Consider the following 57,384-nt stretch of genomic DNA (forward strand, 5'->3'; position numbering starts at 1 on the left):
GTGGTGTAAGTCTTGTGTTTCTTGCTCATGGTAAACTCCTGATGAGTGTGTTTAGTTTACCAAGTTAAAACCTCCTGTTTTTTCAGCACACATCAATCCTCTTCAGGTGGATTTACCTCACGTTGTAACTTCAGAAGTTCAAGTTTTTTAATCTCAAGTTCTACTTCAGCTTTAGTTTGGTTCGCTTCAGAATTACCACCTTTATTATTTTGTTCCCCCTTCTTCTCATAAAACCCTTTCATGATCTTTTGTATTTGGTCCACGATCTTAATTGTCATGGTCACATTGTTTTTTTAGTCCAAAGCAAATCACTTAAAATCTTCAACTGAACAATGTCATTTGCTCCACTGATTTTATTTAGTGGCTGACTCAAATACTCTTCCCGTGTATTTTCGAAAATTTCTTTGAGTTCCTTACTTAAGTCTCTCCCAGCAAACTTTGTAGGGTCATATGACTCTACCTGCTGTCTCGAAACATCAATGTCAAATTCCTCCTTGACGAGACTTACTGTTTCTTGAGGGGTGTTAAACACAGCAAGCGATTGTACAATAAAGAGTTTCTGCTTTTTGTTTAATGTCGCCATTTCTCTCTATCCGTCAAGGTACGTCAAGGAAACATGGCAAAAAAAATGAGCCAAAAGGCTCAGGTAATTACACAGTTTCCACAGCATTTAGAAATATCTAAATCAGAAACAAACGGCGGGTTTTTAGCGACTTTAACAAGCCGCTTAACACTGTCATTAGCTCCCCAGCGCTTAACAACACCGATGAACTCTTCCACATCGTGGCCAGCTAAATAGTGCTTTGGTAAGCCAGTATGATCGCTGTAAATAATCTCACCGTCCGAATCTCGCTCTACACCAATGTGATAGAGCTCATGTTCAAACAAAGCACAAAACTCGTTATCGTTTGCCTTTTCACAAAAGCTTGCATCGATAGTGATTAAGTAAATTGGAACAAAACCGAACCAATCACGCATTTGCTGCTCTTGACGGGCTTTCTTCCAGCCGCCTTGTTGAAACATAACCTTTTCACATTGGCCGAGCACCATGCGCTTAGTTCTCGTATAAGCAGTAGAAGCCCATGCAGAAGCCAAAAACCCCTCATTGTCATGAAGCATCTCAGCGAGATGGTCATGATCTGGATTATGTAAAGGTCCACCAAGTGTAAGAAAATTAGCAACTACCCAATTTTTTAAATCAGACGCAGGTACTATGCGAATCGCTTCCTCTTCATCTGCTTGGTCAATAAAATCAGTTGGAGGAAATGGTGTGATCTGATCCATTAAATATTTGCCTCTTTAAATTTTTTAGCCATTCACTAGCGTATTCAGTCCGTAACTGCAAAGGTCCAGACTCATCAATGCGGCATCTTGAAGCTGTCTCTATGCGAACTACGGTGTAGCCCATCTCTTCAGCCACATCGTAACGATCAAGACTACAAGCTTTATTTTTAAGTTTGCCCTTACGACCGCCAGACCATGGACCACCCGCAATTTCAACTAGTATTCGATACTCAATTAAATGAAAGTCAAACCGCCAGTGCTTAGTAGACTTAAACTGAAATTTCTTTTCATATTTAATTTCCAGATTATCTAAAGTTTCAGTAAATTCTTCTTCTGCCTCTAGATATTTTTGTGTAGGCTTTGGCAGTGGCCAGCTTTTAGGTTTAGTTTTAGGTTCTTTTTTCCGAGTAAGCCAAAAGTATTCTGTAGAATCCATTATTCTTACCCATAAAAAAACCGCCCTTAGGCGGTGGCTAAACTCACAGGCAATATAGTATTACTTCTTAAAAGTTGACTTATAGAGCTTTGAATTAAAGTAATCCGTAATTTCTTTACCTTCGGTTTGAATTTTTTCCTCATTTAAAGGTAAAAAATCTAATTCAGATTTCAAGCTCATATACTCTGGAATAAATTTCTTTATAGGCGGAGGTGGTTTAGGTCCACCTTCTGTAATTTTTTCGATAAATCCAGCTAACCATAAAATATACTCACCTTCTGAATTATGAGGAGGAATCAAACTCACATCTATTTTTACTTTACATTCATCTAATGGTCTACTGAACAATTCAACAAAATCAATAAAATTAAATTTTAATTTAAATTCTGTTCCCTCAATTTCTCTGCGTATACATGTCATAAGTAAGTTCATATTTTCAATACAGTCATGTGAAAATAATTCCTCATCTTTAATTTTGTTATAAACATTTTCCGCAAACATGAGATACTGTGGCATTTCAGCAGCTCCTCATTTTTATAAAGTATTTTTTCTTAAGGTAGTCCTATTATAACAATGTTGCAACAAGAAATTTTCCATTTTTAGTTTAAGGAATTTTTTAAAATTATAAAGACGATTAGATTCAATAAATTAGTACGAATAAAAGCTAGGAAAGTTTGATTTTTCTAATGAGCTTTGAAATGGATTATTGTGTTTAGTTGATCAATTTAAAAAGCTTGCCTAGTAGGCAAGCTCCCCCTTTTTGATATTTGCGCTGATCAACAAGGTTTAGTGTTACCTACAGCAACACACTGATAATACAGAAATATTTAAAAATAAAAAAGCCCACTTCCTATTTTTTTTCAGAAATGGACTTAGCGAAAAAAAACGCTTAAACCTGAAATAGGAAATATCTATTCGGAAATATCTCCAACTTCATATTGGCATAATATTTAAGCACTAGCAATAGGGATTGAATTAAAAATATCAAATATTCATATTTAAATAGATAAAGATTTCTTTTTTTAAATGGTTTTATTTTTAGCCTACATAATTTTTTGATGTGTGCTGAAAAAACAGGAGGTTTTAACTTGGTAAACTAAACACACTCATCAGGAGTTTACCATGAGCAAGAAACACAAGACTTACACCACAGAATTTAAAGCTGAAGCCATCAAATTAATTGAAGCCAATCAAGGCAATGTCTCGGAAACAGCTAGACAACTTAGCATTTCAATGCAAACTCTTTCAAATTGGAATACCAAAGCAAAGGCTGGAACTTTAGCAGGTACAAAACAGTATTCACCTGATCTAAACGCTCTACTCGAAGAAAATAAAAAACTCAAACAACAGCTCAAAATAGCTGAAATGGAACGTGAATTTTTAAAAAAGGCAGCAGCGTACTTTGCCAAAGAAAGTCAGTAAGGTACGCCTATATGAAACAAAAAAGATATTCTTTTCCAATTACCTTAATGGCTCGATTACTTCATGTTTCAGTTTCATGTTTTTATGATTGGCTCAAGAGAGGCGTGAGCAAAAGAACGATTCAACGAAATCAACAGACGATATTGGTGAAAATAGCCCATGAGGAGACAAGGCAGAGCTATGGTTATATTCGATTAACCAAATACTTACAAGCTCAGGGTATAAAAATGAGTATGTACGCTGTACGTCAGATAAAAGCGCTGAACCACCTGTATTGTAAGCGACACAAGCGTTTTAAAAGGACTACGAATAGTGACCATAATCGAGCGATCTATGAAAACCTGCTGGAGCAACAATTCTCAATGACTAGACCAAATCAAGCATGGTCAAGTGATATTACGTACATATGGACTGTTGAAGGATGGCTGTATTTAGCAGCGGTAAAAGACCTTTACACGAAGCAAGTGGTTGGCTATAGCTTAAATGAGCGCATGACAACACAGCTTGTTTGTAATGCGCTAAATATGGCTATTCACAATCAAAAACCAACCAAAGAACTGATTGTGCATTCAGACAGAGGAAGTCAATATTGCAGCCATGAATATCGAAATATACTTGAGCAATATGGTTTTCAAGGTTCAATGAGCAAGCGCGGAGACTGTTACGATAATGCACCGATTGAAAGCTTTTGGGGAATATTGAAAAATGAGTTAGTTCATCATTACAACTATCAAACTAGAGAAGAAGCCAAAGCAGATATTATAAAATACATTGAGTTATTTTATAATCATCGAAGAATTCAAAAGGGTTTGGGTTTTAAGACACCAAATCAAATGGCCGAAGACTTTTATAAGTTGGCTGCCTAGAATCTCCCAAGGGAAAGTCTCCTGATAATTCAGCGTATATCAAACTGACTAAAAATAAAATAATTAATTTTCAATATCAATGATCATATACTGCAAAGTTAAGTATATTCCAACTTCTCCATTGTTGAGTGCCTCATATAAGTCTTCATCAACAAAATCTCCAGATTCATCATCTAGCCATTTATGAATTTGAATAATTTGTATATTCCCTTTTTTGTCTATTCTTGCTATTGGGTCTATTACGGACCGAACTATCACCTTCTTCTTCGTCTCAACATCAAGCAATGTGATAATTGTCATTTTAAAATCCTTATAAATATCCTGTATAACAACTACGCTCAATCAATAAAGATTTTTATATTTAAATTACTTAAATAGCAATCTTTTCAATCTAAAAAATAAATAAAAAACACTTTAATAGTATGTGCCTATTAGAAAAGGTACCTTAAATATTCTACTAGCAATAAAAAACCGCTTTAAGGGCGGTTCATATTATTCATCAATCTGATCATGCAGTTTTTTGATAAACTCTAATAAGCTTTTCTTTACTTGCATCATTAATTGCAACTAAACCCGTACTTGCTGCATTATTTAAAACCGCTACTGTTATATCGCTTTTCGCTTTGATTTTCGCACTTTCAACCACCGCATCATATTCAATATTATTCATTACCATTTGTTAGTTTCTCATTTTATAAAGTGAGAGACATTAATAATATGAAATCAGCAACTATTCAAGCACCTACTTAAGATCATCAGGCGTTTCCAAATAACACCCGTTTTTATTACAGAAAGCATGAATGTCGTTTAAGTATTCGGTTAATTGAACTGTACTTGCGTCTGTAGTGCTCATTAGCTCACATAGGCCACTTGCTACATCTTGGTAGAGAGGATGATTAGAATCTTTCAACTCTCTTACAGCCTTGAATGTTTTCTTGTATTGGCCAACGTCATCGCAATCATAGATTTTTGCTAAGAAGTTTTTCTTAAAGAACAGATGCTCGTAATCTTTATCTTTACCTTGACTTTTAGCCCATTGATTAAGCCAATCCAGTACAAACGGTTTTGAGCCTTCGAACGATCTTTCTCTTGTGGTGCCATCAATACAACTAACGGCTTCCCTTCATTCGCTGCCTTAGCATGATTCACATTAAGAAAGTTAGTTACTGGTGAAATGTCGCAACAAAAAACCACCCGTGGGTGGCTTGATTTTTTTTGATAAATTAATCAACAGCTCAAAAATGGGTAACTGTCAGATCGAGTTTGGACTACAACACTTTAGCTCATCGATTTACCAAAGCGCTAATCTTCACACTATTGTTTAAAATCCAGTAATCAAACTGTGATGCTAAAACTTTTAAATTCCCCTTTTTAAACTGCTTAGGCTATTTTAACCAAAGTTCATCTTCTTGCATGATTTTTAACATTAAATTAAATATAACCAGTAGAGTAACATTTTTTTTATTATGGCCAACAACTCTTTGAAAACTAAATTTAACTGTTCTCTCAAGCACTTCCAGATTGACTGGATAATTCTGTTTGTCTAAATTTAGGTGATCTCCAATAATTGGCTCTATACCAGCAATAAAATTAGCAATTTGTTGCTCATCATCTTTCTTTATGCATTGAAAATGTAGAAAGTTTTTACGTAATTTTCCAAATAATAATAATACCTTAAGTGCATTGACCACGTTCAACTCTTTAGGTATATCTTTCCCCTTATCATGTTGGTTATGCAAATCAAGGAGAGGAATTATTTCATCAGAACGTTTCAGTTTCTTAGCTTTGTTGTAAAGCTCATCAAACCAACCCCCATCTAAATTTTTATTACTAACATATTTCGTTTTTAAATTAAAATTTTTGGGGTCCATCCATTTAGTGCTCATAAATTGACATCGCTGCATCCATTCTTGTGCTTGAATATCTTCGCTTGAACGGCCATCTCTTAAACTTATCAAACGTTGAAAAGGCGTCAGAGTACTCTTCTCGATACTAAACTTCTTTTCTTGTCGACCAGCAATCATAACTGGCTGTGTTTGCTGATAAGAGTTAAACCATTTCTGCTGCTGAGTATAACGATTTAAGTTTATGTACTCTGTACTTGAATTCACTGGACCAAAACACTGTTCTAGGACTTTTTTTGAAATGATACACGGCGAATTGTAAATTCGATCGACTGCTAATAAATCCAAAACATGAAGATAATTTGAAGCCGTTTGTTCAATACTGCTATGCCCCATCCAAGAGGCAAGCACCTGCCATTTATGTTGAATAATCTCTTCATGAGCACGTGCTTTAACACCAAACAATAAATCACGCATCTTTTTTGCTTTTACCCAAGGACAATCTGTATATGTTTTAATCATTTCTTTTGAGCCCAGCAAAGTTATTGCTAGATAGTTAGCAGCACTGTGGCGCAACGTATGAAAACTAAAGCCATGATGCATACCTAATATTTGGTTAAACAACTCTACTGTAATTTTGCTGATACATTGATCCGTTAATACACGATGATTAACACTAAAAAGTAGATCATCCTGCTGATTAAACAAATATTGTTCATAACGATGTTGTATGTAATGTTGTACTACTAAAAACTCATGTTCTGACAAGGCAATTTTCAATGGTATTTGACGATTTGCACTTTGCGTTTTCAGACGGCGATATGAATTGTTCTGAATATGAAGCGTGATATTATTAAAAGCTGTATTTTCTTTTTCTTTATAAAGTAACTCTGGGCAAATAATATCTTGTATTTTAAGACAACGAACTTCATTTAATCGGAGTCCAGTTCTATAACTCAGTAAATACATCAGCTTTAAACAACTCAGATGATCGACCCACTCTGATGCCGTTGGCTCTTGACTTAAATGTTCTAGTTTTTCCAATAGCTTGCCAAATAACAAAGGGCTTACTAGGCGTGCATTGCAAATTTGTAAATGCTTAAAACTTGAATTCTGTAACACCAATACCCCTGGAGCATCATAATTCTCTATACAGAATTGATGAAAATCTTTTAGGCGACCAAAACGGTATTCTGCGCTTTGGTGCATCTTACGAGAGGTTTTTCCTTTCACCGAATCTCGTTGAACTGCTTTTTCATCACGTTCACTGCTGTATTTCAATAGCTGCCGATATAAATCCTCATAGTCATCTATGGATTGTTGCTTTAAATCTAATTTATTGAGCCAAATCTCAAATATAAATTCTTTGCCAAACGATCCTAAGTAGCTTTCAATAGTTGATAATTGAAGCCCTCGTTTTTTTAAATGCATTAACCAGTGAATTAAGCGTAGTTGAGCATCAATTAAAGACTTTTCCTCCGTATTAGCATCAACTATCTTCTCCTCTAACACCCTTCTAGTTTCTTGCCAAAAACGTAGCGTGCGTTCTTCTTTATTCCTCTTTTTATCTAAACGCTCAACTTTTTGACCTTTACGTTTCTTTTGACCAAACAACATCAACTCATACGGAATCGTTTGTAATTTGCTTTGAACAGTCGGAACTTCAGGAAGTAACTGCTCTTGTTCAAAATGAATAGGGCTATTCTCTAGTTCCATGACTTGATTACGTTCATTACTCCATAGCAATCTAAATTCGGATGGCCGTAAGGCGACAGTATTAATCTCTTGCTGAAGTACATTACTTAAAAATATATCTAGGCTAAGGTTTGGATTAAATTCAAGTACCATTTGCACATCATTAAATGCACGAAATCCACGGCGTTTAATTTGATATTGCAGATCGCCCAAACTTTTGTTTCGTCCCATGCGACTCAAGCTTTCCAGAATACAATCTTCAATTGATTGTTGCAGACGATATTCTTTATGAGTAGCTTTCAACTTTTTTAAATATTGCAAGATGAACTGAGCATATGAGTTAAAAAAAACATGCTTCCATTGGTACAACTTTCTCTGTTCTACATCGTTGCCATATTGAGAGTTTTCAACACGATAATGTAGTAACAATGGATTAGTGATTTTTTTGTAGTCCGAATGGTATAACCGAAAACAATTCAGATCTGTACCAAGCTCAACGGCCTCCTGCAATTGCTGCTGAATAGCAACCAGATGCTGTTCATCTGCACAGCCTGAAATATATATAAAACTTAAGCATAAATCCCCCCACAAATATTTAGGGTCATCCCAATATCCAAGTGAATCTTTCCAATATGCTTTCAAAGCATTGAGTACCTGGGCATGTAACTGCCCTTGTTTTAACCGTGACTCCGTACTCTCAATTTTTCTAGGCAGTACGATCCGTTTAGTATGTGGATTTAGCCTAATTCTGTATGATTTTTTATCTACATTCTGGTTGAATTGCCTTCTTCTTTTATTAAATTCATCTTCAGTAAATTGCATCAGTTTAGATTGTTCATCTCGGCTCAATTTTTGACTCAAACAATCAACACTATCTTTAATGTCATGCCATTTTTCGGCGATCTGCTGATCAAGTTTTTGCTGCATTTCTTTCGTCAATACTTCAGGTGGAGAAGGCTGTCTATCTAGCGACTTTTTCACCATTTTATGAATATCAACAAATAGATCATCTAGTTGTGGTTTTATTAGTTCTTTGATTTTTTGCATACAACTATTTTCGCTCTAAGTGTTTAATCGATAAAGATTTGACATTATCTTGCAATTGCTGGCGGGCTTGCTGTACATAGACATTCGGGATAAGTGAAGAATGCGGATGAAAAGCCTCTCGGTCACGTTGGTCATGACCATACAGGGCCTGAATTAAGTGAAAAGCTAATGCTGGTTTACCCTCTTGCTGCTCATGCATCAAAAAGTTCATGTCAAAATGACGTAACCAATTCGAATACATATTCTTTGGAAAGACTCCTTGCATATATGAATTCACCCATTTTCTCGATAAAGGGATTAACTTAATTTTCCTGCTCTGCCATTCTTTGACAGTTATCGGCAAGATATCTTTACTAAAAATGACCTTACCAAAAAGATCATTTACAGTTATCTTCTTCTTTGCAAAGACTTGTCTAAAAAATGAACCGTACGCTTCAATAATTTGTTCTAAAAAGGCAGTGTAATTTTGCAGTGTTTTTATGAAAAAATCAGATAAAGGGATAAAACGACCATCTTTTCTTGCTTTACTATTTTTTTTATCATTCACATATAAAAGCTTGAGCTCAACACAATAATCATCCAAATTCCCCAACAGGTTTTTTTTAGGCCGACTTGCCAAACTCAACAAACTGATATGCCACATCCAACACGCATATGCATTAAGTTGATTAATAATGTGCTTATCTTCTTGGATGTTTTCGTGACAATGTCTATGTAAAATATGGAATTGCTCTTTCACAAAATTGGGTTCAAGTGCCAGTTGGCTCCCTATCCTTCCTATAGATAATGCAGATTGCACTTTGAATTGTTGTTGCAATATTTTTAGTTCAGCCGTGTCTTCAGTAAAATGTGTGGAATGTGGTGTAAGTGCTTTTTCTAAAAAGGCTAGATATGTGCTACTGAGTTGAGTTTTCGGTAGCCCGCCATAATAGATACCAGGCATGTGATGCTGACTATCCCGCCCAGCAATTACATGAGCAAGATATTCATTATATGTTTCATAATATATATGAAAATATAATTGAGCCTGCAGTTTTTCTACAGTGATCGAACCTACAAACCGATTATCAAGCCAATTCTTAAGTTTCGTATTAATGTGTGTTGATGAAATTAGTGGATTCGATGCTTGTTCTATATAGTCAAACCAAGCAGAAGGTAAATGTAGTTGATGTGTCATCACTTCATTCCACCGCACATGATTTAAGCTCTTAATCTTCTGCTCTGTAATTTTAAGATTTAATTTGAGTAAATATTCGCGACGTCTACTTGAACCATTCTGGATCAAAATTCCATCTTGAATAAGCTCGTTAAAATCCATCAGTGCGACGGGTGATAATCCCGTCAAAAGTGACAATAAACATGCTGCAGCGATTGCAGCATCCCTCCAGTGCCCGGATAACTCGGTTCTCAACACATAAACAATTTGCTTCAGTATATCTGGCGCCAAATAATGTGGATTTGTAACAAAAGGAGCATGACGGCGCTGGCGATGCCGCATTAGATGCGTCGCATTATCGCTGAGTATATAATTTAAATTTTTAGACTTTTCATCTTCTGAATAAAACTCCATTTCAGGATCTAATAGATCAACTTCACCCTCTTCATCTTTGTGAAGAGCGGCATCATAAAAACTGATCTTTGCGTTATGTCCAATATCTACTTGCTTACCCGTTTTAATTTCACGAAATTTTTTGAGTTCATTTTTCGTCGGCCATTGCAAAACTTTACTTTTTTTTGACTTACGCTGACGATGAACAACACGACGATCATCAAGTCTTTTAAAAATTATTAATAGAGCCGATAAATACTCTATGGCTTGTACTTGTTTGAAATCTTTAATATTAAAAAGTTGATTACGATCCTCCTTTTTCAAGTTACGTTCGTACATGACATAGCGATTTAGTAGCTCACTGCATTCTTGAAATAATTCAGCATGATTAGAATCCAGAACATATCGTGATACATAGCGAAAGAGATCACAAACATGTTTTTGCTTATTCTCAGCTTTATCAATTTTTGCAAATTCTTGATACTGCCGATATGTTAAAAAACTCGCTTGTAGAATCAAATAACGTTCAGACGACAGCTCTTGAGTATTACTAGTAGTCGGGCATGCAAAATAACTTAAAGAAGCTAGATAATAATATTTACCTAATTGTCTAGAACTAGATATATAGCCATATATCTGTTGTGCTTCCTTATATAGAGCATGGGCTTTTTCACGTAAATCATCTGATAGATCGACAAATTGTGTATTCACAACATGATTGCGTAATAAACAATAATCTTTTTGGAATTTTTCTGCTAAATCTAAGAATTGCTCTTCTGTTTCAATCTTTGGCATATTCGCTTTCGCTTAATTTTTTATCAAATTGCATTGGTTAAATTCATTACGATCTGAACAATTTGGTAAAAGTTGATCTTTTATTGAACTCTTTGTCAGCTTAAAAAATCTAGCAAAAAATTTAGCATCCAGCTCTTTCTGAGCTTTTCTCTCAAAGCACAAGTGTTGCTGTGATTTTTCGATAAAATCATCAAGATTATGTATCAACTGTAAGATTGCAACATAATTAGAATGTACACGTAAGCATGGCTCCGTTTGCATTAATAGCAATATTTTTTGCCAAATTTTCACATAGATTATTTTGAACTTTGCTTGTACTACTACTTTCTGGCTCTGTTTAATCTTTTTGATTTTCAGTAGTTCTGAGTTAATTTTTACTATCTTAAATTGAACATTTTGTCGCTCAAAGCAAAAGGGCATGATAAATTGCCCCATAAATATCTCTATATTTTTTACTAAATAGTCAAATTTTAACATTTTTATCGATATAAAAAATGAGCATATCTTTGTATATTAAAATTCATTTAATTTATCAACTAAATTTTCTCAAAATTACAATTATCAACAAATACATATGGTTTACTTATCATGGGTGGTCTAAATTTTAAAAATTCTTCCACTTTTTTTTAGTTTTCTGTTATTACATGAAACAATACCGTTGTATTACATTTTGAAATGCTGTGTATGCAGCATTGATCAAAAAGATTCTCTGCTATACTTACTTCACGTGTAGCATCAATGGAGTTTCGAAATGCTCAGAACCACTGAACAGAAAAAAAAATATATTCAAGCGACACGTGCGCAAAACTATCAAGCCAGCCTAAAGCTTGAAGGCATTACAACGACAGCTCAAACAACTCAACAAAGTAAAGCTGAAATCTTGCAAAAATATAAGAAGTATTCGCAACCCGAAACTTAGTCAGGTGCATGTATGGATAAATATGGGGAAATGGGTGACAGCCTGTATTGTTACCCTGGCACAAATATCCTAAAGAACAAACTCAATATTCATGATGAACAAATTTTAGAACAAGCTGAACTAGAACTGTCTGGATTGGCAAGTAACTTAATTGAATATGCTGAACCACCTTACGACTTACAATACTTAAAATCAATTCATGCGCAGCTCTTTGGCGACTTATACGACTAGGCAGGAAAGTTAAGACAAATCGATATTTCCAAAGGTGACACCCGTTTTTGTAATTTTTCCCGTATTGAAATTGAAACCAATAAACTACTCAAACCGCTTCAAGAAAAAAAATACTTTCAAGGCTTAGCACCACAACAACTGATTCCTCAACTTGCCGACTTGTATTGTGAGCTTAATGTCATACACCCATTCCGTGAAGGTAATGGACGTACACAACGGATTTTCTTTGAGCATCTGATTGCTCATTGTGGTTATGGTATTGATTGGTCTCGCATTGACTCTCAACAACAATGGATTCAAGCCAATATTGAAGGTTTTTATGGTAATTTAAATCCATTAATTAAGATTTTTGAAATATGCTTTATTCAAAATACCTAAAATTTAAGTAGTCGAAGCCCACAATCCTTAATGAGCCATCATCTTTGCTTCAATCCACTGATTAATTTCCCAAATAAACCAACAATCACGATTCTTAGAAATCTTAATACTCTTCGGGTAATTTAGGATCGTAATATTCAGATTACTTATCCAGAATTGAATAGATCGTTAACTTAGATAGACTTTTAAGCAATGTAACTTGCCGCATGTTTATCAACATATGTCTCAAAAAAGTCTGCCCATACATAGATTTATGGCGTTTAGTGCTTAAATTTCAGATTAATCTTCGTCTGATGACCTGAATGGATGTTACAGATTACATGCAGGTGAATTACTCTGTGGCTGTATCATGGCTTTTGTGCAATCCAATCCATTTGATCCGAATGTTCTCTTTTGCAATAAAGCAGCCTCTTCTGCTTTTCCTGAACCAACGAACTATGTCATTGATTTGATTCAACCGACAACAGTGATGCTGAATCAAATCTCCAAAGAAGGGATTAAATGCAAGAAATGTGGTAAGAAAAAGATAGGGGATGGAAGTTATTATCCGTCTAATTTGAACCAGCCCATGAGTCGAGATCAGTTGAGTAAGAATCATTTTAAATGAATAAGAGAAGGATGGCTTACCTCACTTCTCCGAATAACAATGCTATGCTTTTCAACCAAGGTTATAAATTGGCAACTACATTTCATTCTTCTTCATGCTGGTCCTATAGCCTGTAGACAATTACTACATCATTTGCATTCAATGCTCAATACAGCCTGTCAGCAGAACCGCAGCGATACTCTTTTTCGGGCACTGTTGCAAATAGGGATCTGAGTCAATGATTTTCCCTTCAAAAAAGCTTAGAGACCGAAAACTCTATTTACTAGCCAAACTTCTCCTAGAATATTACCGTTATAAAATAATGAAGCTTGTCCTTTGCGTAGAGCACGCATAACCTCAATTCCTTTAATTGTGGCATAAGCCGTTTTCATAGACTTGAATCCCAACGTAGCCTTGATGATCCGTTTGAGCTTGCCATGATCACATTCAATCACGTTATTCTTGTATTTAATCTGTCGATGGTCCAGGTCTTCAGGACACTTTCCTTCCTGTTTTAGTCGCGACAAAGCACGGCCATAGGTATGAGCCTTATCAGTGTTTATGACTCGTGGAATCTGCCATTTTTTGACATGATTCAAAATCTTACCAAGAAAACAATAAGCTGAATGGGTATTTCGTCTAGCAGAAAGATAGAAATCAAGAGTATGGCCACGTTGGTCAACTGCACGGTATAGATATGCCCATTTGCCATTCACTTTTACGTAAGTTTCATCCAGATGCCATAAATGTCGATCTGTAGGATTACGCCAATACCAACGTAAACGTTTTTCCATTTCTGGAGCATAACGCTGAACCCAGCGATAAATTGTGGTGTGATCAACATTCACTCCACGTTCAGCGAGCATTTCCTGAAGTTCACGATAGCTGATGCCATATTTACAATACCAACGAACAGCCCAAAGAATGATTTCACCTTGAAAGTGCCGACCGTGGAAGGGATTCATCTGCTGTATCTCGAAATAAATAAGATATTTAGCTTATCATGTCAGCCTATTTGCAACAGTGCCATAACTTGAATCATGAATTAAAAATTTAGGTGATTTTATAGAACTTTACTCGAAACTTACAAAGAAATTCTTATAAGAAATTTTATGTGAATTTAGAGTATACCCTAAAGTTACAATCTGAAAGCTCATGAAATTATGTATCATTTAAATGATTTTTAATCATAAGTAACATGTAACTTTAGTGTTAAAGAATTATAATTTACGAAATTGTTCATTTTTATCCAATTGGGGCGTGAAAAAGTGAAAGGCCAAAAAGTAGGGTATGTCCGGGTAAGTTCTGTCGAGCAAAACACTGGACGTCAACTTGAAGGAATTGAGGTCGACCGGATTTTTGTTGACCGTGCTTCAGGTAAAAATACTGACCGACCTAAATTTCAGGAAATGTTGAACTATGTCCGGGAAGGGGACAGGGTGATTGTACATTCAATGGATCGTTTTGCGCGAAGCCTAAAAGATTTGGTCACTGAAGTAGATAAACTGGTCAAACGAGGGATCGCCATCCAGTTTGTAAAAGAAAATATTACTTTTACAGCCGAATCCACCCCGATGGATAATTTGATGCTTCAAATGATGGGTGCTTTTGCACAGTTCGAACGTGAGATCATTTTAGAGCGGCAAAAGGAAGGAATAAAACTCGCCTCTGCTCAGGGGAAGTACAAAGGTCGGGTGCATAAACTAAAGCCTGACCAAGCTGAAGCTTTACGACAAGCATGGAAGGAGGGGAAGTATCCATCGAAAATGGCATTAGGGAAAGCTTTTGGGATTAGTCGTCAGGCGGTATACCGATATTTACAAGTTAGTGAATAGCTTATTGGGATTAGCAACTAAATTTAGTTTAACTTATAAAAATCATGAAACACTGTTCGAATTTTAAGCGTGGAACATGAATAATCAATAAAAAGCCGCTCTGGTGGGCTTTGTTGCACAAACCTATCTGTACAGGCTTTTTCAGCGATATAATTTTCAAATGAAGAAGCCTACACACAAAATCTACCGCACAACCAATTGGTCCGCATATAACCGAGCACTCATGAGTCGCGGAAATATTGCCATTTGGTTTGATCCTGCTACGCAATGGTATGCTCCATCAAAAGGCAAACAAGGGCGAAATCAAACCTACTCCGACGCAGCTATCCAATGCTGCTTAATGATTAAATCCTTATTCCGTCTATCTTTACGTATGGTCACTGGCTTTGTGCAAAGTCTGATTAAACTTTGCGGATTAAATTGGACCGCACCAGATTACAGTACGCTTTGTAGAAGACAAAAGCATATTGATATTGCAATCAGCTACCAAAAAAGTAGCGATGGACTGCATCTACTCGTAGACTCTACAGGCATGAAGTTTCTAGGTGAGGGCGAATGGAAACGCAAGAAACATGGAGCTGAATATCGTCGCCAATAATGACGTATAAAGTTTTATCTAATTTTTCTTTTTATCCAATTTAAAATTAGGTGCGTACACGGCCTCAACTTTCAATAAAGTATAAAAGGTGTTTGTGTAGGCAATACCCTTACTTTTGATAAGCCAAAAGAAAGCAAAAGCCTTTGTTACCCATACATAACATCCCTATTATGATGGATAACGTGTGGCATCCCTGCCACACTCGTGTATCCAAACGTTGCTTAAATTAAACTATGTAATAGTGGCGACATAAAGGTGCTCTTATCGCTATATATTAAAAACTTAGTGGAACACTGTTTCTAAAGCTTTTAAACCCACTTTGGGATCAAGTAGACCGTTGTAAATTTCAGGGATTTCACGTTCCACCCCAAAAAATTCATAAATGGCAAGCATCGCCCCACGAACTGAATATTCCACAGTAAAGACCACGTCATCTTCAATTTCCACAAACTGTCCAAGGAAAGCAAAGTTTTGTGAGCCTTGTGGAATTACCTGTGGACGATCCCCCGGTTTACGGCAGGCGAATAGGGCAGAGGCGTATGGCATCATGGCGGTAGTAACATCAGTCGTTGCCAAAACATGATCTAAAATGTCGTCAAAACCGAGCTGTTTAATCAGTTCTGTTAGGATTTCTTGCCCCGTGGCTTCGGACATTGGTTTTTTGATGTAATCGCCTATATGGTCAATTTGGAAACCGTAGCCCCATAAGGTATATAAACCTTCAGGTAAGTCGGCAAAGTGTGGCTGTGCAGGAACCACGATGGATAAATGCCAACCCGACTCATACCAAGTCATGAGTGCGCCTGTGCCTGGTTCATTGCCTGTATAGTCAATAATACGTTTAAGTAGCACGTCATCTTTCATGGTCAGAGTGAAAGACTCCCACTTATGTTCATCGACATTGCCATAAAAAGTCATTGGACGGCCAAAGTCTGGGGCTTTTTGTGCCAGCGTTTCCCAAAGCGTCCAGCCATGATCTTCTCGATTACGAATAAGGGCAGGCACGTCATGATTACCGCCATAACGTGAGTCTGCTGTAATAGAGCCTAAAGTGAAAATAGCTAAATCATTGGCTTTCAGATTAATTTGCTCTGAGCCTTCAGGCAATTGTACATATAGGCGTGAAGCGTAGCGTTCTTGAGTTTCAGCATTGGTAATGAAGTCTGCATCTGTGACATAGTGTCCAAAACGCACATCGACGCCTTGTGCGACTAACCAACGCTGTAGGGGCAGAATCATCGAGTCATATTGGTTGTACTTGGTACGTTTCACACCCGCTAAGGTATGAATGCGTGGCAATTCTTGAATAAAACGCAAGAAATAGCGTCTTAACTCTGCTGCACTGTGCCATTTTTGAAAAGCGAAAGTCGTGCGCCACATGCGCCAGAAATTGGTTTCAAAAAAGGTTTCATCAAAAAACTCATCAATGCGGCGACTGCCAATTTTTTCTTCTTTTGAAGCTAATAGGCGCAGCATCTGTGCACGATGTAGCGTATTCAGACCAAGCTTTGCTGCATCCGCAATGACATGTTCGGCATCAATCAACCGTGCATTGGCGTGGGTTTTCACTTTTTCATTAAACTCACGACATTCTTCACGCACCGAAATGTCTGGATTTTCCAAAGATGGAATACTGGAAAATAAGTCCCATAGGCACAAATAAGTTTCATCGGTCAGCATTCGCCCACCACGTGTTACCCAAGCTTGCGCGGCATGCGGTGTATGTCCACCATCCATCGAACCACCTGAAATATCGAGTTCTTCTAAAATATGGATATTTTTGGCAGGGACTTTGGCATCACGGATTGCAAATGCAGCAGCAGCCATACCTGCGATACCACCACCAATAATCCAAAGATGGGACTGTTGTGCGTCTAATGGGGTGCGCTTCTTCTTTTGCATGGTTCACCTTTAATAATGATGTTAAAAACTATGAAGTATAAAATGTGATTTAGAAAAACCTTAAAAATAGTATGACTTTTTATATATGAAAAATGTATGAAATGGGAAGCAATTTACTCATTATATTTTGTAATCAAAAAAATGTAAGTAATGGTTATTTTTAATACACATTTGTATTTTTTTTAAAATAAAATATGATTTAAGTAATTGATTTTATTATTTTATAGAGTAATCACTCTATTTTGATCATATTTGTTTGTGTCTGAAGAATGTGTTTGAAACTAGGCTTTCTATTGATCATTAAAAGATATAATTGAATAATAGATCTCTCTTTCATAAATCAAAAAACGAGCACCTTTTTGATTGATATTTGTACTCTAATTTTCTTAGCATTCGTGCATAATCTGCGGATGAAATACATTGATTCAAAGAAGCTTTCTGAAACACAGTTTAAGCGATATACAGGCATCTCATGGTCAACCTTTTATTTAAATGGTTGAGCAATTGCAGAAGCATGTTCCAGCTAAAGGCAGACCACCCAAGTTAAGTGTGGAGAATCAGGTTCTGCTCTGTCTGAGCTATTGGCGGGAATACCGAACTTTATTTCACATTGCTACGAGTTATGGAGTTTCAGAGCCTACAGCCTCAAGAATTGTACGTCATGTTGAAGATTGCCTGATTCAGTCCAAGCTGTTTAATTTACCGAAGAATTTGCCCGAAAGCGAAGGCATAGACTGGAATGTGGTGATCCTGGATGCCACAGAAATTCCAATTCAAAGGCCTAAAAAAACAGAAGAAAAACTATAGTGGCAAGAAAAAGACCCATACCTTTAAAGTACAGGCCATCATCCATTATAAAACTCAGCAAATTCTGAGTTTATGCACTGATCGCGGTACGGTGCATGATTTCGAGCTATTCAAACCAATTTAAAGCAGATTCCTTCAGGAGCTTTTATCCTTGCAGATAAAGGCTACCTGGGAATTTATGCTGTGTATCCTAATAGCCTGTTGCCGTTAAAAGCCAAAAGACGCTGTAAACTGGATCCTGAACTCAAAATCTATAATCAGGAAATCAACAAAAGAAGAATCGGGATCGAGCATGTATTTGGGCACTGTTGCAAATAACCACGAATGGTAAGCTGAAGACTGTTTTAGCTAAAGGTGCAGCATATGAATCCTTTCCATGGTCGGCATTTTCAGGGCGAAATCATTCTTTGGGCTGTGCGCTGGTATTGTAAATATGGCATTAGCTATCGTGAACTGCAGGAAATGCTGGCCGAACGGGGTGTGAATGTTGATCACACGACTATTTACCGTTGGGTTCAACGTTATGCTCCTGAAATAGAAAAACGTTTACGCTGGTATTGGCGTAATCCTACAGATCTGAGCTCGTGGCATATTGATGAAACCTATGTAAAAGTGAATGGACGATGGTCTTATCTGTATCGTGCAGTCGATCAACGTGGCGATACCATTGATTTTTATCTTTCTTCTAGACGTAATACCAAATCAGCCTATAGTTTTCTAGGAAAGATCTTCAATACGGTGAAAAAATGGCAAATTCCACGGGTCATCAATACAGATAAAGCAGCGACCTATGGCCATGCTTTATCACGATTAAAGCGAGAAGGAAAATGTCCAGTAGATATTGAGCACAGGCAGATTAAGTATAAAAATAACGTGATTGAATGTGATCATGGCAAGCTAAAGCGGATCATCAGGGCCACATTAGGATTCAAATCTATGAAGACGGCTTATGCCACAATTAAAGGTATTGAAGTCATGCGTGCACTACGTAAAGGACAAGCATCGTCATTTTATTATGGTCAGCCTCAGGGTGAAGTGTGTCTAATCAACAGGGTTTTCGGTCTCTAAGTACTTTTTAAAGGGAACATCATCGACTCAAATCTCTATTTGCAACAGTGCCTTTTTGTTGACCGAGCTTCGGGTAAAAATACCGACCGACCGAAATTTCAGGAAATGTTGAACTATGTCCGGGAAGGGGACAGGGTGATTGTACATTCCATGGATCGTTTTGCTCGAAGCTTAAAAGATTTAGTCACTGAAGTAGATAAACTGGTCAAACGAGGAATTGCCATCCAGTTCGTAAAAGAAAATATTACTTTCACTGCTCAATCTACCCCGATGGATAATTTGATGCTGCAATTGATGGGCGCTTTTGCACAGTTCGAACGTGAGATCATTTTAGAGCGTCAAAAAGAAGGAATAAAACTGGCCTCTGCTCAAGGAAAGTACAAAGGGCGTGTACATAAATTGAAACCTGAACAGGCTGAAGCTTTAAGACAAGAATGGAAGGAAGGAAAGTACCCTTCAAAAATGGCATTAGGCCAGGCATTTGGAATTAGTCGCCAGGCGGTATACCGCTATTTAAAAGCAAGTGAGTAACTCAATTAAAATGGAAAATATTCGAAATTTTCTTGAAGATAATCAAGTCAAAATCTACTTCTGTACCATCTTTATCGGAGTTATTTTTGGATTAACCATCAGTGGAGCGACGATTTTAGAAAGTTTGATTAACCCTGCACTGGCATTAATGTTATTTGCTACTTTTTTACAAGTACCTATTGCAGAAATTGGCAAGGCATTAAAAAATTTACGTTTTATTTCTGCATTACTTATTACTAACCTTATTGCCTTACCTTTAATTACGGCAGGTCTAATACAATTTTTACCTGAAAACCCACTTATTCGTTTAGCTGTACTTTTTGTTCTACTAGCACCGTGTATTGATTATGTGATTACTTTCACCCATGTTGGGAAAGGTAATGCAAGATTATTACTTGCGATGACACCTGTATTATTGCTTATCCAAATGATCTTACTACCAATTTATCTTGGTGTACTCCTCGGAGAAGAGGTAGCTCAGCTTGTTGAAATTGGTCCTTTTGTCCATGCGTTTGTATGGTTCATTGTTGCACCCTTAGCAATGGCAGCTATAGTTCAGTTCATTGGGAATAGAAATGAACAAGCAGAAAAAGTGGCTGAAAGCCTAAACTTATTTCCTGTACCTGCCACAGCCCTAGTTTTGTTTATCGTCCTAGCATCAGTTATGCCTCAAATTGGGCTTGCAAAAAGTGCAGCTCTTCAAGCTTTACCAATTTATATTTCTTTTACCATTATTGCTCCATTCGTGGGTTGGATAATTGCTCGTATTTTTCGATTAGAATCTGGCTCTGCTAGTGCTGTGTCCTTTTCAGCATCATATAGAAATTCATTTGTTATTCTTCCATTAGCTTTTGCAATTCCGGGAAGTATGCCCATAATTCCTGCTGTAATCTTGACTCAGACTATCGTTGAACTATGCTTTTTACCAATCTATATTCGTCTGATACCTCGACTATTCAAAACCTAGAGATTTAAACATTTAAGTAGTTGTTATAGTTAGATAAAAGTATTCAGAAGCCCACGCTTACATCGAGTAATTTAATAAAGGGGGGGGAGCTAGCTCCCCCCCTCTTTTATTCATTTGCTAATTAAAACTTACTCGCAACTTGATATGTGATGAATGAAAAGATGTAGGCTAATGCAAACAAATAAGTTGCCATAACGACAGGCTGTTTCCAGCTACCTGTTTCTCGTCTAATTGTTGCTAACGTGGCAAGACAATGTGGAGCAAAAATAAACCATACCAATAATGATAAACCTGTGGCTAACCCCCATCCATCCGGGCCTGAAATTTGACTTAACAGACTTTGAGTTACTGTATCTTCATCACCTGACATCGCATAAATCACCCCAAGAGCAGCAATTACAACTTCCCTTGCTGCCATAGCAGGAATGAGTGCAATACATATTTCCCATGTAAACCCAATAGGCGCAAATATAGGATGAATTAAATGTCCTAACTGACCAGCTAAACTATAGTTAATGGCCGGCATGCTTGCATTATCTGGTGGTTGAGGGAACGTGACTAGCACCCATAACAAGATAGACAGTGCGACGATAATGCCACCAACTCGTTTTAAGAAAATAGTTGCCCTATCATATAAGCCTAATGCAATATTTCTAATATCTGGAATTCGGTATGTGGGAAGTTCAAAAATAAAAATACTTTCAGTTTTATCTTTTCGAACCAATTTCAGAAACACTGAAACTAATAACGCTGAGACTATTCCCGACATATAAAGACCAAAAAGGACTAATCCTTGCAGACTTAACCAGCCGTAGATTAATTGGTTCGGAATAAATGCCGCGATCAATAAAGCATATACTGGCAATCTTGCTGAACAGGTCATCAAGGGTGCAATCATAATTGTTGCTAATCGGTCCCGTTCAGAGCTGATACTTCTGGTTGCCATAATTCCGGGAATGGCACAAGCAAAACTGGATAGCAGAGGAATAAATGAACGGCCGCTAAGCCCGGCTTTAGACATTAATTTATCTAAAAGAAATGCTGCCCGGGGTAAATAGCCTGACTCTTCAAGCATTAAAATGAAGAAGAATAAAATCAAAATCTGAGGCATATATGCAAGCACGCTACCTGCACCAGCAATTACCCCATCCACAACCAAGCTTTTTAATAGAGGATGTTGGATTAGTGGTCCAATAAAATCACTGAGCCATGCGACAAAATTTTCAATGAATTCAATAAAAGGCGTTGCCCATATAAATACCGCCTGGAACATCACAAACATGGTTAAAGTTAAGATTACTAAACCCAATACAGGATGTAGAAAAATTTTATCTAGAAATGCGGTTCTTTTATCACCACTGTCATTATTTAAAATAACTTGTTTGGTGATTTGTTTGACCTGTTCAAAATGACTTAATTCAGAATGATAACACTAAATATAAAAAAATTGGAAGAATAATTTATTAAATTATTGTTTTTATGTGGTTATTGGTGATGTTATGAATAATAATAACTTTTTCTTGATGAATTTTACCTAAAAAAATTGATCAGATAATTTTCTTTAAATGTCACGCATACATAAATTTGACAGTTTGAAGGGATCGGTATGTGCATTTTTCACAAGGTTAAAGATCGACCATAAATGTGATAAACGGCAGAGGATCATTGAAAAATGAATGGATTTAAACACTACATGTATGCACGAAAAAGGGCACTGTTGCAAATAGGCTGACATGATAAGCTAAATATCTTATTTATTTCGAGATACAGCAGATGAATCCCTTCCACGGTCGGCACTTTCAAGGTGAAATCATTCTTTGGGCTGTTCGTTGGTATTGTAAATATGGCATCAGCTATCGTGAACTTCAGGAAATGCTCGCTGAACGTGGAGTGAATGTTGATCACACCACAATTTATCGCTGGGTTCAGCGTTATGCTCCAGAAATGGAAAAACGTTTACGTTGGTATTGGCGTAATCCTACAGATCGACATTTATGGCATCTGGATGAAACTTACGTAAAAGTGAATGGCAAATGGGCATATCTATACCGTGCAGTTGACCAACGTGGCCATACTCTTGATTTCTATCTTTCTGCTAGACGAAATACCCATTCAGCTTATTGTTTTCTTGGTAAGATTTTGAATCATGTCAAAAAATGGCAGATTCCACGAGTCATAAACACTGATAAGGCTCATACCTATGGCCGTGCTTTGTCGCGACTAAAACAGGAAGGAAAGTGTCCTGAAGACCTGGACCATCGACAGATTAAATACAAGAATAACGTGATTGAATGTGATCATGGCAAGCTCAAACGGATCATCAAGGCTACGTTGGGATTCAAGTCTATGAAAACGGCTTATGCCACAATTAAAGGAATTGAGGTTATGCGTGCTCTACGCAAAGGACAAGCTTCATTATTTTATAACGGTAATATTCTAGGAGAAGTTTGGCTAGTAAATAGAGTTTTCGGTCTCTAAGCTTTTTTGAAGGGAAAATCATTGACTCAGATCCCTATTTGCAACAGTGCCGTCAAAACTGCAAGTATGCAGTCTTGACCAGGCATCTAGGGGTCGTCTCAGAATTCGGAAAATAAAGCACGCTAAGGCGTAGTCACCCCGTGACTCCCCCGCGCCGATGCAGCGAGCTTCGTTCCGTCTTGCAGTGACGCAATCAGCGGGCAGGAAACGTTCCCTTTCCGCGCATGGCAGGCGCACACCAGTTCAGACAGCACGGCCTCCATGCGTGCCAAGTCGGCCATCTTCTCGCGCACATCCTTGAGCTTGTGCTCGGCCAGGCCGCTGGCTTCCTCGCAATGGGTGCCATCCTCCAGCCGCAGTAGCTCGGCGATTTCGTCCAGGCTAAAGCCCAGCCGCTGGGCCGATTTCACGAACCGCACTCGTGTTACATCCGCCTCGCCATAGCGGCGAATGCTGCCATAGGGCTTGTCTGGCTCCGGCAGCAGGCCCTTGCGCTGGTAGAACCGGATGGTCTCCACATTGACCCCGGCCGCCTTGGCAAAAACGCCAATGGTCAGATTCTCAAAATTAATTTGCATATCGCTTGACTCCGTACATAACTACGGAAGTAAGCTTAAGCTATCCAAACCAAATTTGAAAGGACAAGCGTATGTCTGAACCACAAAACGGGCGCGGCGCGCTCTTCGCCGGTGGGCTGGCCGCCATTCTTGCGTCGGCCTGCTGCCTGGGGCCGCTGGTTTTGATCGCCTTGGGGTTCAGCGGGGCATGGATCGGCAACCTGACGGTATTGGAGCCGTATCGGCCGATCTTCATCGGCGCGGCGCTGGTTGCACTGTTCTTTGCCTGGCGGCGCATCGTCCGACCGACCGCAGCCTGCAAGCCGGGCGAGGTGTGCGCGATTCCGCAAGTGCGCACCACCTACAAGCTCATTTTCTGGTTCGTCGCCGTGTTGGTCTTGGTCGCGCTTGGTTTTCCCTACGTCATGCCATTTTTCTACTAATCAGGAGTTCATCATGAAAAAGCTGTTTGCCTCCCTCGCTCTCGCCGCTTTCGTTGCCCCCGTGTTCGCCGCCACTCAGACCGTCACGCTGTCCGTGCCTGGCATGACCTGCGCCTCTTGCCCGATCACTGTCAAGCACGCGCTTTCCAAGGTTGAGGGCGTGAGCAAGACCGACGTAAGTTTCGACAAGCGCCAGGCCGTCGTCACCTTCGACGATGCCAAGACCAACGTCCAGAAGTTGACCAAGGCGACCGAGGACGCGGGCTATCCGTCCAGCCTCAAACGCTGATCCGTTAACCGAACTCGGGAGCGACACATGGGACTCATCACGCGCATCGCTGGCAAAACCGGCGCGCTCGGCAGCGTCGTTTCCGCGATGGGCTGCGCCGCCTGTTTTCCTGCCATCGCCAGCTTTGGCGCGGCCATCGGACTGGGCTTCTTGAGCCAGTACGAGGGGCTATTCATTGGCATCCTGCTGCCGATGTTCGCCGGCATCACGTTACTCGCCAATGCTATCGCTTGGCTCAATCATCGACAGTGGCGACGCACGGCGCTCGGCACGATAGGCCCGATCTTGGTGCTGGCAGCGGTGTTTTTAATGCGGGCTTACGGCTGGCAGAGCGGTGGACTGCTCTATGTCGGCCTGGCCTTGATGGTTGGGGTGTCGGTCTGGGATTTCATCTCGCCAGCACATCGCCGCTGCGGGCCGGACAGCTGTGAATTGCCAGAACAACGTGGCTGACGGCAACAGCCGTAGCCACCACAGAAAAGGAAAAATACATGACCACCCTGAAAATCACCGGGATGACCTGCGACTCGTGCGCGGCTCACGTCAAGGAAGCCTTGGAGAAAGTGCCCGGCGTGCAATCGGCGCTGGTGTCCTATCCGAAGGGCACAGCGCAACTCGCCATTGAGGCGGGCACGTCATCGGATGCGCTGACTACCGCCGTGGCCGGACTGGGCTACGAGGCAACGCTTGCCGATGCGCCACCGACGGACAACCGCGCCGGCCTGCTCGACAAGATGCGCGGCTGGATAGGGGCCGCTGATAAGCCCAGTGGCAACGAACGCCCGTTGCAGGTCGTCGTCATTGGTAGCGGTGGCGCGGCAATGGCGGCAGCACTGAAGGCCGTCGAGCAAGGCGCGCACGTCTCGCTGATCGAGCGCGGCACCATCGGCGGCACCTGCGTCAACGTCGGCTGCGTGCCGTCCAAGATCATGATTCGCGCCGCCCACATCGCCCATTTACGTCGGGAAAGTCCGTTCGACGGCGGTATCGCGGCGACTGTGCCTGCGATTGACCGCAGCAAACTACTGGCCCAGCAGCAGGCGCGCGTCGAAGAACTGCGCCATGCCAAGTACGAAGGCATTCTGGACGGCAACCCGGCCATCACCGTTGTACATGGTGAGGCGCGTTTCAAGGATGAGCAGAGCCTGGTCGTCCGTTTAAACGATGGTGGCGAGCGCGTGGTAGCTTTCGACCGCTGCTTAGTCGCCACGGGTGCCAGCCCGGCCGTGCCGCCGATTCCGGGCCTGAAAGAGTCACCCTACTGGACTTCGACCGAGGCCCTGGTCAGCGACACCCTTCCCGAACGCCTAGCCGTGATCGGCTCGTCGGTGGTCGCGCTGGAACTGGCGCAAGCCTTCGCCCGGCTGGGCAGCCAGGTCACGATCCTAGCTCGCAACACGCTGTTCTTCCGCGACGACCCGGCCATCGGCGAGGCCGTTACAGCCGCGTTCCGTGCCGAAGGGATCAAGGTATTGGAACACACGCAAGCCAGCCAGGTCGCGCATGTGGACGGCGAATTCGTGCTGACCACCGGGTACGGTGAAATACGCGCCGACCAGCTGCTGGTCGCCACTGGCAGGGCACCGAACACGCGCAGCCTGGCATTGGAAGCGGCGGGAGTCGCTGCCAATGCGCAGGGGGCCATCGTCATCGACAAGGGCATGCGCACCAGTACGCCACACATTTATGCGGCTGGCGACTGCACCGACCAGCCTCAGTTCGTCTATGTGGCGGCAGCGGCCGGCACCCGTGCTGCGATCAACATGACTGGCGGCGATGCGGCCCTGGACCTGACCGCAATGCCGGCCGTGGTATTCACCGACCCGCAGGTCGCCACCGTGGGCTACAGCGAGGCGGAAGCACATCACGACGGGATCGAGACCGACAGTCGCACCTTGACCTTGGACAACGTGCCGCGTGCGCTTGCCAACTTCGACACACGCGGCTTCATCAAGCTGGTCATCGAGGAAGGTAGCGGACGGCTCATCGGCGTGCAAGCGGTGGCCCCGGAAGCGGGTGAACTGATCCAGACGGCGGTGCTCGCCATTCGCAACCGTATGACCGTGCAGGAACTGGCCGACCAATTGTTCCCCTACCTGACCATGGTCGAAGGGCTGAAGCTCGCGGCGCAGACCTTCAGCAAGGACGTGAAGCAGCTTTCGTGCTGCGCCGGATGAGGAAAAGGAGGTGTTCAATGAGCGCCTACACAGTGTCCCGGCTGGCCCTTGATGCCGGGGTGAGCGTGCATATCGTGCGCGACTACCTGCTGCGCGGATTGCTACGGCCGGTCGCGTGCACCACGGGCGGCTACGGCTTGTTCGATGACACCGCGTTGCAACGGCTGCGCTTTGTGCGGGCTGCCTTCGAAGCGGGTATCGGCCTGGACGCACTGGCGCGGCTGTGCCGGGCGCTGGATGCTGCGGACGGTGACGGTGCGTCTGCGCAGCTTGCCGTGTTGCGGCAACTCGTCGAGCGTCGGCGCGAGGCCCTGGCCAGCCTCGAAATGCAACTGGCCGCCATGCCAACCGAACCGGCACAGCACGCGGAGAGTCTGCCATGAACAGCCCAGAGCACTTGCCGTCTGAGACGCACAAACCGATCACCGGCTACTTGTGGGGCGCGCTGGCCGTGCTCACCTGTCCCTGCCATTTGCCGATTCTCGCCATTGTGCTAGCCGGCACGACGGCCGGCGCGTTCATCGGGGAGCACTGGGGTATTGCAGCCCTCACGCTGACCGGCTTGTTTGTCCTGTCTGTGACGCGGCTGCTGCGGGCCTTCAAGGGAAGATCATGACCGCTTCCCAGCCAGCCGAGAGTGGGCAGCTTTGAGCTTCGCTACCAATCTGGAGGAGTACCACCATGAACGCAAACGCCCCGAACACTGCCAGTTGCACCACCTGCTGCGTATGCTGCAAAGAAATTCCGCTCGATGCCGCCTTCACCCCGGAAGGCGCGGAATACGTCGAACATTTCTGCGGGCTGGATTGCTATGAACGCTTCCAGGCACGCGCCAAGGCCGCGACAGAATCTGACATTGCGCCTGTCCCTGGCGGTTCGCAGCCGTCAGATTGAAGCATGGTCTATTAATACATTTATTATTAGATCACTCTGCTAAAAATTTTAGTTAGACCACCTAAGCAATTTAAGTTTAATAAGTTTAATAAGTTTAATAAGTTTAATAAGTTTAATAAGTTTAATAAGTTTAACTGCTATAAAGTGGTATTGTTCACTAGTACACTCATTTATGAAGGATTAAAGGTAACCATCCGATAAAGCACCCAACACATCCCTCGCTTCAGTAGCTTTGCAGTAAGTACTAAATTCAAATCCCGTATGTAGATATATTCGCCTTTTGGATGGAGAACAAGCTCTGCACCACCAAAGCCCACATTTATTACATTGCCTTACCCTGCAACGTTTAATCCATCCATTACAGCAATACTACCCGTTCACATTACTTTATCTCGGCTGATAATCAGCGTAGTAACTTTAGCCAATCTCGCTGCAATTTCCATGTCAGGAATTTGTCCACTTATTCCAATGATGATGAGAACTGCAGCATTGACTTAGATCGCCAGTGCTCAGTACTGGCCATCATGTAGCTTTTATCGCTTTAGCGCCTTAACTTATTTAAGTGGCGTAACTTGCATAACTTATGCATCCTATTTAAGTGATGTAAGTTATAGTATTCCGTGTCAGGAATCTGTCTACTTATCAGCGTCCGCGGAACTGCAGGATTTCTGCTTTGTTGTTCGCAACGAGGGCTAATTCTGGAGTTCCGTATAAGGCATAATCAATAACGACGCCTGATGCGAACATAGCGATTGGGCTGAAACGGAAGGTATCAGGAGCAATCGCTTTGGCAGAATTCCCCAAGGTGCTCACAATAAGATTCACATTGATGAAATCTGGCTTTCTACTCAGCCCATGGATATGCGAGCAGTTACTTATACTGCTCTTTCTCATGTCCTAAAAGCCTTTGACCATGTCAAATCGCAACATTGAGGTTATCTTGTTTTGGAATAAGCGTGGTCATTGTATGAAAGTGTTGATACATGATGGACTGGGTATTCAAAGCTCTACGGTTGAAACAAGCAACATTTCACTGGACTCAAACTCATCATAGTGAAACAATTACAAGCATTGATTCAGAGTTTCGCTTGATAAAGAATTTGACAATGTGCATCAAACATCATGACATCAATTCAGTCAGCCAAGCTGAATAGCCTAGATCCGTGTCTGTGCAGAAAAGGACGCCTTCATATAAAATAACTCAAATAGATAAATTACCACCACACTGCTAGAGCCTGAGCTGAATTTAAAAATATCTATAGGGTTCACCGGGGACTTACAGTAAATTTAACTTGGATAAAAAATATCCCCCTTAAAAAAGTGGGATATTTTTAATTTATTTATTTAATATTTCTTTTAATTCATCTGCACTATATGTCGATAAATTTTCTATAGCTGCTCGAACAATACTTGAACGATTTATTCTTGCATTTTGCCCTTTTACAACCAGCTCATCAATTAGTTTACTAATATCTTCATTGAGAGAAAAAGTGTAACGAATAAATTTTTTTTCACTTGATTCTAAAGCCTTTACCCTCTTTTCTGCACCAGATATAAATGCATCTAACATTTTATCTTGTTCAGTAGGTTCAGGTTTTTTGTTTAGCCCAGTTAAACCAGCCATAGTTATACTCCTAAAAACTCTCTTGCAATACTTTCAATTTCAGCTTTCGCTTTAGGATCACTATTTACTTCAAAAACCGAAAGCCCATTTTCATCTGCATCATCATAAACATTTCGATTTGTTGTGATTGAATTCAATGCATCAATACCAAATGATTTGCATGCCTCTTTTGCATCTAAAATTCTTTGAACTTGAGAAGGAAGAGTTGGACACTGAGTAATAATTGCTCTAGCTTTCAGATTTGGATTTACTGTCTTTGCTAATTTTAAAACTTGTTCCATATGATCTAAAGTTTTTAGATCTCTTCGTTTGGGTCTAAACGGCAATAACATATGTGTAGCTATAGTCATTGCTGAACGTAATGCTTCAGAATCCTGTCCACCTGCATCAATGATAATATCTTGGTATCTTTTATCTAAATCTTTTAAAACTGAACGTATATTCCCTGATGCTTGTACTGATGGAATATTATTTAATTCATCGTTTTCATCTCTTTCTTTGACCCAATCTGTTGTTGTTCCTTGAGGGTCAGCATCTAATAAGAGGACGTCTCTTTGACTTTGTTGTAAGTAAACTGCAAGATTTTGAGCTAAACAGCTTTTACCAGCACCGCCTTTTTCACCACCAACTAAGATAATCATAATTTATGTAAGTTACGTAAGTTTGTTTGTGTATAATTTAACGGTGATTTATGAAGTAATCAACTATCATGAAAAAAAAAATTAAAAAAAAGTTATCCACAAAAGAATGGTCTTTTTGAATTTATATATATTTATTTAAATTTATTATTTATATCTCTGCTCAAAGCTTGACTAGCAAAGGGATACAGGAAGTATATGTTGACAAATTCCTACCAATAAGTTGACTTTTTCCTGTTTCTGAGTTGACATATTCCTACCAATAAGTTGACTTTTTCCTGTTTCTAAGTTGACAAATTCTGTGCATAAGTTGACAAATTCTTTTATTAAAAATACTTTCATTTGTGGACGTTAAGTAGTATTGTCAATATATCTATTTATAACATTTTCCTTAATATATCTCCCTATGAGTAACATAGTATATAAAGATAATAATTTGGTTGAAGCATCGTATTCACTAAATCTATCTGAGCAAAGGCTAATATTAATTGCGATCATTGCTGCTCGAGAAATTGAGAAAGAACTTACTTCTGATACTATACTTACGATTCATGCTTCTGAATACATGAAACAGTTTAATTTAGGACGTCAAGCATCTTATGAAGCGTTACAATCTGCATGTGATAATCTTTTTGAACGGCATTTGAATTATAAAGCAGTAGATCCTATAACTGGAAAAATAGGAATATACAAAAGTAGGTGGGTTTCAAAAGTTGGTTATGTTAAGGAAGAGGGATGCGTCCAACTAATTTTTGCACCAGATATTATCCCCTTATTTGTAAAACTTGAAGAAAAGTTCACAAGATATGAACTTAAACAAATCTCACCACTTACAAGCATTTATGCTATTCGCCTGTATGAGTTACTCATACGTTGGAGATCAACTGGTAAGTTATATATTTCTATAGATGAGCTTAGATCAAAACTCGGATTGATAGAAGATGAATATAAAAAGATGGGAGACTTTAAAAAAAGGGTTCTTACCGTAGCTTTAAATCAAATTAACAAATTTACGGATATTACTGTTTCTTATATACAAAAAAAGGAGGGAAGAAATATTTCAGAATTACATTTCATGTTTGAAGAAAAAGAACAAAATAAAACGAGTACAAGTGCTCCTTTAGAGCCAACTTATAAATTGACAGCTAAGCAATGTATATTCTTTGCTAAAAAGCTATGTGATATTACTAACTATCCAAAATTTGGTAATGATTTCGCACATCGTGGAGAGACTCTAGAAGACTTTCAGGAAAGGATATCAAGTGATCTTCTTGATAGCGATAATGTTAGAAAGTATTTTTCTTATTTGTTAGAAGTTGGTTATGCTCCTAAATACAAGAAGTAACCCTTTAGTTAATTGTCACTTTAAACAAAAGACCACGCCCTCTCATACTAAGTTTTTAATTAAGATTGCTTTCATGTGATTTTAATATGAATTAGCATAAGTTACATAACTTATGCTGGTTAAGTAACCACCTATCCTGCCTTTATAATTTATTGCTGCAGTTCTCATCATCATTGGAATAAGTGGACAGATTCCTGACACGGAATACTATAACTGAGGTCACCTAAATAGGATGCATAAATTATGTAAGTTACGCCACTTAAATAAGTTAAGGCGCTAAAGCGATAAAAGCTACATGATGGCCAGTACTGAGCACTGGCGATCTAAGTCAATGCTGCAGTTCTCATCATCATTGGAATAAGTGGACAAATTCCTGACACGGAATACTATAACTGAGGTCACTTAAATGGGATGCATAAGTTATGTAAGTTACGCCACTTAAATAAGTTGATGTGCTAAAGCGATAAAAGTGGCACTGTTGGAAATATAGATTTAAGTCGATGATTTTTCCTTTAAAAAAAGTACTTAAAGACGGCTTTGTTGCACAAAGCTGTTTGTAAGGTCTGATTCAGCAATATAATTTCCGAATGAAGAAGCCAGCAACTAAAATCTACCGTACAACGAATTGGTCCGCATATAAACTCAGTGCGAGAAACTTTCAGAGCCAAGTGAATGAGATAACACTAAATATAAAAAAAATGGAAGAATAATTTACTAAGTTATTGTTTTTAAGTTGATCCTTGTTTTATATGGGGGTGATAATAACTTCTGATTACTAGTTTTTACCTTAAATATACCGATTGAAAGATTCATTTAAAGGCTATGAATACATGAGTTTTACAGTTTGGCTAGGTCAGCATGAGTACTTTTCACAAGATTTAAGATCGACCATGAACGTGATTAAGGGCACTGTTGCAAATAACCACGAATGGTAAGCTGAAGACTGTTTTAGCTAAAGGTGCAGCATATGAATCCTTTCCATGGTCGGCATTTTCAGGGCGAAATCATTCTTTGGGCTGTGCGCTGGTATTGTAAATATGGCATTAGCTATCGTGAACTGCAGGAAATGCTGGCCGAACGGGGTGTGAATGTTGATCACACGACTATTTACCGTTGGGTTCAACGTTATGCTCCTGAAATAGAAAAACGTTTACGCTGGTATTGGCGTAATCCTACAGATCTGAGCTCGTGGCATATTGATGAAACCTATGTAAAAGTGAATGGACGATGGTCTTATCTGTATCGTGCAGTCGATCAACGTGGCGATACCATTGATTTTTATCTTTCTTCTAGACGTAATACCAAATCAGCCTATAGTTTTCTAGGAAAGATCTTCAATACGGTGAAAAAATGGCAAATTCCACGGGTCATCAATACAGATAAAGCAGCGACCTATGGCCATGCTTTATCACGATTAAAGCGAGAAGGAAAATGTCCAGTAGATATTGAGCACAGGCAGATTAAGTATAAAAATAACGTGATTGAATGTGATCATGGCAAGCTAAAGCGGATCATCAGGGCCACATTAGGATTCAAATCTATGAAGACGGCTTATGCCACAATTAAAGGTATTGAAGTCATGCGTGCACTACGTAAAGGACAAGCATCGTCATTTTATTATGGTCAGCCTCAGGGTGAAGTGTGTCTAATCAACAGGGTTTTCGGTCTCTAAGTACTTTTTAAAGGGAACATCATCGACTCAAATCTCTATTTGCAACAGTGCCGTCCATTGCAACTCTTTTCATAGCTAATTTGAATATCAATATGCTTTTGTCTTCTGCGAATGGTTGAATAATCCAGAGCTGTCCAATCTAATCCGCAAAGTTTAATCAAGCTTTGGACAAAGCCAGCCACCATGCATACAGAAAGACGAAATAAGGATTTAATCATGAGATAGCACTGAATGGCTATGTCAGAATAAGTTTGATTTCGACCATGTTTTCCTTGTGACTGCGAATATCATTGAATCTTAGTATCAAACCAAATTGTAAAATTACCATGATTGATCAAAGCATGATTGTAGGATGACCAATTCGGTGTACGATAAATTTAGGTGTAGGCTATTGCTGTATAAGACCTTATCGGTAGGTTTGCGCAACAAGGCCTCAAAATCCCACCTTAAAATGCAAATAGCAAAAAAACTCTACCATTCGATTGATTTCATTTTAGAAGTAATGAAATTAGTATCTGTTTGTAATGATATTTTATAAAATTCAATATTAGATCTGCAGAGAAAAACTTATCAAACTAAGTATTGGCTAGTCTTTTTCTTCGAAAAACTTATCAAACGAAGTATTAAGTTAATCTTTTTCTTCAACTTCTTCCTTAAACTCAAACAAATCATTCATCGTACAGTTAAAGTACTTACACAACTTATCGGCGACTGGTAATTCAATACGTACAGCACGGTCATAATACATACTTGTGAGCGTGTTGCGATTGATACCTGTTGCATGCACCACTTCACTTAATTTTAAAATTTTTCTATCGCCCATGAGGCTAGATAACTTACAAGTAATCATATTTAAATTAATTTACAAAAAATAACTTGCTGTGGGTTATTTGAAGTTGTTGACTGAGTAATACTTTGCTAAAATTAACCTACAGCAGGTTATTACAACTTATAGAAAGTATATTTTATCCATTTCAACTAAATTATAACTTTTTAAATATAAGGATTGAACCTGCATTAGATTATTTTGTGGAGATGACCGCCGTGTTACCAAATGAGTTATTGATCAGCCAGCAAGCTCGTGACTTAGGAAATCAATTAATTAAAGAAATGAACATCAATAGAAGTTATGGAATGGCTAATTTTCTTGGAGTAAATACTTGCTATGATAATCATCAGGCTGTACTTATTTGGACATTTCAACTGCTTGAAAGGGAACCTGCCTTAAATGAATTAGCAGAAATTAAAAAATATTTTCTTTTAATCTTTCCAGATAGTGTTTATCAATTAGCCTAAGTTGTTTTTAAAATTAATTTATTAAATAAAAAGCACTAAATCAAAGAAAGCTTTATTTAAAAATACCTATTAATTCAAAAACATACCATTTACTGAATATATGAAGCATAGGTTCCTGCTCTATCACTCACTCGTACTAAAATTACATCGCTCTTTTTACTGATACTAAACAATTTATGTCCACGCCACGTTCTGCGGCTTCGAGGGCTAGTTTTTGTTGAACCACTGAGAACAAGGACAACAAACTGCCTACTATATTTTCCCGGAGAGTGGTGTAGGAACTTTTTCATTATTGCTAATCATATCAGCGACAACATCAGCAACGAGCTCCTCTATTCCTGAGAATGCTTTAGACTGATCCGCATCAAGCCAAGACAATGATGGAAACTCAGCACACAACCCAACATACTCATTATATTCTGCTGACCATGTAACACGGCAAGTATATTGTTTACTATCCATTTGAAACCCCATAATGTTTTAAGTCTATGTATAAAAGTACGATTTTCACTTAGCAGTACTTAAATAATCACCCCACCACTGCATCATTTCAGTCCGCTGGGCTAAATAGTCAGCGTGATTATAGCTGGCACGGGTACGGTTCTTATCAATATGTGAAAGTTGTGCCTCAATCCAGTTATCCTGGAACAAACCTGAGTCATTCAAAATGGTACTAAAAGTGGAACGTAGTCCATGAGAGGATAATTGATGTTTTCCATAGCCCATCTTACGTATAGCCATATTTAATGTATTAAAATGAATCGGTTGATTATGTTTCCGTGGGCTAGCAAAAATGTACTTTTCACCGTATGACCATTGCATGACGTCTTTTAAAATATCTAAAGCCTGATCTGAAAGTGGAACTAAGAAGTCGGGAATCTCATGGCCTAATATGACTTTTCGTCGAAACTGTTTAATATGCAAGGCAGGTATTTTCCAGATTTTTTCATTTAAATCAAAATGATGAGGCTCAGCCAATAACAATTCAGCCCCTCGCACGCCAGTATGTAATTTGAACAGCAGTGCTTTTTTAATAATCGGATGGGCATCCAATTTTAATAAATTTTTCTTAAAATCTGATATATCCTCCGCTTTCAAATACGGATAATTCTTCTTGATTTTACTGTTAATGGCGATTTTATTTAAACCATGCGCGATGTTGAATTCACAATAACCCATCGCTACAGCGTAGTCATAAATTTGGTTCAAATAACTACAAGCTTTCTTGACAGGTTCTTTTACTTGGCGTCCCTCTATTTTTTTGATTACTGAAACCAGGTCATAACGCTTGATGTTTTGAAAAGGTAAATCCTGAAGGTCTGGATAAATATCTTGCTGTAAACATCTTTCTGCTAACTGTAGTACACCGCAGCGGGGTGAATCATTAAATGCATTTTTCAGTTTGAACTGCAGCCACTCCTCCCCGACCTTACCAAAGGTGATGACATTAGAGACAGTATCATGCTCAAAACAATAATTATTGTCTTTAAAGTCATCTTTGACTTGTCGTGCCTTTTTCAGCGATAAATCAGGATAAAGCCCCAACTGAATGCGGCGACGTTTTTTTGTTTGTGGATCTGTATAGCGATAGCACCAAGATTTTCTTCCAGTCGGCTCAATCTTCAGGCTAAGTCCATCTTCATCGGATAAAAAACAAGTTTTTTCCTTGCAATGAGCTTGGCGAACTTTAATTTCAGTAAGACTCATGAAATTTAAATGAAACCTATCAGCGGATTGACGAGATCCATTATATCAAAATAGAAGAAAATATATATGATGCGTATGATACGCATCACATATTTTTATAAGTATTTGTTAAATAAAGTTTATATCTAGATTGGCTATTCCTTAGTGACCAATTAATTAACCATTGATTTCGCAAGTCTTAAATTAGCATTTGAAGTGCAACTCTATGTTATGACTATTCACAGTTCTGTTCCATGATTCATGGTTACTTATTACTTATGTTACTATGTCAGGGGCGATACAAGAATTAAGGTAACCTTATGAAAATAGCGAATACGAAATTACTAGCTGGTGCTTTTATGGCCCTAACTTTAACTATGCTTAGCCCAGCCGTACTTGCAAATGATAACAATGAAATACGAAAGACTGTTGTAGTTAAGTTTGCAAAAAAAGCTTACTCTGCAAATTATTACGGAAGGATAGAGGGATACAAGTATGATTCCTACAAATTTTATGCTAAAAAAGGGCAAAAGTTAAAAGTGAAGTTGACTGGAGGAAATGTTGAAGCTTACTTATGGGGTAATCAATTAAAAGACTCCATCAATATTGGAGAATATTCTCCAGAGCTTGATGATAATGGTATTTATATTTTACCTGCTTCAGGTGAGTATGAAATTAGAGTATTACAACCTAGATCACAGGCAAGAAAAGATAAAAAACCTCAATACTGGATGAGTATTAACATTAAATAAAGACTTGCTAGATTCTTTTAAGCTTTTATACGAGGGTTCAAAAACTATTGTCAGTTAAGCGGGGCGTGATTTTTACGCATATGTGTTTATGTTATTAAAATGATATAGATTACTTGTTTAATACCCCAAGGAATAATTTAATCTTGCTGTGCGTTAGTCACTTTTCTTTCAAAAGTTGATTATATCTTTCAACGTAACCGTCGTGATATTCAAGCCCTTTTGATAGGAATTTGAAGGGGAAGAATAGGCGAAACTTGTCTTAAATAATGGTAATTCCTTATCTTTAAAATAGAGAACGCCCGATGAAATTGATTAGGCGTTTACTTTAAATAAGTGTCAGCTTATTTTATAATCATATGTACTTGTCAATCATGATTCTTTTTCTCAATTGCGTTAAAAAAACAATTTTGCTATTTTTGACTTTTCACACCATTTTGTTCAATTTGTACTGCGACTTGCCAGCTAGGTAGTTGGCTTAAACCTGCTACATAACGTTGGATATGGGGATAATTTTCACCTTGTCCCATATGATAAACTAAAGCATGTAGTCCAAAGCCCATCATAAAGTCAGCACCAGTTAAACGGTCTGCCACTAGAAATTCTTTATCTTTTAAATATTCATTTAAATGGCCAAATACCTTATCGAACTCAACTTGAGTATAATTTTCTAGAAATACCAACTTCGTGCCTTGCTTGGTTTCTATCGCATTAAACGTTTTTAACAAAAATGGCAGCATGGCAGAGCTTTCTGAGAAATGAATCCACTGTAGATAATCGACATAGGTAGGTTCATCCATATCTGGTGCTAAATGCGGCGCAAGTTTCTGAATTAATAACTCAACGATTGCGCCTGACTCTGCAATAACTTTGCCATCCCATTCCAATACTGGAGATTTCCCTAAAGGATGGATGGTTTTTAAAGATTCAGGGGCCAAATGCGTGCTTGAGTCACGATAATAGCGTTTCAGCTCATAGGGCTGCTTGATTTCTTCAAGTAACCACAAAATGCGAAAAGAACGTGATTGATCTAAATGATGTAGTGTAATCATGATAATTCCTATTTTTTTAAATTTTTACAACCACTTTGCCAAAGTTTTCGCCTTTTAACATACCATTGAAAGCATTGATCGTGTTATCTAAACCTTGCACCATATGCTCTTTATATTTGATTTTTCCGTCTTTCAACCAGTCAGACATTTGCTGATTGAATTCCGGATACTGACTGCCATAATCATCAAAAATAATAAAGCCTTGCATGCGAATACGCTTTTTTAAAAGGGTGGAAATAAAGCCCGGTAAACGGTCTGGCCCTTGTGCTTGCTCGGTAGCGTTATACTGGGAAACCACACCACACACCGGTACACGTGCCGCAGAGTTAAGCAATGGCCATACTGCATCAAACACTTTACCCCCTACATTCTCATAATAAATATCAATACCGTTGGGAACTGCTTGTTGTAATTGTTCTGCAAAATTTTCATCATGATGATTGATACAAGCATCGAAGCCGAGTTCTTCTACTGCATAACGGCATTTTTCAGCCCCACCTGCGACGCCAACCACGCGACAACCTTTAATTTTGCCAATCTGTCCAACCGTAGCACCCACAGGTCCCGTTGCAGCTGCAACGACTAAAGTTTCACCGGCTTTAGGCTGACCAATGTCCAACAACCCCATATAAGCAGTAAATCCTGGCATTCCCAAAATACCCAATGCCCAAGATGGATGTTCAGGTTGCATACCTAAGCTTTGACAGGCAGACCCATTAGAAATTGCGTAGCCCTGCCAGCCATTTCCGGAAAGAACCCACTCGCCTTCTTTGAATTTTGGGTTTTTAGAGGCCACCACTTGACTGACTGTTCCACCGACCATCACTTCGCCAATTTCAACCGGTGCTGCATATGAAGGAGCATCACTCATGCGACCACGCATATAAGGATCGAGTGACAAGTAAATGGTTTTTAACAATATCTCGCCTTGTTTAAGTTCATTGAGTTCAACTTGCTCAATACGAAAATCGCTGTGTTTTGGCTCACCCACTGGCCGTTTAGCTAAAACGATGCGTTGATTAATAACTGTTTTCACACATATAACTCCATGTTTTATTTGGAAGTATTTCTCTTCACAATCAAAAATTATGATTAAAATTTCTTTACATCCATTGTAGATGAGTTATAATAAAAAACAATACGACTGGTCTATTTTTTATAATAGAGTAAATAATTAATATGAAGCCTAATACTATTAAAAAGTCTGAAGCGAAGCGTTTACACATTCTTAACACCAGTTCAGACCTGATTTTGCATAAAGGTTTTACTGGTGTAGGATTACAGGAAATTTTACAGAGCTGTGAGATCCCCAAAGGCTCGTTTTATCATTATTTCCAATCCAAGGAAGCTTTCGGATGTGAATTGGTACAGCATTATGTGGATAATTACCAAGTCCGTTTAAATGATGTATGGCGTAGCGATAAATCTCCTTATCAAAAGCTGATTGAGTATTTTAATTTATGGATAGAAGATCCTGAAACACAGTGTGGTTGGGCGGATAGTTGTTTAATTGTGAAACTTGCCGCAGAAGTTGCCGATCTATCTGAAGATATGCGCTCCATTATGTCCGCTGGCGTGGATGATGTAATCGAGCGTATTGCTGGTTTAATTGATTTGGGAAAACAGGATCAGTCTATCCAAGCAGATACTGAGGCCTCGACTTTGGCACAAGTACTTTACCAAATGTGGTTAGGTGCAGCATTATTGAGTAAGTTGCAAAAAGATAAAACACTATTACATCAAGCTCTGAGAGCAACTAAATTTCTATTAAAAAGTGAAGTTTCGCAAAAATTAGATTAAATATCAATTACATAATTAATGACAGCAGCCCAATGATTACTTATTATGTGTTGCTATTAGATCAATTTACAATCCATGAGTATAGCGCACAATGAATTCTCCTTCTAAAGCCCTCATGACTCGTATTTTAGTCGGATATTTAGGCTTATATCCCACACTATTACTGGTACTCACTTTATTAAAGCCAATTACTCAGCATCAAAGTTTCCCGATGATGGTGTTGATTGAAGTCATAGTATTAGTGCCAGTAACGCAACTGATTTCTTTCCCACTGGCAGGTTGGCTCATTACACGGCTAAAAAATTTTAAGAATTTGTTTTAAGAAGAAATTGTGCTGGCAACAGCAATCCTAAGTCGTTATTTTGCCAACCACAAAGGTTGGCAAAATAACTCATTAAGTCAATATTAATCTGCGTAAGCTGGATAATCAATATAGCCTTTTTCCGTCCCACCATACATAGTGCTTGCATCTACTGCATTCAATGGCCAGCCATTGGCGATACGATCGGGTAAATCTGGATTCGCAATAAATGGGCGTCCAAATGCAATTAAATCGGCCAGACCTGCCTCTAAAATTCGAGTCCCTCTTTCTGCCGTATATCGACCTGCATAAATAATCCGACCACTGAAAGTGTCTCTGACATCTTTACGAAAATCATGAGGAAGTTCTGGTGCATTATCCCAATCAGCTTCTGCAATAGATAAATAGGCAATCCCAACTTCTTCAAGTATCTTTATTGCCTCAATATAAGTGACATGTGGATCATCTTCAACTAACCCCATGTAAACACGATCTTCCTCTGTACTTTCAAATAACGGGGCAAAACGCACTCCTAAACGATCTGCACCAACCACCTCAGCAACTGCCTCTACTACTTCACGTAAAAAACGCAAACGATTGTTTAGTGATCCACCATATTCATCTTCACGATGGTTACTATGTGCAGAGATAAATTGGTTCACCAAATAACCATTTGCACAATGAATTTCAACTCCATCAAAACCAGCAGCCAAGGCATTACGCGCTGCTTGAGCATAGAGTTGCACTAATTCTTTTACTTCTGCATTGCTTAAAGCACGTGGCATTGAAGGATCAGCCAAGGCCCCCGCATTGGGCCCGGTCTCAATAAAGACTTTAACATTACTATCAGCCCTAATAGCCGAAGGCGCGACCGGTGATGCATGATCGGGTTGCAAAGATGTATGTGAAACACGCCCAACATGCCAAAGTTGTGCAAAAATAATGCCTCCTTTAGCATGCACTGCTTCCGTCACTTTACACCATCCAGCAATCTGTTCAGGGCTGTAAATACCGGGAGTCCAAGCATAGCCTTGACCACGTGGCTCGATTTGCGTACCTTCGGTGACCATAAATCCTGCCCCGGCACGCTGTTGATAATAGGTTGCCATCAGTTCATTTGGAATATTCCCTGGCTGAGTACTGCGCGACCGCGTTAATGGTGGCAATACAATACGGTTTTGCAAAACATAAGGGCCTAAGCTTAAGTTTTGAAAAAGTTTGCTGGCTTTCATTTCATTGTATCCAAGTCATCATGGCTTAATTGATCTAAATTAAAAAATAACCTTCCTTCCTGTATATAGAAAAATAAAGAAAGGAAAGCTATTCGCTCAGGCCCTTCACCATTAAGTGAGGGTTATTTTGCTTATTGCGCCAGTTGCTCAGAGTCAGAAGTTTATTCGCTGCTAAGCACCACAACAAACACTAGCTACTCTTTATTTCAACAATTGAAGTAATGCTGTAGCGGTTGCAGCAGAAGATGCTGGATTTTGTCCAGTAACCAGCAAGCCATCTACTTGAACATATACTTGCCAATCATCCACTTTAGAATAATGACCACCGTTTTCTTTAAGCATGTCTTCAACTAAAAATGGTACAATTTCAGTCAAACCTACAGCGGCCTCCTCAGTATTGGTGAAACCAGTCACTAATTTACCGCTAACTAAAGGCGCTCCATTACTCGCTTTCACATGACGAAGAACACCTGGGGCATGACACACTGCTGCAACAGGTTTGCTAGACTGAATCGCCTGTTCAATCAGAGAAATTGAAATCGGATCTTCTGCTAAATCCCACAATGGGCCATGCCCGCCTGGATAAAACACTGCATCATAATCAGTTACAGAGATTTCGCTAAGTTTATGCGTCTGTGCCAATGCTTGCATTGCAGTTGGATCAGCTTCAAAACGATGAGTGGTTTCAGTTTGCGCATCGGCTAAATTACTTTTCGGATCTAGTGGTGGCTGCCCACCTTGAGGTGACGCCAGCGTAACTTCAGCACCAGAGTCAATAAAGGTGTAATACGGTGCAGCAAGTTCTTCTAGCCAGAAACCTGTTTTCTTACCAGTATTGCCAAGTTGATCATGTGAGGTTAAAACGATTAAAATTTTCATGTTATTTCTCCGATAATTTTCAGGATTGAGGAGCATTGTTGCATGATCATTTGCCGTGTGGCGTGAGCATGCCAGATACACGCATTTAGCTTAGATGCTCGTCGCGAGAATTTGGCGACTGATCTCTAATGAAACAGTTTTATGTTCGCCTAGCTGTGTAAGATTGTGTGATTTAAGTTGCGTAATGATGATCTCAATATCTGTCTCCCCCAGTCCATAATCGCTAAGACGAGTCGGCAATCCAAGTTGCTCAAAGAAGGCTCGAGTACGAGCAATAACAGTATCAATACGTTGTTCTTCATCACCTTCGACAATCTGCCAGACACGAGCTGCATACTGTAGTAATTTTTCTCGCTTCTCTTGACGACGCACTTGTAGATTGGCCGGCAACACAATGGCCAAGGTACGAGCATGATCAATACCATGTAAAGCCGTGAGCTCATGTCCAATCAAATGGGTTGACCAATCTTGTGGTACACCAGCTCCAATTAGCCCATTCAGTGCCATGCTAGCAGCCCACATCAAATTCGCACGCGTGTCATAATCTGCTGAATCGTCCAAGATTTTCGGTCCAATCTCAATCAGAGTTTGCAATAGACCTTCGGCAAAACGATCTTGTACTTGTGCATTGACAGGGTAAGTTAAGTACTGTTCCATGACATGAATAAACGCATCGACCACGCCATTTGCTAACTGGCGCGTCGGCAAGCTAAAAGTTTTATTCGGATCGAGTACGGAAAATTGCGGAAAAACATAAGGACTGCTAAATGACAATTTGGCTTGGGTCGATTTTCTGGTGACTACCCCACCGCTATTCATTTCTGAACCAGTTGCCGGAAGGGTGAGTACACTCGCAAAAGGCAAAGCTTGAGTAATTTTAGTACCATGGGTTTTTAAAATCTCCCATGTATCCCCTGTATAATTGACTGCTGCTGCAATAAATTTAGTACCATCAATTACCGATCCACCACCGACAGCCATCAAGAAATCTATCTTTTGTTCTCGAATCAGCTCTACAGCTTTCATGAGGGTTTCATAACTCGGATTCGGCTCAATTCCGCCAAATTCATGAATTTCTCTTGCACCTAATGCTTCACGCACTTCAGCTAAAGTACCATTCTTACGTGCACTTTCACCACCAAACAACATTAACACTTTTGCTTCTGTAGGCACATAGTCATTGATTTTAGCTATTGTATCGCCACCAAAAATAATACGGGTCGGATTATAAAAGTTAAAATTCAGCATATTTTTATCCTAGGATAATCAGTTAATTGATTTGAAAAACCACCGTTATTCATCAAATAAACTTTAAAAAATTGGACAACACTGCGGCTTTTGACTGCACCATGTGCTAACTATACATAAAAATAGACCAGTCGTCTATTTTTATAAAAATTATTTCAGCTTGGCGACTTTAGTGATGGTTAAACACATTCAGGCTTGTTCTATACCACTTTTATTATTGATGTATTTTCACGAGCGATTGTTGGATGGAAGGTATCAACATGTATGACTATTGACATGGTCGTGAACGCATTGGCTGAAACAGTGAATGGCACATACAAAATAGCAATGATTAAATATTTTAAAAGCAGATTGGCACGGTTTAGCAGATGTACAAATGCGACAGTAAATTAGATAGATTGGTTCAATATAAAGCATGTAAATAGTTGCATTCGTTTATTTACCTTGCCCTGTTCTGGATATTGACCCATTTAAATGATGAGATTAAGCCAATAAATAAAGTAGCCCAACTTGAATAAAAAGCCTCTGACAAACCTCACAGGGTTGAAGTGCTGCCTTTCATTCAAAATTTCAGGCAGCACACTCATACATTTAAGCGTCGGTTTAAGCTGGTAGTTTACTCGCCAAAACATCTACTTTTTCAATAGACGGTGGCTCTGAAAATAGCTCTTCGGCCTGAGCCATCAAAGCAGCTGCAACCTTGCCAGATAAATGCGCTTGGCGACCCGCCTCATCAGGAAATGCATCAAAAATACCAAATGTTGTAGGTCCAAGACGTAAGCCAAACCACGCAACTGTCGCAGGTTCTTCCATTACAATAGGTAAACCGGCTTTAAGGAAAGCTTCCACTTCGTCTTCTTTACCTGGTTTAGCTTCAAGACGGACATATAAAGCTGTTTTAATCATGACTAAAACTCCACAATTGATTAGAATTCAAACTGATTCTGACATTGCTAATGTATGCATGTCAGAAAGTTTTGTTGCATAAAAGTTAAAAAAATTCCCATAGCTGAGCCAAAATCTGGGTTTTTATTTCGACATAATGCTATGAATTTATTCAAGTTAATATCATTAACATTTGAATCAAAAAATTAAGATATGAGATGATCAAATTCAATCTTAGTTATATAAGGATCAATTGGCTCTACCTTAGATTTATAAGCTGACCTCTTCATCTGGAAATTATATTGCTCAAGAAGCATTCAAGAACAACATTGTACATCCTCATATCTATGAAAGTTATTTAGCTAGGAATTTGCTGTGAAACTCTATATGTTTCTCTATAAAGCTCGCAATGAAGTAATAGCTATGGTCATACCCTTCTCTTAGGTTAAGTGTAAGAGGATATTCTTGTTCCAAACAAATATTACTAAGAAGCTTAGGCCTTAACTGTTCTTCAAGAAAATCATCAGCTGTTCCCTGATCGACTAAAATAGGTAAATGAACTTCCGCGTTTTTGATTAATTCAATCGCATCATAGCTTTTCCATAAAGTTTCGGTTTCACCTAGGTAGTGTGTGAAAGCCTTTTTCCCCCAAGGTACTTGGCTAGGTGCAACAATTGGTGCAAAAGCAGAAATACTTTTATACAGCTCAGGGTTTTTTAAACCAATTACTAATGCACCATGACCACCCATGCTATGCCCCATAATGCTTTGGACTTGATTGGTCGGAAAATTCAGGTCAATCAGATTTCTGAGCTCTTCCACAATATAATCATACATTTTGAAATGCTGCGACCAGGGTGCTTGTGTTGCATTCACATAGAATCCTGCGCCTTGGCCTAAATCATAATCTGCATGATCTGGTACATCCTCTCCACGTGGGCTGGTATCTGGTGCAACAATAATGACTTTATGTTCAGCCGCATACTTTTGTGCTCCGGCTTTAGTAATAAAGTTCTGTTCGTTGCAAGTCAATCCTGATAACCAATATAACACTGGCAACCGCTCATCTTTGTCATGAGGTGGCAGATATATTGAGAATTTCATTGAACAGTTTAATGCTATTGACTGATGGCGATACACTTCTTGCGATCCACCAAAAGAAGCATGCTTCTCAATTATTTCCATAATCAATTACCTATGTTGAGCAAGACTTCATGAGAAATCAAGTAAACAAAGAGTCTTACATTCTCCACAGAGAATAGTGATAAAGATTTAAAATGTAGGCAGGTTTATTGAACCTATACACGATGCCTACACAGATAGATCTGTTTTACAGATGATGTGCCGTTTTAGAGGATTCCATGCATGTCATTCATGATGCACATGCATGGAAAAGTATAAGGTCTGACGCGATTATTCGTAATGAATTACAGTACGAATTGACTTACCTTCATGCATTAGATCAAAGGCTTCATTGATCTGATCCAAGCCCATCGTATGTGTCACAAATGGTTCTAATTGAATTTTACCTTTCATGGCATCTTCAACCATTCCTGGAAGTTGCGTACGACCTTTTACACCACCAAAGGCAGAACCTAGCCATTTACGACCAGTAACCAGTTGGAATGGACGGGTAGAGATTTCCTGACCTGCGCCAGCTACACCAATAATTACGGATTGTCCCCAGCCACGGTGTGCACTTTCAAGGGCTGCACGCATCACATTCACGTTACCAATACATTCAAATGAATGATCTACACCCCAGCCAGTCATTTCGACAATTACTTGCTGGATTGGTTTATCGTAATCTTTAGGGTTCAAGAAGTCCGTTGCACCAAACTCTTTTGCCAGCGCAAATTTATCTGGATTCATGTCAACCACAATAATACGCCCTGCTTTAGCTTGACGTGCGGCTTGTACGACTGCCAAACCAATACCACCTAAACCAAAGACCGCAACACTATCACCTTCTTGTACTTTAGCCGTGTTATGTACTGCACCGATACCCGTTGTTACCCCACAACCCAGTAAGCAGACATGTTCGTGATTGGCTTCAGGATTGATTTTAGCCAATGATACTTCTGCCACTACAGTGTATTCACTGAACGTTGAGCAGCCCATATAGTGGTAAATCGGTTGACCATTGTAGGAAAAACGAGTGGTACCATCTGGCATTACGCCTCTACCTTGAGTTTCGCGAACGGAAATACACAAGTTCGATTTTCCAGATTTACAGAATACGCACTCGCCACATTCAGCAGTGTAAAGTGGAATTACATGATCACCTGGTTTGACGCTAGTCACGCCTTCACCAACCTCAACTACAACACCAGCACCTTCATGCCCGAGAATAGCGGGAAAAACACCTTCAGGATCATCGCCAGATAAAGTAAATGCGTCTGTATGACACACACCGGTATGGGAGATCTTGATTAATACTTCACCTTTCTTCGGTGGTGCAACATCAACTTCAACAATTTGAAGAGGTTGACCAGGACCAAACGCAACAGCAGCGCGTGACTTCATGGAATAATTCCTTATACAGATCTATTTTAAATATGATTTTAGAATCTTGGCGATTTCAGCCAATTCTTCTTTTCGTTGTTGTTCTGTGGTTTCACCTGATACTAAAGTGTCCTTTAAATGTACCTCCAACATCTCATTCATTAAACCATTAATAGCACCACGCACAGAGCATATTTGTTGCAGAATTGCACCACATTCCACATTGTCTTCTAACGCTTTTTCAATCGCTTGCGTCTGACCTTTGATCTTTCTGACGCGTAGAAGAATCTTTTTTTTGTCTTCAACCTGATTAGGCATCAGACCTCCTTACTTGCTAGCATTAATACTATAGTACCCCATAGTATAAAAAAAGCAATTTTTTTTTATAAATCGAAAAACAAAAAGATCTTTAGCGAAAATTTTCTATCTCTGTTTTTAGTTTTTTTAAATTAACATCATAGAGCTTATGCGAAAGTAACAAAAAAAATGGGACATTTAGCTCCCATTTTTTTATTTTGGCTCATGTTCTTTGTAATGCTTTGACCTTTTAGAATTATGTTTCAAATTTTAGCCACTTTGTAGATATTTTGAACGTTTCAAGCCTTGAAAATACTACCGACAGTTTAAATTAAACTGCCTTTACAGACTGTACTAGAATATTTTTAGTGAGCGAATGATATTTATTATTCATTATTTAGGAATTATTAAATCCTATAAATATCATTTATTGGATTATTTTACTTTGATACTGTGCACATCATCCCCCAGTTAAGAATAAGGAACAACTATGAATAAGATGATGAATGCTCTTATCCTAGAAAATTTTGGTGATCATGAATTTAAACGTGTAGAACTCCCTATACCTCAACCAGAGGCTGGGCAAGTTCTAGTACGTATTCATGCTAGTGGTGTAAACCCTATTGATTATAAAATTCGTCTTGGTGAAGCACCATATGCTATGCCAGAGCTTCCTGCCGTGTTGGGAACAGATATGGCTGGGGTTGTAACTGCTGTTGGTGAAGGTGTCACCCACTTCAATGTCGGAGATGAAGTTTACGGTCTGATTGGTGGCGTTCGTGGTCTTCAAGGATCTTTAGCAGAATATGTTTTAGCAGATGCTGATCTGATCGCATTAAAGCCACGCAATATCTCTATGCGCGAGGCAGCAGTACTACCATTGACGTTCCTCACGGCTTGGGAAGGTTTAGTGGATAATGCGAAGGTCCAGCCAGGGCAAACTGTACTGGTTCAGGGTGGTGCTGGTGGCGTTGGTTATATGGTTGTTCAGCTTGCAAAAGCACTTGATGCAAATGTTTGGGCGACTGGTCGTACAGCTGATCAATCACTGATTTCAGAACTCGGTGCAACACCTCTCGATTACACAACAGCATCTTCCGATGACATTATTGCTGCAAGCCCTGAGGGTCAAGGTTTTAACATTGTTTACGACACTGTGGGTGGTCCAGTACTCGAAGCTTCACTTTCCATGACAACTCACTATGGCCACATTACCAGCTGTGCTGCATTTGGTAATCATAATTTAGCGAGTTCATCTCTACGGTGTGCCACAGTGTCTGGCGTATTCGTCCTAATGCCGATGTTAACAGGCAATCGCCGTGCTCATCATGGTGATATCCTTAAGATCGCGACTCGTCTCGTTGAGGAAGGTAAACTGCGTCCTATTGTTGATCCTCGTCATTTTACTCTAGACCAAGCGATTGAGGCTCATGATGCTGTTCAAGATCGCTCTGCCAATATTAAGGTCGTGATTGATGTCATTTAACGCACTTCAGGCCAAGACTTGGCGCTTCAATAGTATTGGAGATACAGATGTTCTGACATTAGAAACACTTCCTGTTGCTTTACCAGCAGCAGGAGAAGTTCTAATCCAGATGAAAACGATCGGACTCAACCGGGCTGATGTAATGTTTCGGCGTGGTACTTATATTCAAAAGGCAGTATTCCCTTCTCGTCTGGGATATGAGGGAGCAGGCATAGTTCTGGCAATAGGTGAAGGTGTACGCCAATTTTCTCCAGGAGATGCAGTATCGATTCTTCCGACTGACAATCTAGCCAAATATGGGACATACGCGGACAAGCTTCTGATTCCAGAAACTTTTTTAGTTCACAAACCCGATAGTTTAAGCTGGGAAGAAGCTTCTTCAATCTGGATGCAGTATTTGACGGCTTGGGGTGGTGTAATCAATGCTGGTGGAGTTTCGAAAGGAAAAACGATCTTGATCACAGCAGCTTCAAGTAGCGTAGGACTAGCTGCGATACAGATAGCTGAAGCAGCGGGTGCTAAGGTCATTGCAAGTACACAGACGATAGAGAAAAAGCAACGTTTACTGGATCTCGGTGTTAAAAATGTTATAGCCACTGAAGATGAACCAGATTTGTATGAGGCGCTTGTTTTACGTTTAGGTGGAGAACATCTTGATGTCGCCTTCGATGCTGTAGGAGGGCCTCATATTGAACAGATTGCAAAAGCGATGTCTGTAGGAGGAACTATGGTTATGCATGGTGCACTTAGCCCTGAGATCACACCATTTCCCCTTAAAGTTGCATTACGCAAGAGCTTAACCATGCGAGGTTTTTTGTTCCTTGAGGTTCTCCATGATCCTGTTCTAAGGGAGCAAGCCAGACGATTTATTCTTAGCAGTATAGGTGCAGGATATCTTCGTCCAGTGATCGACTGTTGCTTTAACTTTGAGGACATGCATGACGCTCAGCGCTATCTTGAATCAAATCAGCAAATAGGAAAAATTGTAGTTACTCTAAATACATGATGGTCTTATCTGATTTCTACTTTCTAGAAAAAAGTTAGTTCCATCTGATTCAGGTTTCTATATGGCCCAACACTTCCGCTAAGTAATCAAACAATGCTCGGATTCGCAAAGGTGTCGGGCCCCGCTGTGGACGATATAAATACAGGCGCCAAACGGGAGAGGTTTCCTTATGAAGTATCTGAATGAGCTTACCACTCCTAAGCCACGGCAAAACTAGAAATCCAGGCATGTGTCCGAATCCAACTCCAGCGAGAATAGCTTGAAATTCAGCTTCTAGATCATCTGTAATAAAACGAGGCTTTGATGGCGTGAAGCTTCGACTTTCGGTGAATGTCCATGGCCAGTAACGCCCTGTTTTATGATCGAATAGTGCTGTTAGAGGGTATTTATCAAGGTCAATAATTTTTTTAGGCATTCCGACCTTATCAATTAACTCTGGCGTACCCACAGAATAAAAGTTCACTTTAGCCAATTCCCTTGCCACATATCGATTGTCCGGCAAAAATCCAAATCTGATCCCGATATCTATCCGCTCATCGATCACATCCGAGTGTGAATCTGTTAGCACACAATCCACGACAATATCTGGATAACGTGTGGCAAATTCTGCTAGTGCGGGTACTACCAATTTGCGCCCTAACACAGACGACACAGTAAGACGGACAGTCCCATGCATTTCATCTCGTTTTTCCTTGGTGTCTTTTACAAACAAAGCATCGATCGATCCCACCGCAAAACGTGCTTGCTTTGCCAGACGCTCACCATCAGCGGTAATTTTAATTTGTCGAGTACTCCTGTAAAACAGGATCTCTCCGCGCTGCTCTTCTAGTTCTTTTATTGCCCGTGTCACTGCCTGTGGGGAAATACCCAGCTGAGTTGCTGCCTCTTTAAAATTTCGAGACTCTGCTGCGACACAAAAGATACGCATCATTTCCAATTTGTTATGCATGTCCAATCCTGTGTTATGGCAATTATTCCGTAAATAGGAATTCTGAAAGATAATATTATTCATTTATTATACCTAACAAGGCTGTAATACTTAACCCATCAAATATGATTGACAGATAGGTTTAAGGTTACTTGTATGAATAATATAGAAAATAAAGTTGTTGTTATCACTGGTGCAAGTAGTGGTTTAGGTGAAGCTACTGCTCGCTTACTTGCTAAAAAAGGTGCAAAAGTTGTACTTGGTGCTAGACGTACTGAAAAATTACAGGCTATTGTTCACGACATTCGTGCTGAAGGTGGTCAAGCTGAATTTATTGGTATGGATATAACCAAACCACAGGAAGTACAAGCACTTATTGAAAAGGCATTAAGCGCATTTGGTCAAATCGATGTATTGGTAAACAATGCTGGATTAATGTCTATTGCACCATTAAGTGAGCTAAAAGTTGATGAATGGGATCGTATGATCGACATTAATATTAAAGGTGTTCTTTATGGTATAGCAGCTACACTGCCTGTTTTCCAAAAACAAAACTTTGGACACTTTATTAATCTTGCATCTGTTGCAGGGATAAAAGTATTTAGTCCAGGAGGTACTGTTTTGATATACGCTGAATTATCAGGAGACTTTCCCTTGGGAGATTCTAGGCAGCCAACTTATAAAAGTCTTCGGCCATTTGATTTGGTGTCTTAAAACCCAAACCCTTTTGAATTCTTCGATGATTATAAAATAACTCAATGTATTTTATAATATCTGCTTTGGCTTCTTCTCTAGTTTGATAGTTGTAATGATGAACTAACTCATTTTTCAATATTCCCCAAAAGCTTTCAATCGGTGCATTATCGTAACAGTCTCCGCGCTTGCTCATTGAACCTTGAAAACCATATTGCTCAAGTATATTTCGATATTCATGGCTGCAATATTGACTTCCTCTGTCTGAATGCACAATCAGTTCTTTGGTTGGTTTTTGATTGTGAATAGCCATATTTAGCGCATTACAAACAAGCTGTGTTGTCATGCGCTCATTTAAGCTATAGCCAACCACTTGCTTCGTGTAAAGGTCTTTTACCGCTGCTAAATACAGCCATCCTTCAACAGTCCATATGTACGTAATATCACTTGACCATGCTTGATTTGGTCTAGTCATTGAGAATTGTTGCTCCAGCAGGTTTTCATAGATCGCTCGATTATGGTCACTATTCGTAGTCCTTTTAAAACGCTTGTGTCGCTTACAATACAGGTGGTTCAGCGCTTTTATCTGACGTACAGCGTACATACTCATTTTTATACCCTGAGCTTGTAAGTATTTGGTTAATCGAATATAACCATAGCTCTGCCTTGTCTCCTCATGGGCTATTTTCACCAATATCGTCTGTTGATTTCGTTGAATCGTTCTTTTGCTCACGCCTCTCTTGAGCCAATCATAAAAACATGAAACTGAAACATGAAGTAATCGAGCCATTAAGGTAATTGGAAAAGAATATCTTTTTTGTTTCATATAGGCGTACCTTACTGACTTTCTTTGGCAAAGTACGCTGCTGCCTTTTTTAAAAATTCACGTTCCATTTCAGCTATTTTGAGCTGTTGTTTGAGTTTTTTATTTTCTTCGAGTAGAGCGTTTAGATCAGGTGAATACTGTTTTGTACCTGCTAAAGTTCCAGCCTTTGCTTTGGTATTCCAATTTGAAAGAGTTTGCATTGAAATGCTAAGTTGTCTAGCTGTTTCCGAGACATTGCCTTGATTGGCTTCAATTAATTTGATGGCTTCAGCTTTAAATTCTGTGGTGTAAGTCTTGTGTTTCTTGCTCATGGTAAACTCCTGATGAGTGTGTTTAGTTTACCAAGTTAAAACCTCCTGTTTTTTCAGCACACATCATTTATAGCGGTACTAAGTTTGCTGTAAGAGCCATCTCTGAAGGACTTCGTCATGAAGTTGGGGGAACAATTAGAACTACTACTATTGAGCCTGGTGCAGTTGAGTCAGAACTAAAATTCGGTTCTTCTCATAAAGAAAGTTCAGAGTTTGTTACTGATTTCTACAAACAAGCCATACCAGCTGACTCAGTCGCTCGAGCAATTGCTTATGCAATTGAACAGCCTGCGGATGTAGATATTAATGAAATTGTTTTACGCCCAACGAGCCAAGAGTTTTAATGATTGAATAACAAAAAATGGGAGCACCTCGCTCCCATTTTTACTATATTTTTTAAAGTTAAGGACAAATCTATGAAAGCCGTATCGTATGTTATCAATAACCATGATGATTTTAAAAATTCATTGGTAGATATTGAAAAAGCGAAGCCTACGCTTAAGGAGCGGGATGTACTGGTAAAAGTTCAGGCAATCTCTGTGAATCCAGTTGATACCAAAGTGAGAAAAAATTCGTCTGAAGCAAATAATCGTATTTTAGGTTGGGATGCCGTTGGGGAAATTATTGAAGTTGGCTCAAAAGTTACCTCGTTTAAAGTAGGAGATTCTGTTTGGTATGCTGGCGATTTAACCCGAGATGGTAGTAATGCTGAGTTTCAAGCAGTCGATGAACGAATTATCAGTCTTAAACCCATTACAGTATCTAATGCAGAAGCAGCAGCATTGCCATTAACTGCAATAACGGCATGGGAAATGCTGTTTGATCGGTTTCAAATTTCAGAAATAGAAGTTGGCAGTATTTTAATTATTGGTGGTGCAGGTGGTGTAGGATCAATCGCTATCCAACTCCTAAAAGCAAAAACAAATCTGACCGTTATAGCAACAGCTTCACGTGAAGAAACGAAATCTTGGGTGGAATCACTTGGTGCCGACCATGTCATTGATCATAGCAAAGATTTAAATGCACAAATCGAAGCACTATGTATTGAAAAACCAAAATACGTATTCTCTACAAATCATACAGAAACATATACCAAGCAAATAGTTTCTCTGATTGCACCACAAGGCAAGCTTGGATTGATCGATGATCCACAAACATTTGATATTATGCCGTTTAAGACTAAATCTATTTCTATCCATTGGGAGTTGATGTTCACCCGTTCAATGTATGAAACCGATGATATTGAAAAGCAAGGTGATCTATTGCAACAGGTTGCCCAATTAGTTGACCAGCAAAAAATTAGAAGTACCCTGAACCAAAATCTAGGCAAAATTAACGCTGCAAACTTGGAGAAGGCGCATAAGTTGCTTGAATCAGGTAAGTCAAAAGGCAAAATTGTACTAGAAAACTTCTAAACAAATTAAAGGTGAAATAATGACTATTTCAGTAATTGCGAACTTTAAGGCAAAGTCAGATCAAAAAGAGAAGTTAGAAGCGCTTTTAAAAAGTGTAATAGAGCCTACACTTAACGAAGAAGGATGCTTGAAATATGAGCTTTATATTAGCGAAAATGACTCGAGTAGATATTTCTTCTTAGAAGAATGGCGTAGCAGGGAGGATTTAGATATCCATATAGCGTCTGATTATATTCAAAGTTTATTTGATAATATCCAATCGCTCATTGAATCAAGTGATATTGTAGAAATCAAAAAAATATAGCTGTATTCGGACGTTATGATGAAGTATTCTTCAAATTAACATAGGGACTTAGAAAGCTAACAAAAAATGGGAGCTCTAAACTCCTATTTTTTCTGATTTTTTAATAGTAACCTAGGATTCAACAAATTATGCCCCTAAGGGGAGCCACCCATACCCTGCATTTTGACAATAATGTCATCGTTTAGAGGCAGCAAATTTACGAGCATCAGTCGGTACGACTGGTGATTCATATGATATTGCTTTGGCTGAAACGGTGAATGACTTATACAAAACAGAGGTGATTGAATATTTAAAAGCAGATTGGCAAGGTTTAGCAGATGTACAACTTGCGACACTAAACTGGGTAATCGAGAATAAGCGAATTCCTATTCCTGAACACGTACAGCCTGAACCGGAAAAAAGAGGCTTTGGGAGCCGATTCTTTAAGCCGTATGGCTGATTTGATTGTTCACTTGGGCTTATTTGTATTAGTTCAGACTTGATCGTACATTCTTCTTGAAAAAGAGAAAGTTACCCGTACTTTCTCGCTATTCCAGCACTTGATTTCAAAGCCATCCGATGAGAAGCACTGCTTCGTAAAGCGGCTATTTGACGTGCATACAACAACCTGACCGTCATGCGTCCGGTCATTCTTTAATGGCTCAGCTCAATATGTTTGGCAATCAGCTTTCACGACTACCTGAATTTTCAAACTTAGCAAATGGTAATGAGAGCTATGATAGCCTAGCAGCAAAAATCAAAGAAATACTGAGAGATCTAATACAACAAAAGCACTTCTTACCCCATCTAAAGAACCTAGGCTTTAAAGCTTGAGTGTATTGAAGAATACACATATTGTATTCTTCAATACAAAATCAAAATACACCTGAATACACAGATAAAACAGTTGTAGAACTCAAAAGCCAAATCGATTTTTTAAAAAAGCAGTTAGAAAAAGCCGAAGATCGTGAAGCCAAGGCAAACGCTCGCATAGATACACTGCTGACCCTCATTGAAATGAAGCCTCCACAATCCAATATGACTACGTTTACCGATCAGAAACCAGACCCGGATATAGCAACATATCCTCGGTCAGAACTTGAGCCGAAAGATGACGGATTGACTACTCCGGAGCAGACAGAAAATAAGCGGATTCCAGTGCCAGAGCACGTTGAACAGGAACCGGAGAAAAGGGGCTTTTGGAGCCGTTTTTTTAGACCCTATGATTAACCACGATTGTTTAACTAATATGAACAAAGTCGTGAAACATTGGTCAAAGAATAGGCGTGGAACGTGAAAAATCATAAAAAAAGCCCGAACAGGGATGCTCGGGCTATAAACTAGAAACTACAGCATTGATTTCTATAGATAATTATAACGCATTTCGTATAAGGTGTATTATGTTAATTTTAAAAAATTAATTATTTGGGAAAATGTATGTCGACCGTTTATATAGATTCTTTAAATACCTTTTGCCAAAAATATTTTATAGATAGGGGAGTTCCTTTAAGTCCCCAAGATAAACTGTTAATAAAACATAGAAAAACGAATGTAGATTCAGAAATTTTTGAAAATTTAATGCTATATGATTCGGTGAATTTCAAAGTTTATGGTGAAAATGTACCTTTAGCTTACTTAACTACTGCATTGGGATTAAAAGGAGTTGAAAGACTCATAGAAAGACAAGCACTAAGTTTCACGTTATGGACACCGAACATCATGATGGGAGTCGATAATATCGATGGGCTAGTTCCTATTATGCATGGCAGAATTAACTCACCAGCTCACTGTGATCCCGAGGAATCCACTACTATTGGTCTTAATTTCATGGCCAATAAACTATCATGTAAGCAAATCAAAACTCTAACTTACAAAATTAGAGACTCTTATGTAATACCCAAAGAAGGTCTTGAAAGTGATGCTGCGGCTGTAGCCTTATCGGCATATAAGAAAAACAAGTTCAAGCTTCTAGGTTTTGATACAACAGATCTTGATATATATAATCTGAATAAAGACCAAAAAACCAAACTCTTAAATTGTGCAACCACTTGTTTAGATTATAAATTTTTAATCAGTCAAAACTTTATAAGCCATACAAATAAAAAACTTAATCTTTTATTTGAAGATTCTTTTAATTCGATTACACAAAATACGGTTCGAGATTATTATTCAAAAATAACAACTATAGAAAATTTTCCTGACCTATTCTCTCTAGCTAAAGATCTAAAAGATCCTTTAAAAGATATAGCTATTTTAAGAGATAAGCAAAATATTAAAAAATTCAGACAATGGATTACTGAATCTATGGAAACATCTAATTTAAAAGAAATTACAAAGTTGTATATCGATGAAATTCAAAATGCTAAAGGTTTCTTTCAAACAAAAAAAGGAAAAGTATCAAAGTCATTCTTCATGTGGAGTGTGGGTGCTGGTTTAGGCTCATTTATTGGACCAGAGGGTGCACTAATTGGAGGTGCGCTAGGGGCTGCTGTATCTCCTCTAACGAGTGTAGGTTTAGATATGCTGGATGAATATATGATTAACGAGATGACTAAAGGCTGGACACCTAGAATGTTCTTTGATGAATTAAGAAGCCTTGAGAAAAATGATAATTCCTATTCTATTTAACATAATGGGCGTTATACGAAATGAACAAATTGAAACATATAAAAATCAAAAACTTATGCTATAAATAATTTGCTCGACGATGTCGAAAAGCCGACTTGGAAACAAGTCGGCTTTTTTATGAGCAGTTTTGATATATTTTGCCAATAAAATTGGTTAAAAAACGATCAAATCGTAATTTCCTTCCGATTCCTTAAGGCTTCCATTTCTGAATTTATCCCCATTTCTTGCGGATAAGCTTTGGGATAATTTTTGATGATTTTTTGTACGCTTTGGCTTACAGCATTTTACGAAATTGTTTGTATCCAAGCACCAGTGAAGTCCCTATGATCGATCTATATAAACAAGATGTTCAATGACTTAAAACAAGAATAATCAGTCAGACACCATGACCATTAGGTAGTCAGCCCTACCTATGCGCTCCACCCCGAAAAATCCCGACATGACGTCGGGATTTTTTATTGTCATTTGAATAATAATTCAATTAAGCATAAAATATAGATTGTAATCTATATTATGGTTGTAATATGTGGACAGTCATTACAACGGATCTGTTTAACGAATGGCTTGCACAGCAAGATCAATCTACACAAGAGAAAGTACTCGCAGCGTTGGTCGTTCTACAGCAACAGGGACCAAGTTTAGGTCGTCCTTTAGTAGATACCGTCTATGACTCCAAATTTACCAATATGAAAGAGCTACGTGTTCAGCATCGAGGTAAACCACTGAGAGCCTTTTTCGCGTTTGATCCTTTACGACAAGCTATTGTGCTGTGTATCGGTGATAAAGGCGGTAAAAAGCGTTTTTATAAAGAGATGTTAGATATTGCCGATCAGCAATACGAAATTCATCTTTCAACTTTAGGAGATCAATCTAATGGCTAAGACCCTACAAGAATTATTGGCTAATCGCTCTCCAGAGAGTCAAGCTCGTATTCAACAAATGGCGGATGAATTATTGTTGGAAACTCAGCTTCACCTTATTCGTGAAGAGTTAGAGATTTC

Annotated in this window: 58 protein-coding genes and 13 pseudogenes (1 of these 71 only partly in view); 39 read left to right on the forward strand and 32 right to left on the reverse strand. The window is 39.3% G+C overall.

All coding sequences use genetic code 11. The annotated features are described in order from the left end of the window. Nucleotides 1-92: 92 nt before the first annotated feature. The 4 genes and pseudogenes from F909_RS20025 to F909_RS20010 form a co-directional block, all read right to left on the reverse strand. Nucleotides 93-583 (reverse strand): annotated as a pseudogene (locus F909_RS20025) (DUF2280 domain-containing protein). 59 nt (nt 584-642) lie between these two features. Further along, nucleotides 643-1,284: a putative metallopeptidase gene (locus tag F909_RS20020; RefSeq protein WP_005071561.1), complete on the reverse strand. Its 642-nt coding sequence runs from the start codon at nt 1,282-1,284 to the stop codon at nt 643-645. Beyond that, nucleotides 1,253-1,720 (reverse strand): hypothetical protein, encoded by a 468-nt coding sequence (locus F909_RS20015; RefSeq protein WP_005071563.1) that lies wholly within the window; start codon nt 1,718-1,720, stop codon nt 1,253-1,255. The genes F909_RS20020 and F909_RS20015 overlap by 32 nt, the downstream gene beginning before the upstream one ends. Nucleotides 1,721-1,780: 60 nt before the next feature. Beyond that, nucleotides 1,781-2,236: a hypothetical protein gene (locus F909_RS20010; protein ID WP_005071565.1), complete on the reverse strand. Its 456-nt coding sequence runs from the start codon at nt 2,234-2,236 to the stop codon at nt 1,781-1,783. Nucleotides 2,237-2,842: 606 nt separating this feature from the next. On the opposite strand from F909_RS20010, the gene F909_RS20000 reads away from it, so the two are divergent. Next, nucleotides 2,843-4,008, forward strand: a protein-coding gene (locus F909_RS20000; protein ID WP_085940844.1) for an IS3-like element ISAba22 family transposase whose coding sequence is annotated in 2 segments (ribosomal slippage) — nt 2,843-3,101 and nt 3,101-4,008 — 1,167 coding nt in all. Because the reading frame shifts where the segments join, the coding sequence is not laid out codon by codon here. Nucleotides 4,009-4,071: 63 nt separating this feature from the next. Here the strand turns inward: F909_RS20000 and F909_RS19995 are convergent. The 6 genes and pseudogenes from F909_RS19995 to F909_RS19980 form a co-directional block, all read right to left on the reverse strand. Then, nucleotides 4,072-4,308, reverse strand: coding sequence for a hypothetical protein (locus F909_RS19995; RefSeq protein ID WP_000152657.1), 237 nt, complete (start codon nt 4,306-4,308; stop codon nt 4,072-4,074). A 208-nt stretch (nt 4,309-4,516) separates the two neighbouring features. Beyond that, a complete protein-coding gene (locus F909_RS21185; protein ID WP_000245256.1) occupies nt 4,517-4,684 on the reverse strand; it encodes a hypothetical protein in 168 nt (55 codons plus the stop codon). Nucleotides 4,685-4,750: 66 nt separating this feature from the next. Beyond that, nucleotides 4,751-5,202 (reverse strand): annotated as a pseudogene (locus F909_RS20560) (hypothetical protein). A 191-nt stretch (nt 5,203-5,393) separates the two neighbouring features. Then, nucleotides 5,394-8,594, reverse strand: a complete 3,201-nt coding sequence (locus F909_RS19990; RefSeq protein WP_005144668.1) for a site-specific integrase — start codon at nt 8,592-8,594, stop codon at nt 5,394-5,396. 4 nt (nt 8,595-8,598) lie between these two features. Continuing rightward, a complete protein-coding gene (locus F909_RS19985; protein ID WP_005144670.1) occupies nt 8,599-10,938 on the reverse strand; it encodes a hypothetical protein in 2,340 nt (779 codons plus the stop codon). 12 nt (nt 10,939-10,950) lie between these two features. Continuing rightward, complete coding sequence (locus F909_RS19980) at nt 10,951-11,415, reverse strand: hypothetical protein (protein WP_000911011.1); 465 nt, start codon at nt 11,413-11,415, stop codon at nt 10,951-10,953. 274 nt (nt 11,416-11,689) lie between these two features. Between F909_RS19980 and F909_RS20565 the strand changes: the two genes are divergently transcribed. The 3 genes and pseudogenes from F909_RS20565 (at nt 11,690) to F909_RS19970 (ending at nt 13,073) form a co-directional block, all read left to right on the forward strand. Next, nucleotides 11,690-11,857, forward strand: coding sequence for a YhfG family protein (locus F909_RS20565; protein ID WP_002125865.1), 168 nt, complete (start codon nt 11,690-11,692; stop codon nt 11,855-11,857). A 12-nt stretch (nt 11,858-11,869) separates the two neighbouring features. Continuing rightward, nucleotides 11,870-12,466 (forward strand): annotated as a pseudogene (locus tag F909_RS20570) (putative adenosine monophosphate-protein transferase Fic). 349 nt (nt 12,467-12,815) lie between these two features. Beyond that, on the forward strand, nt 12,816-13,073 hold the full coding sequence (locus tag F909_RS19970) for a hypothetical protein (RefSeq protein WP_000896237.1): 258 nt from the start codon (nt 12,816-12,818) through the stop codon (nt 13,071-13,073). A 239-nt stretch (nt 13,074-13,312) separates the two neighbouring features. Here F909_RS19970 and F909_RS19965 read toward each other — a convergent pair whose 3' ends face one another. Next, the gene (locus F909_RS19965) at nt 13,313-14,017 is read right to left on the reverse strand and encodes an IS6-like element IS1007 family transposase (protein ID WP_001067793.1); all 705 of its coding nucleotides are present in this window, start codon (nt 14,015-14,017) and stop codon (nt 13,313-13,315) included. Nucleotides 14,018-14,320: 303 nt separating this feature from the next. On the opposite strand from F909_RS19965, the gene F909_RS19960 reads away from it, so the two are divergent. Together F909_RS19960 and F909_RS19955 are read left to right on the forward strand one after the other, a co-directional pair. Continuing rightward, on the forward strand, nt 14,321-14,887 hold the full coding sequence (locus F909_RS19960; RefSeq protein WP_000678311.1) for a recombinase family protein: 567 nt from the start codon (nt 14,321-14,323) through the stop codon (nt 14,885-14,887). 160 nt (nt 14,888-15,047) lie between these two features. Then, nucleotides 15,048-15,482, forward strand: a pseudogene (locus tag F909_RS19955) (IS5-like element IS17 family transposase); the annotation flags it as partial. Between the two features lie 285 nt (nt 15,483-15,767). On the opposite strand, the gene F909_RS19950 reads toward F909_RS19955, so the two are convergent. After that, complete coding sequence (locus F909_RS19950; RefSeq protein ID WP_005144678.1) at nt 15,768-17,387, reverse strand: oleate hydratase; 1,620 nt, start codon at nt 17,385-17,387, stop codon at nt 15,768-15,770. A gap of 492 nt (nt 17,388-17,879) precedes the next feature. Here F909_RS19950 and F909_RS21700 point away from each other — a divergent pair, with 492 nt between their 5' ends. The 6 genes and pseudogenes from F909_RS21700 (at nt 17,880) to F909_RS19930 (ending at nt 20,760) form a co-directional block, all read left to right on the forward strand. Continuing rightward, complete coding sequence (locus F909_RS21700; protein ID WP_005144679.1) at nt 17,880-18,194, forward strand: transposase family protein; 315 nt, start codon at nt 17,880-17,882, stop codon at nt 18,192-18,194. Continuing rightward, nucleotides 18,142-18,318, forward strand: a complete 177-nt coding sequence (locus F909_RS21360) for a transposase (protein ID WP_212749606.1) — start codon at nt 18,142-18,144, stop codon at nt 18,316-18,318. Before F909_RS21700 ends, F909_RS21360 begins: the two co-directional genes overlap by 53 nt. 50 nt (nt 18,319-18,368) lie before the next feature. Beyond that, nucleotides 18,369-18,512, forward strand: a complete 144-nt coding sequence (locus F909_RS21365) for a hypothetical protein (RefSeq protein ID WP_241211678.1) — start codon at nt 18,369-18,371, stop codon at nt 18,510-18,512. A 45-nt stretch (nt 18,513-18,557) separates the two neighbouring features. Then, nucleotides 18,558-19,262 carry an IS6 family transposase gene (locus F909_RS19940; RefSeq protein ID WP_005144680.1) on the forward strand — a complete coding sequence of 235 codons (705 nt, stop codon included), beginning with the start codon at nt 18,558-18,560 and terminating at the stop codon, nt 19,260-19,262. A gap of 51 nt (nt 19,263-19,313) precedes the next feature. After that, nucleotides 19,314-19,793, forward strand: a pseudogene (locus tag F909_RS19935) (recombinase family protein); the annotation flags it as partial. 10 nt (nt 19,794-19,803) lie between these two features. Continuing rightward, nucleotides 19,804-20,760 (forward strand): arsenic resistance protein, encoded by a 957-nt coding sequence (locus tag F909_RS19930; protein ID WP_005144682.1) that lies wholly within the window; start codon nt 19,804-19,806, stop codon nt 20,758-20,760. Between the two features lie 121 nt (nt 20,761-20,881). Here F909_RS19930 and feoB read toward each other — a convergent pair. Continuing rightward, nucleotides 20,882-22,189: pseudogene (gene feoB / locus F909_RS19925) on the reverse strand (ferrous iron transporter B); the annotation flags it as partial. Between the two features lie 344 nt (nt 22,190-22,533). On the opposite strand from feoB, the gene F909_RS19920 reads away from it, so the two are divergent. Beyond that, nucleotides 22,534-23,238, forward strand: coding sequence for an IS6-like element IS1007 family transposase (locus F909_RS19920; protein WP_001067793.1), 705 nt, complete (start codon nt 22,534-22,536; stop codon nt 23,236-23,238). 122 nt (nt 23,239-23,360) lie between these two features. On the opposite strand, the gene merR is transcribed toward F909_RS19920, so the two are convergent. Next, nucleotides 23,361-23,816, reverse strand: a complete 456-nt coding sequence (gene merR / locus F909_RS19915) for an Hg(II)-responsive transcriptional regulator (RefSeq protein WP_001166628.1) — start codon at nt 23,814-23,816, stop codon at nt 23,361-23,363. 71 nt (nt 23,817-23,887) lie between these two features. Here merR and merT point away from each other — a divergent pair, with 71 nt between their 5' ends. The 7 genes from merT to F909_RS19885 all read left to right on the forward strand — a co-directional run bounded on the left by merT (nt 23,888) and on the right by F909_RS19885 (nt 27,598). Then, nucleotides 23,888-24,238, forward strand: coding sequence for a mercuric ion transporter MerT (gene merT / locus F909_RS19910; RefSeq protein ID WP_001294659.1), 351 nt, complete (start codon nt 23,888-23,890; stop codon nt 24,236-24,238). A gap of 13 nt (nt 24,239-24,251) precedes the next feature. Then, nucleotides 24,252-24,527, forward strand: coding sequence for a mercury resistance system periplasmic binding protein MerP (gene merP / locus F909_RS20600; RefSeq protein ID WP_004178136.1), 276 nt, complete (start codon nt 24,252-24,254; stop codon nt 24,525-24,527). Between the two features lie 27 nt (nt 24,528-24,554). Further along, nucleotides 24,555-24,980, forward strand: a complete 426-nt coding sequence (gene merC / locus F909_RS19905) for an organomercurial transporter MerC (RefSeq protein ID WP_000522997.1) — start codon at nt 24,555-24,557, stop codon at nt 24,978-24,980. A 38-nt stretch (nt 24,981-25,018) separates the two neighbouring features. Then, nucleotides 25,019-26,704: a mercury(II) reductase gene (gene merA, locus F909_RS19900; protein ID WP_004644736.1), complete on the forward strand. Its 1,686-nt coding sequence runs from the start codon at nt 25,019-25,021 to the stop codon at nt 26,702-26,704. 17 nt (nt 26,705-26,721) lie between these two features. Further along, complete coding sequence (merD, locus tag F909_RS19895; protein ID WP_001277463.1) at nt 26,722-27,087, forward strand: mercury resistance co-regulator MerD; 366 nt, start codon at nt 26,722-26,724, stop codon at nt 27,085-27,087. Continuing rightward, nucleotides 27,084-27,320 carry a broad-spectrum mercury transporter MerE gene (gene merE / locus F909_RS19890; RefSeq protein WP_001087807.1) on the forward strand — a complete coding sequence of 79 codons (237 nt, stop codon included), beginning with the start codon at nt 27,084-27,086 and terminating at the stop codon, nt 27,318-27,320. The genes merD and merE overlap by 4 nt, the downstream gene beginning before the upstream one ends. 65 nt (nt 27,321-27,385) lie before the next feature. Beyond that, a complete protein-coding gene (locus tag F909_RS19885; RefSeq protein WP_000993245.1) occupies nt 27,386-27,598 on the forward strand; it encodes a DUF3330 domain-containing protein in 213 nt (70 codons plus the stop codon). 642 nt (nt 27,599-28,240) lie between these two features. On the opposite strand, the gene F909_RS19880 is transcribed toward F909_RS19885, so the two are convergent. The 3 genes from F909_RS19880 to F909_RS19870 form a co-directional block, all read right to left on the reverse strand. After that, the gene (locus tag F909_RS19880) at nt 28,241-28,492 is read right to left on the reverse strand and encodes a hypothetical protein (protein ID WP_001232338.1); all 252 of its coding nucleotides are present in this window, start codon (nt 28,490-28,492) and stop codon (nt 28,241-28,243) included. Between the two features lie 442 nt (nt 28,493-28,934). Then, on the reverse strand, nt 28,935-29,222 hold the full coding sequence (locus F909_RS19875; RefSeq protein WP_000908082.1) for a hypothetical protein: 288 nt from the start codon (nt 29,220-29,222) through the stop codon (nt 28,935-28,937). 2 nt (nt 29,223-29,224) lie between these two features. Next, nucleotides 29,225-29,863, reverse strand: coding sequence for an AAA family ATPase (locus F909_RS19870; RefSeq protein WP_000585007.1), 639 nt, complete (start codon nt 29,861-29,863; stop codon nt 29,225-29,227). Between the two features lie 403 nt (nt 29,864-30,266). Here F909_RS19870 and repM point away from each other — a divergent pair, with 403 nt between their 5' ends. Both repM and F909_RS19860 read left to right on the forward strand, forming a co-directional pair. Further along, nucleotides 30,267-31,205 carry a replication initiation protein RepM gene (gene repM, locus F909_RS19865; RefSeq protein WP_002046604.1) on the forward strand — a complete coding sequence of 313 codons (939 nt, stop codon included), beginning with the start codon at nt 30,267-30,269 and terminating at the stop codon, nt 31,203-31,205. 967 nt (nt 31,206-32,172) lie between these two features. Then, on the forward strand, nt 32,173-32,877 hold the full coding sequence (locus tag F909_RS19860; RefSeq protein ID WP_005144680.1) for an IS6 family transposase: 705 nt from the start codon (nt 32,173-32,175) through the stop codon (nt 32,875-32,877). Nucleotides 32,878-32,924: 47 nt separating this feature from the next. Here the strand turns inward: F909_RS19860 and F909_RS20610 are convergent. Continuing rightward, nucleotides 32,925-33,254 (reverse strand): annotated as a pseudogene (locus F909_RS20610) (transposase); the annotation flags it as partial. A 251-nt stretch (nt 33,255-33,505) separates the two neighbouring features. Further along, entirely contained in the window at nt 33,506-33,727 is a 222-nt protein-coding gene (locus F909_RS19855) for a helix-turn-helix domain-containing protein (RefSeq protein ID WP_004658364.1), read from the reverse strand. A gap of 194 nt (nt 33,728-33,921) precedes the next feature. Here F909_RS19855 and F909_RS19850 point away from each other — a divergent pair, with 194 nt between their 5' ends. Continuing rightward, a complete protein-coding gene (locus tag F909_RS19850; RefSeq protein WP_004658363.1) occupies nt 33,922-34,173 on the forward strand; it encodes a hypothetical protein in 252 nt (83 codons plus the stop codon). 252 nt (nt 34,174-34,425) lie between these two features. Here the strand turns inward: F909_RS19850 and F909_RS19845 are convergent, their stop codons facing one another. Beyond that, on the reverse strand, nt 34,426-34,647 hold the full coding sequence (locus tag F909_RS19845) for a hypothetical protein (protein WP_001986288.1): 222 nt from the start codon (nt 34,645-34,647) through the stop codon (nt 34,426-34,428). 33 nt (nt 34,648-34,680) lie between these two features. Next, entirely contained in the window at nt 34,681-35,880 is a 1,200-nt protein-coding gene (locus F909_RS19840; protein ID WP_005144684.1) for a tyrosine-type recombinase/integrase, read from the reverse strand. A 299-nt stretch (nt 35,881-36,179) separates the two neighbouring features. Between F909_RS19840 and F909_RS19835 the strand changes: the two genes are divergently transcribed. Next, the gene (locus tag F909_RS19835; RefSeq protein WP_005144686.1) at nt 36,180-36,611 is read left to right on the forward strand and encodes a PPC domain-containing protein; all 432 of its coding nucleotides are present in this window, start codon (nt 36,180-36,182) and stop codon (nt 36,609-36,611) included. Nucleotides 36,612-37,021: 410 nt separating this feature from the next. Here the strand turns inward: F909_RS19835 and F909_RS19830 are convergent, their stop codons facing one another. Both F909_RS19830 and F909_RS19825 read right to left on the reverse strand, forming a co-directional pair. Further along, entirely contained in the window at nt 37,022-37,660 is a 639-nt protein-coding gene (locus tag F909_RS19830; protein WP_005071523.1) for a glutathione S-transferase family protein, read from the reverse strand. Nucleotides 37,661-37,676: 16 nt separating this feature from the next. Beyond that, on the reverse strand, nt 37,677-38,696 hold the full coding sequence (locus F909_RS19825) for an NADP-dependent oxidoreductase (protein WP_005144689.1): 1,020 nt from the start codon (nt 38,694-38,696) through the stop codon (nt 37,677-37,679). 143 nt (nt 38,697-38,839) lie between these two features. Between F909_RS19825 and F909_RS19820 the strand changes: the two genes are divergently transcribed. Further along, nucleotides 38,840-39,460, forward strand: a complete 621-nt coding sequence (locus F909_RS19820; protein WP_005144691.1) for a TetR/AcrR family transcriptional regulator — start codon at nt 38,840-38,842, stop codon at nt 39,458-39,460. Nucleotides 39,461-39,551: 91 nt separating this feature from the next. Further along, a complete protein-coding gene (locus F909_RS19815) occupies nt 39,552-39,782 on the forward strand; it encodes a hypothetical protein (protein ID WP_005144694.1) in 231 nt (76 codons plus the stop codon). An 83-nt stretch (nt 39,783-39,865) separates the two neighbouring features. Here F909_RS19815 and F909_RS19810 read toward each other — a convergent pair whose 3' ends face one another. From F909_RS19810 to F909_RS19800, 3 genes are all read right to left on the reverse strand, one after another. Further along, complete coding sequence (locus F909_RS19810) at nt 39,866-40,993, reverse strand: alkene reductase (RefSeq protein WP_005071529.1); 1,128 nt, start codon at nt 40,991-40,993, stop codon at nt 39,866-39,868. 201 nt (nt 40,994-41,194) lie between these two features. Further along, a complete protein-coding gene (locus F909_RS19805; RefSeq protein ID WP_005144695.1) occupies nt 41,195-41,872 on the reverse strand; it encodes a type 1 glutamine amidotransferase domain-containing protein in 678 nt (225 codons plus the stop codon). A gap of 90 nt (nt 41,873-41,962) precedes the next feature. Further along, nucleotides 41,963-43,120, reverse strand: coding sequence for an iron-containing alcohol dehydrogenase (locus F909_RS19800; RefSeq protein ID WP_005144696.1), 1,158 nt, complete (start codon nt 43,118-43,120; stop codon nt 41,963-41,965). Between the two features lie 183 nt (nt 43,121-43,303). Between F909_RS19800 and F909_RS20615 the strand changes: the two are divergent. After that, nucleotides 43,304-43,510: pseudogene (locus F909_RS20615) on the forward strand (IS3 family transposase); the annotation flags it as partial. Between the two features lie 213 nt (nt 43,511-43,723). On the opposite strand, the gene F909_RS19795 reads toward F909_RS20615, so the two are convergent. From F909_RS19795 to F909_RS19780, 4 genes are all read right to left on the reverse strand, one after another. After that, entirely contained in the window at nt 43,724-44,026 is a 303-nt protein-coding gene (locus F909_RS19795; RefSeq protein ID WP_005144698.1) for a putative quinol monooxygenase, read from the reverse strand. Nucleotides 44,027-44,359: 333 nt separating this feature from the next. Next, a complete protein-coding gene (gene fghA / locus F909_RS19790; protein WP_000402511.1) occupies nt 44,360-45,190 on the reverse strand; it encodes an S-formylglutathione hydrolase in 831 nt (276 codons plus the stop codon). 228 nt (nt 45,191-45,418) lie between these two features. Beyond that, a complete protein-coding gene (locus F909_RS19785; RefSeq protein WP_000842149.1) occupies nt 45,419-46,531 on the reverse strand; it encodes an S-(hydroxymethyl)glutathione dehydrogenase/class III alcohol dehydrogenase in 1,113 nt (370 codons plus the stop codon). Nucleotides 46,532-46,552: 21 nt separating this feature from the next. Then, entirely contained in the window at nt 46,553-46,828 is a 276-nt protein-coding gene (locus tag F909_RS19780) for a metal/formaldehyde-sensitive transcriptional repressor (RefSeq protein WP_001133624.1), read from the reverse strand. Between the two features lie 469 nt (nt 46,829-47,297). Here F909_RS19780 and F909_RS19775 point away from each other — a divergent pair, with 469 nt between their 5' ends. Together F909_RS19775 and F909_RS19770 are read left to right on the forward strand one after the other, a co-directional pair. After that, nucleotides 47,298-48,293: a zinc-dependent alcohol dehydrogenase family protein gene (locus F909_RS19775; protein ID WP_001038512.1), complete on the forward strand. Its 996-nt coding sequence runs from the start codon at nt 47,298-47,300 to the stop codon at nt 48,291-48,293. After that, entirely contained in the window at nt 48,283-49,299 is a 1,017-nt protein-coding gene (locus F909_RS19770) for a zinc-dependent alcohol dehydrogenase family protein (protein ID WP_002126642.1), read from the forward strand. The genes F909_RS19775 and F909_RS19770 overlap by 11 nt, the downstream gene beginning before the upstream one ends. 49 nt (nt 49,300-49,348) lie before the next feature. On the opposite strand, the gene F909_RS19765 is transcribed toward F909_RS19770, so the two are convergent. Continuing rightward, a complete protein-coding gene (locus F909_RS19765) occupies nt 49,349-50,248 on the reverse strand; it encodes a LysR family transcriptional regulator (protein ID WP_005071533.1) in 900 nt (299 codons plus the stop codon). Between the two features lie 135 nt (nt 50,249-50,383). Between F909_RS19765 and F909_RS19760 the strand changes: the two are divergent. Further along, a pseudogene (locus F909_RS19760) lies at nt 50,384-50,848 on the forward strand (SDR family oxidoreductase); the annotation flags it as partial. A gap of 43 nt (nt 50,849-50,891) precedes the next feature. On the opposite strand, the gene F909_RS19755 reads toward F909_RS19760, so the two are convergent. After that, nucleotides 50,892-52,057 (reverse strand): IS3-like element ISAba22 family transposase gene (locus tag F909_RS19755; RefSeq protein WP_085940844.1). Its coding sequence is split into 2 segments (ribosomal slippage): nt 50,892-51,799 and nt 51,799-52,057, totalling 1,167 coding nucleotides; the frame shifts between segments, so codons are not numbered across the junction. A gap of 65 nt (nt 52,058-52,122) precedes the next feature. Between F909_RS19755 and F909_RS20620 the strand changes: the two are divergent. The 9 genes and pseudogenes from F909_RS20620 to F909_RS19720 all read left to right on the forward strand — a co-directional run. Beyond that, nucleotides 52,123-52,401: pseudogene (locus F909_RS20620) on the forward strand (SDR family oxidoreductase); the annotation flags it as partial. A gap of 72 nt (nt 52,402-52,473) precedes the next feature. Then, nucleotides 52,474-53,472, forward strand: coding sequence for a zinc-binding alcohol dehydrogenase family protein (locus F909_RS19745; protein ID WP_005071537.1), 999 nt, complete (start codon nt 52,474-52,476; stop codon nt 53,470-53,472). Between the two features lie 19 nt (nt 53,473-53,491). Next, nucleotides 53,492-53,776, forward strand: a complete 285-nt coding sequence (locus tag F909_RS19740) for a putative quinol monooxygenase (protein ID WP_005071539.1) — start codon at nt 53,492-53,494, stop codon at nt 53,774-53,776. Nucleotides 53,777-53,951: 175 nt separating this feature from the next. Further along, nucleotides 53,952-54,122: pseudogene (locus F909_RS21080) on the forward strand (IS3 family transposase); the annotation flags it as partial. Continuing rightward, nucleotides 54,120-54,215: pseudogene (locus F909_RS21370) on the forward strand (DNA-binding protein); the annotation flags it as partial. The pseudogenes F909_RS21080 and F909_RS21370, both read left to right, overlap by 3 nt. A 401-nt stretch (nt 54,216-54,616) precedes the next feature. Next, nucleotides 54,617-54,985: pseudogene (locus F909_RS19735) on the forward strand (plasmid replication DNA-binding protein); the annotation flags it as partial. Between the two features lie 207 nt (nt 54,986-55,192). Further along, nucleotides 55,193-56,383 carry a glycine zipper 2TM domain-containing protein gene (locus F909_RS19730; RefSeq protein ID WP_005144704.1) on the forward strand — a complete coding sequence of 397 codons (1,191 nt, stop codon included), beginning with the start codon at nt 55,193-55,195 and terminating at the stop codon, nt 56,381-56,383. A gap of 524 nt (nt 56,384-56,907) precedes the next feature. Then, nucleotides 56,908-57,264: a type II toxin-antitoxin system RelE/ParE family toxin gene (locus tag F909_RS19725; protein WP_000269903.1), complete on the forward strand. Its 357-nt coding sequence runs from the start codon at nt 56,908-56,910 to the stop codon at nt 57,262-57,264. Continuing rightward, nucleotides 57,257-57,384 carry the beginning of a helix-turn-helix domain-containing protein gene (locus F909_RS19720; RefSeq protein WP_001140619.1) on the forward strand. Its footprint extends 175 nt past the window's final position, so only the first 128 of its 303 coding nucleotides appear in the window; it begins with the start codon at nt 57,257-57,259; the stop codon falls past the right edge of the window. The genes F909_RS19725 and F909_RS19720 overlap by 8 nt, the downstream gene beginning before the upstream one ends.

The organism is Acinetobacter sp. ANC 3929, from assembly GCF_000369405.1.
In the GTDB taxonomy this organism is placed as follows: Bacteria; Pseudomonadota; Gammaproteobacteria; order Pseudomonadales; family Moraxellaceae; genus Acinetobacter.

Coding starts and splice junctions, on each gene's coding strand:
- F909_RS20020 (WP_005071561.1), bottom strand. CDS start 1,284: ATGGATCAGATCACACCATTTCCTCCAACTGATTTTATTGACCAAGCA.
- F909_RS20015 (WP_005071563.1), bottom strand. CDS start 1,720: ATGGATTCTACAGAATACTTTTGGCTTACTCGGAAAAAAGAACCTAAA.
- F909_RS20010 (WP_005071565.1), bottom strand. CDS start 2,236: ATGCCACAGTATCTCATGTTTGCGGAAAATGTTTATAACAAAATTAAA.
- F909_RS19995 (WP_000152657.1), bottom strand. CDS start 4,308: ATGACAATTATCACATTGCTTGATGTTGAGACGAAGAAGAAGGTGATA.
- F909_RS21185 (WP_000245256.1), bottom strand. CDS start 4,684: ATGGTAATGAATAATATTGAATATGATGCGGTGGTTGAAAGTGCGAAA.
- F909_RS19990 (WP_005144668.1), bottom strand. CDS start 8,594: ATGCAAAAAATCAAAGAACTAATAAAACCACAACTAGATGATCTATTT.
- F909_RS19985 (WP_005144670.1), bottom strand. CDS start 10,938: ATGCCAAAGATTGAAACAGAAGAGCAATTCTTAGATTTAGCAGAAAAA.
- F909_RS19980 (WP_000911011.1), bottom strand. CDS start 11,415: ATGTTAAAATTTGACTATTTAGTAAAAAATATAGAGATATTTATGGGG.
- F909_RS20565 (WP_002125865.1), top strand. CDS start 11,690: ATGCTCAGAACCACTGAACAGAAAAAAAAATATATTCAAGCGACACGT.
- F909_RS19970 (WP_000896237.1), top strand. CDS start 12,816: ATGGCTTTTGTGCAATCCAATCCATTTGATCCGAATGTTCTCTTTTGC.
- F909_RS19965 (WP_001067793.1), bottom strand. CDS start 14,017: ATGAATCCCTTCCACGGTCGGCACTTTCAAGGTGAAATCATTCTTTGG.
- F909_RS19950 (WP_005144678.1), bottom strand. CDS start 17,387: ATGCAAAAGAAGAAGCGCACCCCATTAGACGCACAACAGTCCCATCTT.
- F909_RS21700 (WP_005144679.1), top strand. CDS start 17,880: ATGGTTGAGCAATTGCAGAAGCATGTTCCAGCTAAAGGCAGACCACCC.
- F909_RS21360 (WP_212749606.1), top strand. CDS start 18,142: ATGCCACAGAAATTCCAATTCAAAGGCCTAAAAAAACAGAAGAAAAAC.
- F909_RS19940 (WP_005144680.1), top strand. CDS start 18,558: ATGAATCCTTTCCATGGTCGGCATTTTCAGGGCGAAATCATTCTTTGG.
- F909_RS19930 (WP_005144682.1), top strand. CDS start 19,804: ATGGAAAATATTCGAAATTTTCTTGAAGATAATCAAGTCAAAATCTAC.
- F909_RS19920 (WP_001067793.1), top strand. CDS start 22,534: ATGAATCCCTTCCACGGTCGGCACTTTCAAGGTGAAATCATTCTTTGG.
- merR (WP_001166628.1), bottom strand. CDS start 23,816: ATGCAAATTAATTTTGAGAATCTGACCATTGGCGTTTTTGCCAAGGCG.
- merT (WP_001294659.1), top strand. CDS start 23,888: ATGTCTGAACCACAAAACGGGCGCGGCGCGCTCTTCGCCGGTGGGCTG.
- merP (WP_004178136.1), top strand. CDS start 24,252: ATGAAAAAGCTGTTTGCCTCCCTCGCTCTCGCCGCTTTCGTTGCCCCC.
- merC (WP_000522997.1), top strand. CDS start 24,555: ATGGGACTCATCACGCGCATCGCTGGCAAAACCGGCGCGCTCGGCAGC.
- merA (WP_004644736.1), top strand. CDS start 25,019: ATGACCACCCTGAAAATCACCGGGATGACCTGCGACTCGTGCGCGGCT.
- merD (WP_001277463.1), top strand. CDS start 26,722: ATGAGCGCCTACACAGTGTCCCGGCTGGCCCTTGATGCCGGGGTGAGC.
- merE (WP_001087807.1), top strand. CDS start 27,084: ATGAACAGCCCAGAGCACTTGCCGTCTGAGACGCACAAACCGATCACC.
- F909_RS19885 (WP_000993245.1), top strand. CDS start 27,386: ATGAACGCAAACGCCCCGAACACTGCCAGTTGCACCACCTGCTGCGTA.
- F909_RS19880 (WP_001232338.1), bottom strand. CDS start 28,492: ATGAGAAAGAGCAGTATAAGTAACTGCTCGCATATCCATGGGCTGAGT.
- F909_RS19875 (WP_000908082.1), bottom strand. CDS start 29,222: ATGGCTGGTTTAACTGGGCTAAACAAAAAACCTGAACCTACTGAACAA.
- F909_RS19870 (WP_000585007.1), bottom strand. CDS start 29,863: ATGATTATCTTAGTTGGTGGTGAAAAAGGCGGTGCTGGTAAAAGCTGT.
- repM (WP_002046604.1), top strand. CDS start 30,267: ATGAGTAACATAGTATATAAAGATAATAATTTGGTTGAAGCATCGTAT.
- F909_RS19860 (WP_005144680.1), top strand. CDS start 32,173: ATGAATCCTTTCCATGGTCGGCATTTTCAGGGCGAAATCATTCTTTGG.
- F909_RS19855 (WP_004658364.1), bottom strand. CDS start 33,727: ATGATTACTTGTAAGTTATCTAGCCTCATGGGCGATAGAAAAATTTTA.
- F909_RS19845 (WP_001986288.1), bottom strand. CDS start 34,647: ATGGGGTTTCAAATGGATAGTAAACAATATACTTGCCGTGTTACATGG.
- F909_RS19840 (WP_005144684.1), bottom strand. CDS start 35,880: ATGAGTCTTACTGAAATTAAAGTTCGCCAAGCTCATTGCAAGGAAAAA.
- F909_RS19835 (WP_005144686.1), top strand. CDS start 36,180: ATGAAAATAGCGAATACGAAATTACTAGCTGGTGCTTTTATGGCCCTA.
- F909_RS19830 (WP_005071523.1), bottom strand. CDS start 37,660: ATGATTACACTACATCATTTAGATCAATCACGTTCTTTTCGCATTTTG.
- F909_RS19820 (WP_005144691.1), top strand. CDS start 38,840: ATGAAGCCTAATACTATTAAAAAGTCTGAAGCGAAGCGTTTACACATT.
- F909_RS19815 (WP_005144694.1), top strand. CDS start 39,552: ATGAATTCTCCTTCTAAAGCCCTCATGACTCGTATTTTAGTCGGATAT.
- F909_RS19810 (WP_005071529.1), bottom strand. CDS start 40,993: ATGAAAGCCAGCAAACTTTTTCAAAACTTAAGCTTAGGCCCTTATGTT.
- F909_RS19805 (WP_005144695.1), bottom strand. CDS start 41,872: ATGAAAATTTTAATCGTTTTAACCTCACATGATCAACTTGGCAATACT.
- F909_RS19800 (WP_005144696.1), bottom strand. CDS start 43,120: ATGCTGAATTTTAACTTTTATAATCCGACCCGTATTATTTTTGGTGGC.
- F909_RS19795 (WP_005144698.1), bottom strand. CDS start 44,026: ATGATTAAAACAGCTTTATATGTCCGTCTTGAAGCTAAACCAGGTAAA.
- fghA (WP_000402511.1), bottom strand. CDS start 45,190: ATGGAAATAATTGAGAAGCATGCTTCTTTTGGTGGATCGCAAGAAGTG.
- F909_RS19785 (WP_000842149.1), bottom strand. CDS start 46,531: ATGAAGTCACGCGCTGCTGTTGCGTTTGGTCCTGGTCAACCTCTTCAA.
- F909_RS19780 (WP_001133624.1), bottom strand. CDS start 46,828: ATGCCTAATCAGGTTGAAGACAAAAAAAAGATTCTTCTACGCGTCAGA.
- F909_RS19775 (WP_001038512.1), top strand. CDS start 47,298: ATGAATAAGATGATGAATGCTCTTATCCTAGAAAATTTTGGTGATCAT.
- F909_RS19770 (WP_002126642.1), top strand. CDS start 48,283: ATGTCATTTAACGCACTTCAGGCCAAGACTTGGCGCTTCAATAGTATT.
- F909_RS19765 (WP_005071533.1), bottom strand. CDS start 50,248: ATGCATAACAAATTGGAAATGATGCGTATCTTTTGTGTCGCAGCAGAG.
- F909_RS19745 (WP_005071537.1), top strand. CDS start 52,474: ATGAAAGCCGTATCGTATGTTATCAATAACCATGATGATTTTAAAAAT.
- F909_RS19740 (WP_005071539.1), top strand. CDS start 53,492: ATGACTATTTCAGTAATTGCGAACTTTAAGGCAAAGTCAGATCAAAAA.
- F909_RS19730 (WP_005144704.1), top strand. CDS start 55,193: ATGTCGACCGTTTATATAGATTCTTTAAATACCTTTTGCCAAAAATAT.
- F909_RS19725 (WP_000269903.1), top strand. CDS start 56,908: ATGTGGACAGTCATTACAACGGATCTGTTTAACGAATGGCTTGCACAG.